General features: G+C 68.4%; 48 protein-coding genes. 28 read left to right on the top strand and 20 right to left on the bottom strand.

Annotated elements, in window-relative coordinates:
• Positions 1-81 precede the first annotated feature (81 nt).
• Positions 82-1,869, bottom strand: a complete 1,788-nt coding sequence (locus ACXC9Q_RS21770) for an AMP-dependent synthetase/ligase (protein WP_457058451.1) — start codon at positions 1,867-1,869, stop codon at positions 82-84.
• A 106-nt stretch (positions 1,870-1,975) separates the two neighbouring features.
• Between ACXC9Q_RS21770 and ACXC9Q_RS21765 the strand changes: the two genes are divergently transcribed.
• The 7 genes from ACXC9Q_RS21765 (at position 1,976) to ACXC9Q_RS21735 (ending at position 7,513) form a co-directional block, all read left to right on the top strand.
• A complete protein-coding gene (locus tag ACXC9Q_RS21765; RefSeq protein ID WP_457058450.1) occupies positions 1,976-2,446 on the top strand; it encodes a hypothetical protein in 471 nt (156 codons plus the stop codon).
• 11 nt (positions 2,447-2,457) lie between these two features.
• Positions 2,458-2,889 carry an SRPBCC family protein gene (locus tag ACXC9Q_RS21760; RefSeq protein WP_328521853.1) on the top strand — a complete coding sequence of 144 codons (432 nt, stop codon included), beginning with the start codon at positions 2,458-2,460 and terminating at the stop codon, positions 2,887-2,889.
• Between the two features lie 6 nt (positions 2,890-2,895).
• On the top strand, positions 2,896-4,209 hold the full coding sequence (locus tag ACXC9Q_RS21755; protein ID WP_457058449.1) for an ArsA family ATPase: 1,314 nt from the start codon (positions 2,896-2,898) through the stop codon (positions 4,207-4,209).
• Positions 4,206-4,604 (top strand): hypothetical protein, encoded by a 399-nt coding sequence (locus ACXC9Q_RS21750; RefSeq protein WP_457058447.1) that lies wholly within the window; start codon positions 4,206-4,208, stop codon positions 4,602-4,604. Before ACXC9Q_RS21755 ends, ACXC9Q_RS21750 begins: the two co-directional genes overlap by 4 nt.
• A complete protein-coding gene (locus tag ACXC9Q_RS21745; RefSeq protein WP_457058446.1) occupies positions 4,595-5,569 on the top strand; it encodes an ROK family glucokinase in 975 nt (324 codons plus the stop codon). The genes ACXC9Q_RS21750 and ACXC9Q_RS21745 overlap by 10 nt, the downstream gene beginning before the upstream one ends.
• 64 nt (positions 5,570-5,633) lie before the next feature.
• Positions 5,634-6,776, top strand: a complete 1,143-nt coding sequence (locus ACXC9Q_RS21740) for an ROK family glucokinase (RefSeq protein WP_457058445.1) — start codon at positions 5,634-5,636, stop codon at positions 6,774-6,776.
• A complete protein-coding gene (locus ACXC9Q_RS21735) occupies positions 6,773-7,513 on the top strand; it encodes an endonuclease/exonuclease/phosphatase family protein (protein WP_457058444.1) in 741 nt (246 codons plus the stop codon). The genes ACXC9Q_RS21740 and ACXC9Q_RS21735 overlap by 4 nt, the downstream gene beginning before the upstream one ends.
• Here the strand turns inward: ACXC9Q_RS21735 and ACXC9Q_RS21730 are convergent.
• From ACXC9Q_RS21730 to ACXC9Q_RS21720, 3 genes are all read right to left on the bottom strand, one after another.
• A complete protein-coding gene (locus ACXC9Q_RS21730; RefSeq protein WP_457058443.1) occupies positions 7,503-7,913 on the bottom strand; it encodes a hypothetical protein in 411 nt (136 codons plus the stop codon). The genes ACXC9Q_RS21735 and ACXC9Q_RS21730 overlap by 11 nt on opposite strands.
• Positions 7,914-8,039: 126 nt before the next feature.
• Positions 8,040-8,744: a FadR/GntR family transcriptional regulator gene (locus ACXC9Q_RS21725; protein ID WP_457058442.1), complete on the bottom strand. Its 705-nt coding sequence runs from the start codon at positions 8,742-8,744 to the stop codon at positions 8,040-8,042.
• A complete protein-coding gene (locus ACXC9Q_RS21720; RefSeq protein ID WP_457058441.1) occupies positions 8,741-10,060 on the bottom strand; it encodes an L-fuconate dehydratase in 1,320 nt (439 codons plus the stop codon). The genes ACXC9Q_RS21725 and ACXC9Q_RS21720 overlap by 4 nt, the downstream gene beginning before the upstream one ends.
• Positions 10,061-10,198: 138 nt before the next feature.
• Between ACXC9Q_RS21720 and ACXC9Q_RS21715 the strand changes: the two genes are divergently transcribed.
• Genes ACXC9Q_RS21715 through ACXC9Q_RS21700 form a run of 4 tightly spaced genes read left to right on the top strand, consistent with a single transcriptional unit; the run spans position 10,199 to position 16,185 of the window.
• Positions 10,199-12,541 (top strand): glycoside hydrolase family 95 protein, encoded by a 2,343-nt coding sequence (locus tag ACXC9Q_RS21715; RefSeq protein ID WP_457058440.1) that lies wholly within the window; start codon positions 10,199-10,201, stop codon positions 12,539-12,541.
• Between the two features lie 18 nt (positions 12,542-12,559).
• A complete protein-coding gene (locus tag ACXC9Q_RS21710; protein WP_457058438.1) occupies positions 12,560-13,549 on the top strand; it encodes an ABC transporter permease in 990 nt (329 codons plus the stop codon).
• Entirely contained in the window at positions 13,546-14,466 is a 921-nt protein-coding gene (locus tag ACXC9Q_RS21705; protein ID WP_457058437.1) for a carbohydrate ABC transporter permease, read from the top strand. The genes ACXC9Q_RS21710 and ACXC9Q_RS21705 overlap by 4 nt, the downstream gene beginning before the upstream one ends.
• 33 nt (positions 14,467-14,499) lie before the next feature.
• Positions 14,500-16,185, top strand: a complete 1,686-nt coding sequence (locus tag ACXC9Q_RS21700; protein WP_457058436.1) for an ABC transporter substrate-binding protein — start codon at positions 14,500-14,502, stop codon at positions 16,183-16,185.
• Between the two features lie 3 nt (positions 16,186-16,188).
• Here ACXC9Q_RS21700 and ACXC9Q_RS21695 read toward each other — a convergent pair whose 3' ends face one another.
• Genes ACXC9Q_RS21695 through ACXC9Q_RS21675 form a run of 5 tightly spaced genes read right to left on the bottom strand, consistent with a single transcriptional unit; the run spans position 16,189 to position 20,220 of the window.
• Positions 16,189-16,938, bottom strand: a complete 750-nt coding sequence (locus ACXC9Q_RS21695) for an enoyl-CoA hydratase-related protein (protein WP_457058435.1) — start codon at positions 16,936-16,938, stop codon at positions 16,189-16,191.
• Positions 16,939-16,960: 22 nt separating this feature from the next.
• Positions 16,961-17,383: a YybH family protein gene (locus ACXC9Q_RS21690; protein ID WP_457058434.1), complete on the bottom strand. Its 423-nt coding sequence runs from the start codon at positions 17,381-17,383 to the stop codon at positions 16,961-16,963.
• A gap of 11 nt (positions 17,384-17,394) precedes the next feature.
• The gene (locus ACXC9Q_RS21685) at positions 17,395-18,624 is read right to left on the bottom strand and encodes an ornithine cyclodeaminase, nickel-pincer nucleotide-dependent (RefSeq protein ID WP_457058433.1); all 1,230 of its coding nucleotides are present in this window, start codon (positions 18,622-18,624) and stop codon (positions 17,395-17,397) included.
• Between the two features lie 50 nt (positions 18,625-18,674).
• Positions 18,675-19,457, bottom strand: a complete 783-nt coding sequence (locus ACXC9Q_RS21680; RefSeq protein ID WP_457058432.1) for a hypothetical protein — start codon at positions 19,455-19,457, stop codon at positions 18,675-18,677.
• A complete protein-coding gene (locus ACXC9Q_RS21675; RefSeq protein ID WP_457058431.1) occupies positions 19,450-20,220 on the bottom strand; it encodes an alpha/beta hydrolase in 771 nt (256 codons plus the stop codon). The genes ACXC9Q_RS21680 and ACXC9Q_RS21675 overlap by 8 nt, the downstream gene beginning before the upstream one ends.
• A gap of 272 nt (positions 20,221-20,492) precedes the next feature.
• On the opposite strand from ACXC9Q_RS21675, the gene ACXC9Q_RS21670 reads away from it, so the two are divergent.
• The gene (locus ACXC9Q_RS21670; protein ID WP_457058429.1) at positions 20,493-21,275 is read left to right on the top strand and encodes a lysophospholipid acyltransferase family protein; all 783 of its coding nucleotides are present in this window, start codon (positions 20,493-20,495) and stop codon (positions 21,273-21,275) included.
• Between the two features lie 35 nt (positions 21,276-21,310).
• Positions 21,311-21,703 (top strand): DUF2237 family protein, encoded by a 393-nt coding sequence (locus ACXC9Q_RS21665; RefSeq protein WP_457058428.1) that lies wholly within the window; start codon positions 21,311-21,313, stop codon positions 21,701-21,703.
• A gap of 59 nt (positions 21,704-21,762) precedes the next feature.
• Here the strand turns inward: ACXC9Q_RS21665 and ACXC9Q_RS21660 are convergent, their stop codons facing one another.
• A complete protein-coding gene (locus ACXC9Q_RS21660) occupies positions 21,763-22,494 on the bottom strand; it encodes a hypothetical protein (RefSeq protein WP_457058427.1) in 732 nt (243 codons plus the stop codon).
• 428 nt (positions 22,495-22,922) lie between these two features.
• Here ACXC9Q_RS21660 and ACXC9Q_RS21655 point away from each other — a divergent pair, with 428 nt between their 5' ends.
• From ACXC9Q_RS21655 to ACXC9Q_RS21645, 3 genes are all read left to right on the top strand, one after another.
• The gene (locus tag ACXC9Q_RS21655) at positions 22,923-24,296 is read left to right on the top strand and encodes a class II 3-deoxy-7-phosphoheptulonate synthase (RefSeq protein WP_457058426.1); all 1,374 of its coding nucleotides are present in this window, start codon (positions 22,923-22,925) and stop codon (positions 24,294-24,296) included.
• Positions 24,293-25,315: a threonine aldolase family protein gene (locus ACXC9Q_RS21650; RefSeq protein WP_457058425.1), complete on the top strand. Its 1,023-nt coding sequence runs from the start codon at positions 24,293-24,295 to the stop codon at positions 25,313-25,315. The genes ACXC9Q_RS21655 and ACXC9Q_RS21650 overlap by 4 nt, the downstream gene beginning before the upstream one ends.
• Before the next feature lie 72 nt (positions 25,316-25,387).
• Entirely contained in the window at positions 25,388-26,365 is a 978-nt protein-coding gene (locus ACXC9Q_RS21645) for a ribose-phosphate diphosphokinase (protein ID WP_457058424.1), read from the top strand.
• 63 nt (positions 26,366-26,428) lie between these two features.
• On the opposite strand, the gene glpK is transcribed toward ACXC9Q_RS21645, so the two are convergent.
• Both glpK and ACXC9Q_RS21635 read right to left on the bottom strand, forming a co-directional pair.
• A complete protein-coding gene (glpK, locus tag ACXC9Q_RS21640; protein WP_457058423.1) occupies positions 26,429-27,940 on the bottom strand; it encodes a glycerol kinase GlpK in 1,512 nt (503 codons plus the stop codon).
• Between the two features lie 3 nt (positions 27,941-27,943).
• Positions 27,944-28,903 (bottom strand): polyphosphate kinase 2 family protein, encoded by a 960-nt coding sequence (locus ACXC9Q_RS21635; protein WP_457058422.1) that lies wholly within the window; start codon positions 28,901-28,903, stop codon positions 27,944-27,946.
• 146 nt (positions 28,904-29,049) lie between these two features.
• Here ACXC9Q_RS21635 and ACXC9Q_RS21630 point away from each other — a divergent pair, with 146 nt between their 5' ends.
• The 6 genes from ACXC9Q_RS21630 to ACXC9Q_RS21605 all read left to right on the top strand — a co-directional run bounded on the left by ACXC9Q_RS21630 (position 29,050) and on the right by ACXC9Q_RS21605 (position 33,925).
• Positions 29,050-29,454, top strand: a complete 405-nt coding sequence (locus ACXC9Q_RS21630) for a MerR family transcriptional regulator (protein WP_457058421.1) — start codon at positions 29,050-29,052, stop codon at positions 29,452-29,454.
• A gap of 36 nt (positions 29,455-29,490) precedes the next feature.
• On the top strand, positions 29,491-30,507 hold the full coding sequence (locus tag ACXC9Q_RS21625; RefSeq protein WP_457058420.1) for a zinc-binding dehydrogenase: 1,017 nt from the start codon (positions 29,491-29,493) through the stop codon (positions 30,505-30,507).
• A gap of 58 nt (positions 30,508-30,565) precedes the next feature.
• Entirely contained in the window at positions 30,566-31,048 is a 483-nt protein-coding gene (locus ACXC9Q_RS21620) for a MarR family winged helix-turn-helix transcriptional regulator (protein WP_457058419.1), read from the top strand.
• 102 nt (positions 31,049-31,150) lie between these two features.
• Complete coding sequence (locus tag ACXC9Q_RS21615; protein WP_457058418.1) at positions 31,151-32,020, top strand: SDR family oxidoreductase; 870 nt, start codon at positions 31,151-31,153, stop codon at positions 32,018-32,020.
• A 131-nt stretch (positions 32,021-32,151) separates the two neighbouring features.
• The gene (locus tag ACXC9Q_RS21610) at positions 32,152-32,730 is read left to right on the top strand and encodes a flavodoxin family protein (RefSeq protein WP_457058417.1); all 579 of its coding nucleotides are present in this window, start codon (positions 32,152-32,154) and stop codon (positions 32,728-32,730) included.
• 73 nt (positions 32,731-32,803) lie between these two features.
• Entirely contained in the window at positions 32,804-33,925 is a 1,122-nt protein-coding gene (locus ACXC9Q_RS21605) for a Gfo/Idh/MocA family protein (protein WP_457058416.1), read from the top strand.
• Positions 33,926-33,942: 17 nt separating this feature from the next.
• Here ACXC9Q_RS21605 and ACXC9Q_RS21600 read toward each other — a convergent pair whose 3' ends face one another.
• Entirely contained in the window at positions 33,943-34,137 is a 195-nt protein-coding gene (locus ACXC9Q_RS21600; protein WP_457058415.1) for a hypothetical protein, read from the bottom strand.
• Between the two features lie 173 nt (positions 34,138-34,310).
• Here ACXC9Q_RS21600 and ACXC9Q_RS21595 point away from each other — a divergent pair, with 173 nt between their 5' ends.
• Positions 34,311-34,838: a hypothetical protein gene (locus tag ACXC9Q_RS21595; protein WP_457058414.1), complete on the top strand. Its 528-nt coding sequence runs from the start codon at positions 34,311-34,313 to the stop codon at positions 34,836-34,838.
• 197 nt (positions 34,839-35,035) lie between these two features.
• On the opposite strand, the gene ACXC9Q_RS21590 is transcribed toward ACXC9Q_RS21595, so the two are convergent.
• Positions 35,036-35,362, bottom strand: a complete 327-nt coding sequence (locus tag ACXC9Q_RS21590; protein ID WP_457058413.1) for a hypothetical protein — start codon at positions 35,360-35,362, stop codon at positions 35,036-35,038.
• Positions 35,363-35,459: 97 nt separating this feature from the next.
• Here ACXC9Q_RS21590 and ACXC9Q_RS21585 point away from each other — a divergent pair, with 97 nt between their 5' ends.
• Positions 35,460-36,530 carry a glycoside hydrolase family 172 protein gene (locus ACXC9Q_RS21585; protein ID WP_457058412.1) on the top strand — a complete coding sequence of 357 codons (1,071 nt, stop codon included), beginning with the start codon at positions 35,460-35,462 and terminating at the stop codon, positions 36,528-36,530.
• Here the strand turns inward: ACXC9Q_RS21585 and ACXC9Q_RS21580 are convergent.
• From ACXC9Q_RS21580 to thiO, 5 genes are all read right to left on the bottom strand, one after another.
• Positions 36,527-37,738, bottom strand: a complete 1,212-nt coding sequence (locus ACXC9Q_RS21580) for a glucoamylase (protein WP_457058411.1) — start codon at positions 37,736-37,738, stop codon at positions 36,527-36,529. The two genes, ACXC9Q_RS21585 and ACXC9Q_RS21580, sit on opposite strands and share 4 nt — an antisense overlap.
• A 17-nt stretch (positions 37,739-37,755) precedes the next feature.
• Positions 37,756-38,646 (bottom strand): DMT family transporter, encoded by an 891-nt coding sequence (locus ACXC9Q_RS21575; protein ID WP_457058410.1) that lies wholly within the window; start codon positions 38,644-38,646, stop codon positions 37,756-37,758.
• A 34-nt stretch (positions 38,647-38,680) separates the two neighbouring features.
• Positions 38,681-40,630, bottom strand: coding sequence for a Stk1 family PASTA domain-containing Ser/Thr kinase (pknB, locus tag ACXC9Q_RS21570; RefSeq protein WP_457058409.1), 1,950 nt, complete (start codon positions 40,628-40,630; stop codon positions 38,681-38,683).
• A 73-nt stretch (positions 40,631-40,703) separates the two neighbouring features.
• On the bottom strand, positions 40,704-41,660 hold the full coding sequence (locus ACXC9Q_RS21565; RefSeq protein ID WP_457058408.1) for a LysM peptidoglycan-binding domain-containing protein: 957 nt from the start codon (positions 41,658-41,660) through the stop codon (positions 40,704-40,706).
• A 167-nt stretch (positions 41,661-41,827) separates the two neighbouring features.
• Positions 41,828-42,976 carry a glycine oxidase ThiO gene (gene thiO / locus ACXC9Q_RS21560; protein ID WP_457058407.1) on the bottom strand — a complete coding sequence of 383 codons (1,149 nt, stop codon included), beginning with the start codon at positions 42,974-42,976 and terminating at the stop codon, positions 41,828-41,830.
• Between the two features lie 42 nt (positions 42,977-43,018).
• Here thiO and thiE point away from each other — a divergent pair, with 42 nt between their 5' ends.
• The 3 genes from thiE to ACXC9Q_RS21545 all read left to right on the top strand — a co-directional run bounded on the left by thiE (position 43,019) and on the right by ACXC9Q_RS21545 (position 44,644).
• On the top strand, positions 43,019-43,666 hold the full coding sequence (gene thiE, locus ACXC9Q_RS21555) for a thiamine phosphate synthase (protein ID WP_457058406.1): 648 nt from the start codon (positions 43,019-43,021) through the stop codon (positions 43,664-43,666).
• Positions 43,663-44,091 (top strand): ribonuclease domain-containing protein, encoded by a 429-nt coding sequence (locus ACXC9Q_RS21550; protein WP_457058405.1) that lies wholly within the window; start codon positions 43,663-43,665, stop codon positions 44,089-44,091. The genes thiE and ACXC9Q_RS21550 overlap by 4 nt, the downstream gene beginning before the upstream one ends.
• A 118-nt stretch (positions 44,092-44,209) precedes the next feature.
• Positions 44,210-44,644, top strand: a complete 435-nt coding sequence (locus tag ACXC9Q_RS21545; protein WP_457058404.1) for a barstar family protein — start codon at positions 44,210-44,212, stop codon at positions 44,642-44,644.
• Here ACXC9Q_RS21545 and ACXC9Q_RS21540 read toward each other — a convergent pair.
• Positions 44,627-44,983: a DUF4180 domain-containing protein gene (locus ACXC9Q_RS21540; protein ID WP_457058403.1), complete on the bottom strand. Its 357-nt coding sequence runs from the start codon at positions 44,981-44,983 to the stop codon at positions 44,627-44,629. The two genes, ACXC9Q_RS21545 and ACXC9Q_RS21540, sit on opposite strands and share 18 nt — an antisense overlap.
• Positions 44,984-45,059: 76 nt before the next feature.
• On the opposite strand from ACXC9Q_RS21540, the gene ACXC9Q_RS21535 reads away from it, so the two are divergent.
• Complete coding sequence (locus ACXC9Q_RS21535) at positions 45,060-45,479, top strand: helix-turn-helix domain-containing protein (RefSeq protein ID WP_457058402.1); 420 nt, start codon at positions 45,060-45,062, stop codon at positions 45,477-45,479.
• Positions 45,480-45,751: the final 272 nt, after the last annotated feature.

Genomic DNA, 45,751 nt, shown 5'->3' with positions numbered 1-45,751 from the left:
CTTCTTCCAACCCGCACGCGGCATGCCCCACAAACTACACCACTGTCATCTTAACTGAACGGTATTGCGGCTAACCCCCGGCTACTTGGCGTACAGGGCCTCGACGTCGGCCTCGTGGTTCTTCATCACGATGTGGCGGCGCAGCGAGAGCTTCAGCGACAGCTCGCCCGACTCCTGGGTCCAGTCGGTCGGGAGGATGGAGAACTTCTTGATCTGCTCGGCGTGGGAGACCGACCCGTTGGCCTCGGTGACGGCCTTCTGGATCTCGGCGATCAGGTCCGCGTCGTCGGTCAGCGAGGCGACGTCGGTGGGCTTGCCGCGCTCGGTGGCCCAGGGGACGACGTTCTCCGGGTCGATCGTGATCAGCGCGGCGATGAACGGCTTGCCGTCGCCGACCACCATGCACTGGCTGACCAGCGGGTGCAGGCGGATCTGGTCCTCGAGCACGGCCGGCGCGACGTTCTTGCCGCCGGCGGTGACCAGGATCTCCTTCTTCCGGCCGGTGATCTTGATGAACCCGTCGACGTCGAACTCGCCCAGGTCGCCGGTGCGGAACCAGCCGTCCGCGTCGATCGCGGCCGCCGTGGCCTCGTCGTTCTTCCAGTAGCCCTGCATCACCTGGCCGCCCTTGAACAGCAGCTCGCCGTCGTCCGCGACGCCGACCGTCACACCAGGAAGCGGCCGGCCCACGGTGCCGACGCGGATGTCGTCGGGCAGGTTCACCGACACCGCGGCGGTGGTCTCGGTCAGGCCGTAGCCCTCCAGCACCGGTACGCCGATGCCGCGGAAGAAGTGGCCGAGCCGGTCACCGAGTGGCGCGCCGCCGGAGACGGCGTACGCGACGTTGCCGCCGAGCACAGTGCGGAGCTTGGAGTAGACGAGCCGGTCGAACAGTGCGTGCTTGGCCTTCAGCACGAACGACGCGCCTCCCTTGTCCAGCGCCTGCGAGTACGCGATCGCGGTGTCCGCGGCGGCGTCGAAGATCTTGCCCTTGCCGTCGGCGTGTGCCTTCTGGCTGGCGGAGTTGAACACCTTCTCGAAGACCCGCGGGACGCTCAGGATGAAGGTCGGCTTGAAGGCGCCGAGGTCGGCGACCAGGTTCTTCACGTCCGAGCTGTGGCCGACCTTGACCCGCATCATCACGCAGCCGACCTGGATGATCCGGGCGAACACGTGCGCCAGCGGCAGGAACAGCAGCGTGCTCGCACCGTTGACGTCGAACAGGTCGTCCAGCACCTTCACCGCCTGGCCGAGCTCGGCGAGGAAGTTCGAGTGGCTGATCTTGCAGCCCTTCGGGCGTCCCGTCGTACCGGAGGTGTAGATGAGCGTCGCGAGATCGTCCGCCGTGACCGCGGTCCGGCGCTTGTCGAACTCGGCGTCGGTGATCTCCTGCCCGAGCACGGTCAGCTGCTCGACCGCGCCGGCCTCGATCTGCCAGATCTCTTGCAGGGACGGCGCCTCGACGCGGGCGGACTCGACCACCGCGCCGTGGGCGGCGTTCTCGGCGATCGCCACGACCGCCTCGGAGTCGGTCAGGATCCACTGGATCTGCGACGCCGACGAGGTCTCGTAGATCGGCACCGTGACCGCGCCGATGCTCCAGATCGCGTAGTCGATCAGGGTCCACTCGTAGCGGGTGGCGCTGAGCAGGGCGACCCGCTCGCCGTGCTTCACGCCGGCCGCGATCAGGCCCTTGGCGACGCCGGTCACCTGCCGCGCGAACTCGGCCGCGGACACGTCCAGCCAGCCGCCTTCGGCCCGCCGGCTGAAGATCGCGGTGTCGGGATGAGAGGACGCGTTCGCCCACACGGGATCGCTGAGGCTCCCGGTGAGTGGCTCGGTCACAGCAGGAACGGTGTACTCACGCATCCGCGTCTCCTCAGTCGGTCACGAAATTCTCGACGTCCGGCGCACGGTACAGTCACCTACCCACAAGTAGCCAGGTTTATGTGACCCAGGGAACTAGGTTCTAGCCATGCCCACGCTCGACATCAGTTGCGACGACTTGGTCGTTGCTGATCCAGCCTACGTCGCCGAGCGGCTCGGTTCGGACACCCTCTGGCGCGAGTGGTGGCCGGACCTCACCCTGACCCCGTCCGAGCGGCGCGGCTCGGAGGGCGTCCGCTGGGCCGTCACCGGCGCCGCCATCGGTACGGCGGAGTGGTGGCTGGAGCCGGTTCGCGACGGGGTCGTCGTGCACTGGTACCTGCGCGTCGATCCGGCCAAACCGGTCCGCGGTCAGGCGCTCGCCAGGCTCAAGGAGCGGTACGTCGCGTCGTACCGGGAGCACCTGTGGCGGTTCAAGGACGAGGCCGAGACGGGCCGCGCCGCGGGCGAGCGCCGTCCCGGATCCGATCCCGCGATAGTCTCCGGGGAGGACACCGAGACCGGCGGTCCCAGCACGACTCGTCCCGACAGTTCACGCACCACCAGCCCTGGCAGTTAAGAGGTGTATCAATGGCGGAACAGACCACCTCGACCATCGTGGTGAACGCGACTCCCAAAGACATCATGGCGGTGATCGCGGACTTCGCGGCGTACCCGGAATGGGCCGACTCGATGCGGGAGACCGAGGTGCTGTCCACCGACGAGGCGGGCCGGCCGAAGCAGGTCAGGTTCAAGGTCGACGCGGGCGCGATCTCGGACGAGTACACGCTGGACTATGTCTGGTCCCGCAACGAGGTGACCTGGACGCTGGTGCGGGCCAAGATGGTGAAGGGGATGGACGGCGCGTATGTGTTGCGCGATCTGGGAGCGGAGGGCACCGAGGTGACGTACCGGCTGGCTGTCGACGTGGCGATCCCGATGATCGGCATGCTGAAGCGCAAGGCCGAGAAGGTCATCATCGACACGGCCCTCAAGGGCCTCAAGAAGCGCGTCGAGTCCTGATCCAGAGTGACTCGGGTTCTGCTGTACACGGGTAAGGGCGGCGTCGGCAAGACGACCTCCGCCGCGGGCACGGCCACGCTCGCCGCGTTGCGCGGGCTGCGCACGCTGGTGCTGTCGACCGACGCCGCGCATTCGCTGTCGGACGCGTTCGACTCCGAGGTCGGTCTCGAGCCGACCGAGATCGACGATCTGCTGTTCGTCCAGCAGATCGACGCGCAGCGCCGCTTCGAGCGGTCCTGGGGTGACATCCAGGCGTACCTGCGGTCGGTGCTGCACATGGTCGGGGTGGACCCGATCGAGGCCGAGGAGCTGACCCTGCTGCCGGGCGCCGAGGAGGTGCTCGCGCTGCTCGAGGTGCGTGACCACGTCCGGTCCGGCCGCTGGGACGTGATCGTCGTGGACTGCGCGCCGACCGCGGAGACGCTCCGGCTGCTCGCGTTGCCGGAGGCACTCAACTGGTACATGGACCGCATCTTCAACGCCGAGCGCAAGGTGATGCGGACCTTCCGGCCGTTCCTGAGTCGTGCGTCGGGGATCCCGATGCCGGATGACACCGTCTTCGACGCGCTGCGGCGGCTGCAGACCGACCTGTCGGACATCCGAACGCTGCTCGCCGGACCGGACGCATCGGTGCGGCTGGTGCTGACGCCTGAGGCCGTCGTGGTGGCCGAGGCGCGGCGATCGCTGACGACCCTGTCGCTGTACGGCTACCGCGTGGACGGCGTGGTCGCGAACCGGGTGTTCCCGGCCGCCGGCGCGGACAACTGGCGGCGGCAGTGGGTCGCGGCGCAGCGCGGCATCCTCGAGGACGTGGCGGACTCGTTCCGGCCGCTGCCGATCTGGGAGTCGCCGTACCGGGCCTGTGAGCCGGTCGGCGTGGAGGAGCTCGCCGCGTTCGCAGTGGAGATGTACGGCGGGGACGACCCGTTCGCCCGTGCCACGGATGAGACGTCGCTGTGGGTGGATCGGCACATCGACACAGACGGCCGGACCTACACGCTGACGATGCCGTTGCCGCTGGCCTCCGCGAACGAGCTGGAGCTGGCGCGCCACGGCGACGAGCTGATCATCACCGTCGGGTCGTACCGGCGCGTGCTGCCGTTGCCGGCGGCACTGGCCCGCGGAGTGGTCGCGGGCGCGCGGCTGGACGACGGTCGCCTGCAGGTGCGGTTCGCGCCGCGCGAGACGGCGCGACCGGTGACTACCGAGCTGCCGAGTGGGAGTGGTCCGCTCGAGTCCGCGCAGGAGCTGGCGCAGGGTTTGACGGCCGAGTTCCACGCGCGGCTCGCCCACGAGGCCGCGATCGGGGAGGGCCGGTGAGTAAGGAGCAGATCGGATCCGTCGCGGAGGAGGCGGCCAAGCTGTTCGCCGTACTCCAACAGGCCGCCGCCGGTCCTGGTGGTACGACGCACGCCGAGCACGCACCCGCGGATGACGAGCAGGAAACGCACGAGCACCACGCCGGCCCCGAGTGTCAGTGGTGTCCGGTGTGCCAGCTGATTCGCAAGGTGCGGAACACCAGCCCGGAGACGATCGAGCAGCTGTCGTCGGCGGCCGCGCACGTGCTCGGGTCCGTGCGATCGTTGCTGGAGGCGGCCGCGGAGGCCGCCCGGCAGGCGCAGGCGGACGCAGCGTCGCGTACCGCGCAGGAGGAGCCGATCCGGTCCCGGGTGGACCGGATCGACGTGAGTGAGGACCCCGAACCATGGGACTGACGATCGGCATCGATGTCGGCGGAACGAAGATCGCGGCCGGCCTGGTCGGACCGGACGGAGTGATCGGTGCCCGCGCGAATCGCGACACCCCGGCGGACTCGGTCGACGGCACCGCCGCGGCGATCTGCGACGCGGCCGCCGAACTGATCGCCGGGCACGACGTGGAGGCGGTCGGGATCGGCGCCGCCGGGTTCGTCTCGTCGGACCGGTCGACCGTGCTGTTCGCGCCGAACCTGGCCTGGCGGAACGAGCCGCTCGGCGCCCGGGTCGCGGACACACTGAAGATCCCCGTGGTGGTCGAGAACGACGCGAACGCCGCGGCCTGGGGCGAGTTCGCCTTCGGCGCCGCGAAGAACGTCCAGGACATGGTGTGCGTCACGGTCGGCACCGGCATCGGCGGCGGGGTCGTGAACGGCGGCGAGCTGCTGCGCGGCGCCCATGGTGTCGCGGCCGAGCTCGGGCACATGCGCGTCGTACCCGGTGGGCATCGGTGTGGTTGCGGGGCTCGGGGATGCCTGGAGCAGTACGCGTCCGGGCGGGCGCTGGTGCGGGAGGGCCGGGCGCAGGCGGAGTCGGGTTCGCTGAGCGCGATGCAGATGCTGACCGTCTGCGAGATCTCCGACCCGGCCGAGCTGACCGGGCCGATGATCACCAAAGCGGCAGCCGCGGGCGATCCGTGCGCGGTGGAGCTGCTGGAGGAGCTCGGGCGGTGGCTGGGCGAGGGGCTGGCGAGTCTCGCGACCCTGTTCGACCCGACGCTGATCGTCGTCGGCGGCGGCGTGAGCGCGGCGAGGGAGCTGCTGCTGAAGTCTGCCGAGATGGCCTTCGAGAAGGTCCTCCCGGCCAAGGCGAACCGTCCGCACCCGACGTTCAGCGTGGCCGAGCTGGGCAACGACGCGGGCCTGATCGGCGCCGCCGACCTGGCCCGCCACCCGGCCCCCGTTCCGGAGAAATCCCGGTCATGAACAGGACACGGGATACTGGAGGTAGTCCGGCGGGGGCTGGGGGTACGGCGAGGAGGGTCGTGCAGTGGCTCTGACGCAGGCTTTGACGATCGGGATCGACATCGGCGGGACCAAGGTCGCCGCCGGGGTGGTCGACCCCGAGGCCAACATCCTGGACCGGGTACGGCGGGATACGCCGACGACGGACCCGAAGGAGACCGAGGACGCGATCGCGGAGATCGTCCACGATCTGGAGTCCCGGCACGACGTGATCGCCGTCGGCATCGGCGCGGCCGGATTCGTCGACGGGACGCGATCGTCGGTGCTGTTCGCACCGCACCTCGCCTGGCGGCACGAACCGCTGCGGGACGCCGTCGAACGCCGGCTCGGCCTGCCGGTCGTGGTCGAGAACGACGCCAACGCGGCCGCGTGGTCGGAGTGGCGGTTCGGCGGCGGTCAGGGCGAGAGCCACCTGGTCTGCGTGACGCTCGGGACCGGTATCGGTGGCGCGATCCTGAACGACGGCTCGTTGCAGCGCGGGAAGTTCGGCATCGCCGGTGAGTTCGGGCACATGCAGGTCGTGCCGGGTGGTCATCGCTGCGAGTGCGGCAACCGCGGCTGCTGGGAGCAGTACGCGTCCGGCAACGCGCTGACCCGGGAGGCGCGCGAGCTGGCGCGGTCCGGATCACCGGTGGCGCACAACCTGCTCCGCGCGGCCGGTGGCGATCCGCGCAAGATCAACGGACCGATGGTGACCGAGCTGGCCAAGGACGGCGACCCGGTCGCGGTGGAGTTGCTCGAGGACGTCGGCCGCTGGCTCGGCATCGGGCTCGCCAACCTGGCTGCTGCCCTCGACCCCGGCACCTTCGTGATCGGTGGCGGCGTGTCGGACGCGGGTGAGTTGCTGCTCGCGCCGGCGCGGGACGCGTTCAAGCGGACGCTGACCGGTCGTGGGTTCCGCCCGGAGGCGCGGATCGTGCGCGCCGTCCTCGGCCCGGAGGCCGGCCTCGTCGGCGCGGCCGACCTGGCCCGGGAAGAGGCGACCTGGCTGCGCCGGGTCCGCGTCAAGACGACCGCCGTCACCGCGAAGACAGCCGCCGCCCGCAGCCGCTCCACCCGCCTCGAGCGAGCCGCTCGCAAGTCCGCCGGCCGTCGTACCGGAATGCGCGCCGCGGCCGCCGACGCCGACCTGCACCACGCCGACCTGAACGGCGACCCCGACGCATGAGGCACGAGCCCACCGACGACGGCTCGAAGCTAGGCCCGGTCGGTGGTACGACGATGCTGCGGGTGCTGTCGTACAACGTGCATCGGTGGGGTGACGACCGTACGGCGCTCGCGCGGGTGGTGAGGGCGTGCGCGCCGGACGTCATGCTGGTGCAGGAGGCGCCGACCTGGTGGGGGACCCGGCGGAAGCGGCGCGCGATGGCGGCGAGCTTCGGGATGCGGTACGTCGTCGGCTCGGCCCGCAACGCGATCCTGGTTGCCGACGGCACCGATCTGACCGAGCCGCTGCACTGGCGGATCTGGCGGCCGTTCGTCCGCCGGCGGCTGAACTTCATCGCCACCCAACTGCCCGGCGGCGCCGTCGGTGGTCACGTCGCGCTCGGCTCGACCCGGCTCGCCCTGGTCGTCTGCCACCTCGGTCTGCACATCCGCGGCCGCCAGCACGAACTCGAACAGGTCCTGAAGGGCTGCCGCTCCTTCAACCTGCCCTACCTGCTGGCCGGCGACCTCAACGAGGAACCCGACGGCCCGGTCTGGAAGCGCCTCGCCGAGGAGGGCCTCACCGATCTCGGAGCCGACGCCGGCCCCACCTTCAACTCCACCAACCCCCACAAACGCATCGACGGCGCCCACCTCTCACCGCAACTGACCGGCCGCATCGTCAAAACCCCCGCACCTCAAGAAGACCTGGCCGCCGCCTCCGACCACCTCCCCATGCTGATCGAGCTCAGTTCCTGAACTCCACCAGCGGCTGAGTGACCACCTCGCGCCAGCGCTCCCGATGACCGGTGGAGTGCAGGCGGTAGTAGAGGGTTTCGCGGCGTACGTCGTCTGCCGCGCCGGAGTGGCCGCCGATGTTGTGTGCCAGCAGGTAGTGGGCGAAGAGGACGCTGCCGGCCGGGCCGGTGGCCTGGATGGGGTCGCCGAGGGGGATCTTCGGATACGGCCCGGGGTTCATCTCGTCGAGGCGAGTGAGGGCGTCGGCGCCGTGCTCGGCGAGGTAGGCGCCGAGCCGGAGATGCGTGCCGGGCCAGACGTAGAGGTTGCCGCGGTCGGGCTCGTCATGACCGGTCAGCCACAGTCCGGCGAGGCGGCTCGCACTCCAGCATCCGCGCGACGACCTGCCGTCCCACCGCAACCTCGTCGTCGGTCAGCACCGCCGGGACAACGACGTACCCCTGCTCCCGAAACTGCGCCCGCTGCCCCTCGGTGATCTCCGGCATGCCAGCCAGTCCACCAGTGGCGTCATGCACCGGCAAACGAATTAGTGCGCCGGCTCCGGTGGCCGCTCGTGCAAGTAGTCCTCGACCGCGAACAGATGCGCGGCCATCCGGGCGCGGGCACGGTCGGGGTCATGGGCGGTGAGGGCCGCCAGGATGGAGCGGTGCTCGGCGTGGGTGGTCTCGTCGGCGCCCAGCTGGCTGATCGAGCGCCACAGGCGGTCGCGGGTGGTGCGTCCGCCGAGCGCCTCGATCAACGCCGCGAGGACCGGGTTGCCGGATGCGCGCCCGATGATCTGGTGGAAGGCCATGTCGTTGTCGATCACGGTCTCGTGGTTCGGTTCGTCCTTCGCGAGCTCGGCCTCGATCCGGAGCAGCATCTGGTCCGCCGCGGCCAGGTCCTCCGGGCTGATCAGCCGCGCCGCCAGCGCGGCCGCCTCGGTCTCGAGCAGCCGCCGTACGGCGTGCAGATGGTGCGCGCCGCTGTGGTCCTGCAGATCCACGACGAACCCCATCGGTGCCAGCAGCAACGACGAGTCGAGCGAGGTGACATAGGTCCCGTCGCCCTGCCGAGTCTCCAGCACGCCCATCACCGACAGCGCCCGAACCCCTTCCCGCAAAGGGTTCCTGGACACCCCGAGCGCCTCGGCGAGGTCCTTCTCGACCGGCAGCCGGTCGCCGGGCCGGAGCCTGCCCTCGATGATCAGCTGCCGGATCCCCTGGACCACCACGTCAGTCTGGGACCTCATGCCACCGGTTCCGGGACTTCCCGCGACAGCCAGTACGTCCCGGTCCGGAACGTGTACGCCGCCAGCGACTCACTGTGCATCTCGGCACTGTAGCCCGGTGCGGTCGGCAACACATACGCTCCGCTCCGCACGACACACGGCTCGACGAAGTGCTCGTGCAGATGATCGACGTACTCCGTGACCCGGCGATCGAGCGACGCGGACACAGCCACGTAGTCGAAGATCGACAAGTGCTGGACCAGCTCGCACAACCCGGCCCCGCCGGCATGAGGACACACCGGTACGTCGAACCACGCGGCCAGCAGATACACGGACAGGACCTCGTTCACGCTACCCAGGCGGGCTGCGTCGAGCTGGCAATAATCGATGGCGCCGGCCTGGAACAGCTGCTTGAACAGCACCCGGTTCATCCCGTGCTCGCCGGTCGCGACGCCGATCGGTGCGACCGCCTTCCGGATCGCCGCATGGCCGAGGATGTCGTCCGGGCTGGTCGGTTCCTCGATCCACAGCGGGTCGAACTCAGCGAGTGCCCGCACCCACTCGATCGCCTGCGGCACGTCCCACACCTGGTTGGCGTCGATCATCAGGTTCCCGTCCGGTCCGAGCACCTCGCGGACGATGCCGCACCGCCGGATGTCGTCGGCCAGGTTGGCGCCGACCTTGAGCTTCACATGTTTGTAGCCTGAGGCAACGGCTTCCTCGGAGAGCCGGCGGAGCTTGGCATCCGGGTAGCCGAGCCAGCCCGCCGAGGTGGTGTAGCAGGGATAGCCCGTGGTTGCGAGCTCCTCGATTCGATGCTTGCGGCCACCTTCGCGCTCGGCCAGGAAGGCGACGGCCTGCTCCGGGGTGAGCACATCGGACAGGTAGCGCAGGTCCGCGGCGGCCACCAACTGCTCCGGCGACATGTCGGTCAGCAGGCGCCACAGCGGTACGCCGGCCCGGCGCGCGGCCAGATCCCAGACGGCGTTCATCACCGCGGCCAGCGCCAGGTGTACGACGCCCTTGTCCGGACCGAGCCAGCGCAGTTGGCTGTCCGACTGCAGCTCGCGGTAGACGGCACCGAGGTCGGCGCAGAGTTCGTCGACGTCGCGACCGATCAGCGGCTCGGCGCGCTGGGCCGCCGCGGCGACGCAGAGGTCGTTGCCGCGGCCGATCGTGAACGTGAAGCCGAACCCGCGCAACTCCGGGTCGTCGGTGTGCAGGACGACGTACGCCGCCGAGTAGTCGCCGTCGGCGTTCATCGCGTCCGAGCCGTCCTGGGTCAGCGAGGTGGGGAAGCGGACGTCGACGGTCTGCGCGGACGTGATCCGAGGCATGGGACCCCCTGAAACATTCGACAATAGATGGGATCTTTGGATCAGTTTCTTGAGCCACAGTATGGACCATGCGCTGCGAGAGCGCTACGATCCCGGCAATTCATAGGATCAATCTCCCCATGCTGGAGGCATCCCGGTATGAGCGACCTGGTCTACGACCGCCCTGCCGACACCTGGCTGGAGGCATTGCCGCTCGGCAACGGCCGGATCGGGGCGATGTGCTTCGGCGGCGTCGGCACCGACCGGATCGGACTGAACGACGAGACCTGCTGGTCAGGCAGTCCGGAGACGGCGCGCCTGCTGTCCGAGCCGCTTGGTGCGATCGGCGCCGACGCCGTGCAGGCGGTGCGCGCGGCGCTGGCGAGTGGTGACATCCGTCGCGCGCATGAGCTCTGCCGCGGCTTCCAAGCCGGTTACTCGCAGGCGTATCTGCCACTCGGCGACCTACTGCTCGACCTCGTCGTCGACGGCTCCACGCCGGCTGCCGCGGACACAGCGCAGTACCGCAGGGAGCTGGACCTGGACGCGGCGACTGCGCTGGCGACGTACGAGATCGGGGGAGTGGCCGTCCGGCAGGAAGTGTTCGTGAGCGCACCGGCCGGCGTGCTCGTCGTACGCATCAGCGCGTCGAAGCCAGGTGCGCTTGGCCTCACAGCGCGGCTCACCTCGCAGTTGCGCTCGCGATCGCACGTGGCCGACGAGAGCGTCGGGCTGCTGTTGCAAGCCCCGGCCGATGTCGCACCACCGCATCGCGATGTGCCGGAACCGGTCCGGTACTCCGACGGCCCGGATCGCGGGATGGCGGCGGCGATCGCACTGCGCGCCCGGACCGACGGTGCGGCGACCGCCGACGAGACCGGTCTCACGATCAGTGGAGCCAGCGAGCTGACCTTGATCCTCGCCACCGCGACCGGGTACGACGGCCCGTCGGTCCAGCCGACCCGGTCGGCAGAGGAGTGCTTCGATCGGGCCGACGCGACGACGCGGGCCGCCGTGGACCGCGCGTACGACGAACTCGCCGCCGAGCACCGGCGAGACCACCAGGAGTTGTTCCGCAGGTCGTCGCTCGAACTGGACGGCGTCGGCGCCTCCGACCTGCCGACCGACGTGCAGCTTGCCCGGGCCGTGGAGGAGGACGATCCGGCGCTGGCGGCGCTGGTGTTCAACTACGGCCGCTACCTGATGATCGCGAGCTCGCGTGCCGGTGGGCTGCCGACCAATCTGCAGGGGATCTGGAACGACATCCTCCAGCCGCCGTGGAGCAGCAACTACACGGTGAACATCAACACCGAGATGAACTACTGGCCGGCCGAGACCACCGGTCTCTCCGAGTGCCACGAGCCACTGCTGGCCTATATCGAGCACCTCGCCGTGGCAGGTCGTCGTACGGCGCGCGAGCGGTACGGGTGCGGTGGCTGGGCGGCGCACCACAACGCGGACGCGTGGTGCTGGACGCTGCCGGTCGACGGTGACCCGCGGTGGTCCAACTGGCCGATGGCGGGTGTGTGGCTGGTCCGTCATCTGTGGGATCACTACGCGTTCACCGATGACGTCGAGTTCCTGCTCCGCGCGTGGCCGATCTTGCGGGGCGCCGCCGAATTCTGCCTGGACTGGCTGGCCGAGCAACCCGACGGCAGCCTGGGTACGGCGCCGTCGACCTCACCGGAGAACACCTACCTGGACGCCGAGGGACAGCCCGCGTCCGTGACCGTGTCGTCGACGATGGATCTCGCGCTCATCGCGGACCTCTTCGACCGCTGTGTGCGGACCGCCGAGGTGCTCGAGCTGATCGATCCACTGGTCGAGCGGTTCGCACTGGCCCGCAAGCGGATCCCGGATCCGTCGATCGGTAGCCGTGGGCAACTGCAGGAGTGGGCCGCGGACCTGCCGGAGGAGGACCAGCATCACCGGCACATGTCGCATTTGATCGGTCTGCACCCCGGTGACGCGATCACGCCGGACGCGACGCCGGCCCTCGCGGCGGCCGCGGCGCGCACGCTGGACCTGCGCGGCGACCGGGCCACCGGCTGGTCACTGGCGTGGAAGATCAACCTTCGCGCCCGGCTTCGCGACGGAGCCGCGGCTCATCGGCTCGTGCGTGCGTTCCTGAATCCCGCTGACGACACCTCGACCGACTACGTGGGCAGCGGCGCCGGCGTCTATCCGAATCTGTTCTGCGCGCATCCGCCGTTCCAGATCGACGGGAACTTCGGGGCGACCGCGGGAATCGCGGAGATGCTGCTGCAGAGCCACGCCGGCGAGATCGAGCTGCTGCCCGCCCAGCCGGCCGAGTGGCCGGCCGGACGCGTCACCGGACTGCGGGCACGCGGCGGGGTCACCGTCGACATCGCCTGGTCACCGGATGGTGTCGAGGCGGTGCTTACCGCGGACCGGGACCAGGAACGCGTCGTCCGGCTGGGCGATCGGCGGATCCCCGTCACGTTGCCGGCCGGCGTCGCCCACCGACTGAGCCTCAGCTGATCCGGAGAAGGAGACCCGATGGCCACGTTGACAACCATCCCGCCGCCGGCCGGTCAGCTTCCGCCGTCCCGGCGCCGGCGACAGCGGGAGCGCCCGGGCGTGACCGGTCTGCGCCGCAGCCTGCGACGGCACTGGACCCTGTACCTGCTCATGGTCGTGCCGCTGATCTGGTTCGCGGTGTTCAAGTACATCCCGATGTCGAACGCCGTCCTGGCTTTCAAGAACTACAGCCCGGTCAGAGGTATCTGGGCGAGCCCCTGGGTCGGCTGGCAGAACTTCGAGCTGTTCTTCCGGAACCCGGTGTTCTGGACCCTGGTGAAGAACACCTTCCTGCTCTCGGTCTACACGGTCGCGGCCAGCTTCCCGATCGCGATCATCCTCGCGCTGGCCCTGAACGAGGTCCGCACCGGACTGTTCAAGCGCAGTGTCCAGCTGGTGACGTACGCGCCGTACTTCATCTCCACCGTGGTGGTCGTGTCGATGACGATCCTCGTGCTGTCACCGCGGCTCGGCATCGTCAATGAGGGGCTGGGCTTCTTCGGGGTCCCGGCGATCGACTTCCTCGGCAACCCGGACTACTTCCGGCACATCTATGTCTGGTCCGACGTCTGGCAGACGACCGGGTACTCCGCGGTCATCTACCTGGCGGCGCTGTCCGGCATCGACCCGGCGCTGCACGAGGCGGCGAAGGTGGACGGCGCGGGGCGGCTGCGGCGGATCATTCACGTGGACCTGCCGGGCATCATGCCGACCGCCGTGATCATCCTGGTCCTTGCGGTCGGCAACATCATGGCGATCGGCTTCGAGAAGGCGTTCCTGTTCCAGAACCCGCTGAACCTGAGCCAGTCCGAGATCATCGCCACCTACGTCTACAAGACCGGCCTGCTGAACGCCGACTTCAGCCTGGCCACTGCCGTCGGGTTGTTCAACTCCGTGATCAACCTCGCCCTGCTCCTGATGGTCAACGTGATCGCCAAGCGGATCACGGGGAACGGACTGTGGTCATGACGACGATCGTCGAGCGCCGGCTGGCGCGCGCACGCCGGATCCGCGAGTCGCGGACCGACCGGATCTTCCTGATCTGTGTGTACCTGCTGCTGGCGGTGTTCCTCACGGTCGTTCTGCTGCCGCTGCTGTACATCGTGGCCAGCTCGTTCAGCAGTCCGGCGGCGGTCTCGTCGGGGCGGGTGCTGTTCTGGCCGGTGGAGTTCTCGTTGCGCGGGTACCAGGCCGTGCTGAGCAACCCGCAGATCCTGCAGGGGTACGCGAACTCGTTGTTCTACACGGTGGTCGGCACGATCGTCAGCGTCACGCTGACAATCGCGATCGCCTATCCGATGTCGCGACGATCGCTGGTCGGCCGGAACGTCGTGATGACGCTGATCCTGTTCACCATGCTGTTCACCGGCGGCCTGATCCCGACGTACCTGGTGGTCCAGTCGGCCGGCCTGCTCGACACCCGGTGGGCGCTGATCATCCCGCAGGCGATTGGGGTCTGGCAGGTCATCATCGCCCGGACCTACTTCCGGACCGCGATCCCGGACGAGCTGGTCGAGGCCGCGGAGCTGGACGGCTGCGGCGACCTGCGGTTCCTGTGGGCGGTGGCGATCCCGCTGGCCAAACCGATGATCGCGGTGGTCGCGCTGATGTACGCGATCATGCAGTGGAACTCGTACTTCGACGCGCTGATCTACCTCAAGAACCCGGACCTGTTCCCGCTCCAGCTGGTCCTGCGAAACATCCTCATCCTCAACACCTACAGCGGTGGCGCGGTCGACGCGTCGGTCATCCTGCAGCGCCAGCAGCTCGCCGATCTGCTCAAGTACTCGCTCATCGTCGTGGCGAGCGTCCCGGTGCTGCTCATCTATCCGTTCGTCGCGCGCTACTTCACCAAGGGAATCATGATCGGCGCCGTCAAGGGCTGATCCTTCGCACCATCTCGACCCCTGTGAGGGACCATGTCTGTTCAGTTCCGACGTTCCACCACGGCCGCGATCGCCGGCCTGACCCTGCTGTCACTCGGCCTGGCCGCCTGCTCGGGCAACGGCGGGACGGCCTCCGGTGACTCCAAACCGCTGCCCACCGTCACGGGCAATCCGGCGGTGACGCTCGATGTCTTCGCCCCCCAGGGGCCGGACTTCAACCTCGCCACGAACGAGTTCACCAAGCTGGCGAACCAGAAGTTCAACATCACCTTCAAATGGCAGACCACCACGTACGACGCCGGCCCGGCCAAGGAGAAGCGGCAGATCTCGCTGGCCAGTGGTGACTATCCGGACCTCTACATGCTGATCCCGTGGGTCGACCAGTTCACCCAGGCCGACCTGCTGAAGCTGGCGAACCAGGGCGCCGTCGTACCGCTCAACCAGCTGATCGACCAGTACGCGCCGAACATCAAGAAGGCGCTCGACGCAACGCCGGACTGGAAGGCGATGGCGACCGCCCCGGACGGCAAGATCTACGGCATGCCGCAGTGGGTGGACTGCTTCCACTGCACCTACCAGGACAAGCTCTGGCTGAACTCCACCTGGTTGAAGAAGCTCGGCCTCCAGCAGCCGAAGACAACTGAGGACATGCGCAAGGTCCTGCAGGCGTTCAAGACCCAGGACCCGAACGGCAACGGCAAGGCGGACGAGATCCCGATCAGCGCGGACGTCCGCGACAGCCTGATCCCGTACTTCATGAACGCCTTCATCTACGACCCGCAAGGCACCAGCGGCAACAACAACTCGACCCTGGTGCTGAAGGATGGCAAGGTCGACATCCAGGCGAACAAGGACGGCTGGAAGGAGGGGCTGGCCTACCTGAACTCGCTGTACAAGGAAGGTCTGATCGACAAGGGCGCGTTCACCCAGAACGCGGACGCGCTGCAGCAGCAGGGTGACAACGCCGGCGCCGTGGTCCTCGGCTCCGCCACTGTGCTGCACCCGGGCATCTTCGTCACCATCGGCTCGCCCGACGGACGCGACAAGCAGTACGACGCGGTGCCGCCCCTGACCGGCCCGAAGGGCGCGAACTTCACCGGCTACAACTTCCCGAGTGTGCCCGGCGCCACCTTCGTGCTGACCAGCAAGGCGACCCAGGAAGAGCAGATCCAGGCGATCAAGCTGCTCGACTACATCTTCACCGAGCAGGGCGAGATCAACGGATTGTTCGGCACCGAGGGCAAGACCTGGGCCAAGCCGCAGACCGGCGAGGTGGCGCTCGACAAGACACTCACCCCGCTGTACCGGCAGATCCCGCAGAAGGCCGGCGCGAAGCCCGCGAACACGGCCTGGCAGGCACTCGCGCAGTACAACAACACCGCGACGTTCCGCGCGTCCGAGTCGGTCAGCACCGACCTCTACTCCCAGGCAGGCTATGAGCGCCGGCTCTTCGAGGCGACCAAGCTGTACTCCGGCAAGGAGGACAAGGCGCAGACGTACCCGTACTGGAAGGTGTGGATCGACCCGTCGCTCGGCAGCGAGGTCGCGACGCTGCAGACCAACATCGAGAACTACGTGCAGCAGAACTCGCTGCAGTTCATCACCGGCTCGAAGGACCTGAACAAGGACTGGGACGCCTACGTGAAGGGTCTCGACGGTCTCGGCCTGAAGCGCTACCTGGAGATTCAGCAGACCGCCTACGACAAGGTGCCGAAGTAGCCGCTAGCCCCGCTTGCGGTTCAGGAAGGCGAGCATCGCTTCCTGGGCCGCGGGCGAGCCGAACAGGTCGGCGGAGAGCCCAGCGAGGTCCTTGCCGCGGGCATCGATGTCTGCGAGGAGCTCGCGGTTGAGCAGCTTCTTGCTCTCCCGGAGGCCTTGCGGGGCACCCTTCAGGAGCGCCTGCACGACCGCGTCGACCCTGACGTCCAGGTCCTGGTCGGGCACCGCGCGGGTGACGAGACCGAGGCGCGCCGCCTCGGTCCCGTCGAAGCCGTTGCCGGTGAGGAAGGTGTACGACGCCGCGCGATCGGTCAGCCGGGGGAGCACGGTCAGCGAGATCGTCGCCGCGGCCAGGCCGAGCCGGACCTCGGTCAGCGCGAACGTAGCGCTCTCGCCGGCGATGCTGATGTCGGCCGCCGCGACGATGCCGATCCCGCCCGCGCGCACCGGCCCGGCGACCCGCGCCACCACCGGCTTGGGGTTGGCGACGATCGCGCGCTGTACGTCGACCATCCGCTGCGCGCCGACACCCATGCCGACCGTGGTCGCCTCGGACAGGTCGGCGCCGGAGCAGAACACGTCCAGCGCCGAGCGGATCACGATCACCCGGACCAGTTCGTCGTTCCCGGCGCTGTCCAGCCGCTCCAGGAGCTCGCCGGTCAGCTGCTGAGAGAGCGCGTTCTTGTTGTGCGGGGAGTCCAGCGTGATCGTGGCCACGCCGTCGGTCACATCCAGCTGCACGAGCTCGGTCATGCCCACATCCAACACCACCCGGTCAGGGGCCCGACGGCGACGCGGTAGGGCTGAGTGGATCGGCGTGCCGGTGAGCGATCTTCCACTCACCGTCCTCGGCGCGGAAGACCATCGTGGCCCGCAGCACGTGCGGGACCGCCTCGATCTGGCTCAGGTGCCGGACGGTGCAGCGTTCGATCGCGACGGTGTAGGCCGTATCGGAGCCGACGTGCTTCTCGAGGTACTCGAACTCGACCTTCGCGCCACTCGGCCGGAACTGCGAGGCGGCCCAGGCGTACCGCGGCCCGATCTGCGACCAGCCGACCTCCTGGCCACCGAACCCACCGAAGATCGAGCTCTGCTCGCTGCGCGACACCAACGGCAGCCACAACGAGACATCGCCATTGACGAAGGCCGTGTTGGCCTCCTCGAACCGGATCAGGAAGGCCTCGAAGCTCTGTGACATCGCCAGGAAGTCTACTTGACCTCGGCGTACGACGGGGACAGTTCGCGGGCCAGGTGTTCGACGAAGAGGCCGACGTCGGTGACGATGCCGCGGGCGTGGGACGAACCACGGTCGGCCAGCTTGGTCACCGTCGCCGGGTTGATGTCCACACAGGTCAGCGGGATGGACGCCGGCAGGATGTTGCCAGTGGCAACGGAATGCAGCATCGTCGCGGCCATCAGGCAGTAGCCGACGCCGGGCAGTTCGGCGCGCATCGCCCGCTGGCCCTCGAGCACGTCGGTGTACACGTCGGGCAGTGGGCCGTCGTCGCGCACGGATCCGACCAGGACGAACTTCTTGCCCATCTTCACCAGTGCGTGCATCACGCCCGAGGTGAGCACCCCTTGGTCGACCGCGGCCGCGATCGAACCCGCCTTGCGGATCGTGTTGATCGCGCGGATGTGGTGCTCGTGACCGTGCTCGACCCCGCGGCCCCGGTCCAGGTCGACGCCCAGCGACGTGCCGTAGAGCGACGACTCGATGTCGTGCGTGGCGAGCGCGTTCCCGGCGAAGAGGACGTCGACGAAACCGGCCTCGACCAGCGCGACCATGGCCGGTGCCGCGCCGGTGTGGACGATGCCCGGGCCGCCGACCCAGAGCACCTTCTCGCCGTTCGCCTTCGCCTCCCGCATCCCGTCGGCGACCTGGCGGACCAGGACCCGCTGAGGCTTCTCGCTGGAGACGTCCGACTCCATGAAGCCGAAGCCGCCCTCGGGGGTCTCGGCGATCGGGGGAGTGACCCGGACGCCCTGGGCGCTGGTGATGATCCGCATGCCGGCCCGCACCTCCGACATCGGGATGGTGCGGACGTCATCCCCCTCGACCAGCAGGCCGCAGTCCATCTCCGGGTTCCGCACCTGGACCCAGTGGCCGTGCAGCCGGACGCTGGTCGGCAGGTTGGTGGTCGAGTAGAAGCCGTCCGGGAAGACGCCGTCCTGGGCCACCGCACTGATCTCCGGCTCGCCGGGGTTGACCAGGTTCGCGCCCTTGGTCTGGATCCGCATCAGCAGCCGCTGGAGGGCTTCCTCGTCCTCGGCGCCGACCGTCATCCGGACCGTGGACGGGTCGTCCTTGTCGTAGCCGAGGTCGAACTTGTCCAGCGTGTAGTCACCGCCGTACCCGCGGATGTCGTCGAGGACCCGGGACAGCAGCCCGGTGTCCATCAGGTGGCCGGTGATCTCGACGGTCTCGGTGACCTGCACGGGTACCTCCCTCGGAAGTCGTCGGATTGTCCGACGATCCGCACTCTAACTCAGACGACCGCCCCGTCGTCGGGCGTGTCATCTGGTGGCAACCGATCCTTCATCCGGATGACCAGGGTGAGGAAGCCGCCGACGAAACCGACCACCGCGAGCGTCGTGATCCGGCCGGTGCCGAAGTCGAGCACCGCGGCCGCGATCAGCAGCAACGGGCCGCCGATCAGGCCGAGCCAGGCGAGTCGGCTGATCCAGTCCAGCCGGGGACCGCGCGGCGGCTCCGGCGGGACGAAGTGGTCGTGCGGGTCGTCGGCCTTCTTCGCCGGCTCCTCGTCCTCGTCCGCGGCCTTGTCCTCGAAGGTCAGACTCGCCGGTACGTCGATCAGCGGCTCGTACTTCTCGTCGACGTCCTCACTGGCCGGCCACCGCGGCACCGCCGTGTCCCCGCTGTCGTGCCCGGGTGCGGACGGTGCGCTGAACTGCTCGACCAGCGACGCCCACTCGGCGTCCTCGGTGCTCCGCTCGATCACCGGCCGGGCCCGGTCCACCGCGTCGGCGTCGACGAAGATCTCCTCGAACCCGGCCGGCACCGCCGCCGGTTCCTCAGCCTTGGCCGGGGCTTCGGGCTTGTCGGACTCCGCCTCGGCCCGCGGTTCGTCGGCGGAGTCCGGCGTACGGGCGTCGACGTCGGACGTCTCCGTGGTCCGGGGCTCGCCGGGAGATCCGCAGTACGCGGCGATGCCGGCGTCGGCCAGGGCGGCCAGCACCGGCTCGGCGACCAGTGGGTCGATACCGCCGAGTGAGCTGTACTGCGCCGCCGTCAGTCCGTTGTCACGCATCGCCACGACCGCTCAACCGGCGGATGAAGGCCGCGGAGTCGGCGAAGATCCGCGGAGCGTCGTTGTCCAGAGTTGCCACGTGATAGCTGTCCTCGAGCAGGGTCTCGGTCACGTCGCGGGACGAGATCGAGGACAGCACCGTCCTCCCCGAGCTCGGTTCCACCACATGATCGACAGTACTGCGGAACAGCAGCACCGGCTGCGTCACCTTCCCGAGATCGTCCCGGGTGAGCTGCCAGAGCTGGGACAGCGAGAGCAGTGCGCGCAACGGCATCCGGTCGTACGCGCCCTCGTCGGCGCCCGGCTGCTTGATGTCGTTCGAGATGCCCGGGAACGACGGCACCAGCCGGGACAGCACCGGCAGCAGCACCAACCGCTTGTCGTCGGTCCGCACCGAGGGGTTGATCAGGACCAGACCGGAAATGTCCGCGCCGTGCTCCTCGGCCAGCCGCAGGACCAGGCAGCCGCCCATCGACAGTCCGATCAGGAACACCTGGTCGTGCTCCTTGCGCAACCGCTCCAGCTCGTTGTCCAGGACGGCGTACCAGTCCGGCCAGCCGGTCTTGTTCATCTCCTGCCAGCTGGTCCCGTGACCGGGCAGGCGCGGCACGGCGACGCCGTACCCCTCGGCGGCCAGGTGTTCGGCGAACGGACGCATCGACTTCGGTGACCCGGTGAATCCGTGACTGAGGAGGACTCCGACGGCGGCGTTCTCCCCGGTCCCGGGACTGCGGTATTCCTCCGCGTGGCCTTGCACTGGCACGTCGACTCCTCGCCGGTCAGGGTCCTCACAGGCGGCCAGATCACGGCCGGGGTCACGACTGGATCTGTGCGCCAGCCCATGGTCGCATCTGGGCTGCGTCCAGTCTGCATCCAGGTGACAACACGGTGAGCAACACCCGCATTCCTGGCGGTGACATTGCCTGAGGGGGAAGCTGGAACGTAATGTCCTGCACCGACGGTGGGCGCCGGCGCTGTCGCAACTGTCGCCGCGGGCGGACACTGGGTACTGGGCCGAGTGTACGTGACGGACGAGTGACGGAGGTGAAGGCGATGCTGTACCTGTTCCTCAGACGGTTCCTGGTCGCACCGTTGGTGAAGCTGCTCTTCCGCCCCAAGGTGACCGGGCTGGAGAACATCCCGGCCGAAGGCCCGGCGTTGCTGGTCAGCAACCACCTGGCGTTCTGCGACTCGATCTTCCTGCCGGTCGCCGTACCACGCCAGATCGTCTTCCCGGCCAAGTCGGAGTACTTCACCGCTCCCGGGCTGAAGGGGAAGCTGGTCGCGACCTTCTTCCGGTCGGTGGGCCAGATCCCGATCGACCGCTCCGGCGGGCGGGCCTCGCTGGCCGCGCTGAACACCGGTCTGGACATCCTGAAGAAGGGCGAGCTGTTCGGGATCTACCCCGAGGGCACCCGCTCGCCCGACGGCCGGCTCTACAAGGGCAAGACCGGTGTCGCCCGGATGGCGATCGTGGCCGGCGTCCCGGTGATCCCGGTCGCGATGATCGACACCGAGAAGCTGCAGCCGCCGGGCACCATGATGCCGCAGTGGCTGATCCGTGAGCCCGGCCGCCGGCTGCCCCGGCTGGTCCGCCCGGGCGTGGCAATCGGCAAGCCGCTCGACTTCTCCCGCTACGAGGGGATGGAGCGGGACCGGTTCGTGCTCCGCTCGGTCACCGACGAGATCATGTACGCGCTGATGGAGCTGTCCGGCCAGGAGTACGTCGACATGTACGCCGACAAGGCCAAGGAGCTGATCAAGGCCGGCGAGTCCGTCGACGAGCACCTCCGCCTCGGCGACACCAAGGCCAGCTGACGGTCTTTGCCACCCGTTCGGGTCAGGATGTCGCCATGGACAGCGACCTGAACGTCCTCGGCGAACCGCTGGCGGAGTGCGGGACCGATCCGGTCACCGGCTTCTACCGGGACGGCTGCTGCACGAGCGGCCCAGAGGATCTCGGGAGTCACACGGTCTGCGCCGTGATGACGGCGGAGTTCCTCGCCCATCAGACCTCGGTCGGAAACGACCTGGTCACCCCGCGCCCGGAGTTCGGCTTCCCGGGTCTCGCGCCGGGTGATCGCTGGTGCGTGGTCGCGGTCCGCTGGCTGCAGGCGTACCACGCCGGCGCCGCGGCTCCCGTCGTACTGGCGTCCTCCCACGCCCGCTCCCTGGACACCATCCCCCTGTCAGTCCTCCGCGAACACGCCGTCGACGTACCCCCCGACCCCGGCGCCCTCACCTGATCCCGCTGGATCTGGGAGGTTTTTGCCGGGATAGCGCCAGAAACCCTCCAGGGAGGCGGTCAAATGCCTCCACGGAGGGAGCAGGTGGGAGAGCAGTGGATGACCGGCCCAGGCCAGCCGCGGCGGGCGAGTGCCGCGCCGACCTGACCGGCGGCGGAGCAAGGGTCGGAAACCAGCTGATACCCGAAGCGCAGGGTGGTTTTGCCTTGCAGCGTCGCGGCGTTGTCCCGGCACATGTCCCGCCAGGTGGAGGTGGCATCCGCATGACCGAGCCGACCGTCGAGCTCGACGATCAGGTCGTAAGGAACGTACTCGACGTCGCGGTAGTTGACCGTAGTGCCGTAGGTCGCGCGGACCTGCCGCACGGCAGCGGGCAGCCCATGTGCCCGCTCGACTCGGGACAGATAGGTCTGCTCGAGGTAGGACTGAACGCCGGATGCGGCGTCCGACAGGACCTGCAGCAGCATGGCACGACCACGGAGCCGCGGGAGCTGGTTCAGTTCGGCCAGTAACCGTTCCGGGGTGGTCCGGCGTTGCCGGCAGATATCGAGAACCAGTGCTGCCCGTCGATCGGGGGCACGACGGGCAGCCGCGGTCAGAACGGCGACCTCCAGCCGTACCAACCCGGGCTCGCGTCCACCCAGCAGCCACGAGGAGAAGTTCTGGTGGCGGCTGATCCGGACACCGGATCGCCGCTCCATCCTTCGGCTCTGCGGCACTGCGAGGTGGATCGACTGATCGTCCCAGTCGCCGCTCAAGCCGTGCCAGCGCAACGCCGTGTCGCCAGTCAAAGCGGCTTCGGGACCACAGGCGAGCCATGCGACCCACACGCGCGTCGGCCACGGCAGGGGTCCGGTGAAGTCGGCATACACGCCTTGGTGAATCCGCTGGATCTGCCGGTTGCGACACCGCCGGGCCAGGACGCAGTCGTCGATTCCGTGTGCCACTGCCTGGGCGCGTGTGAAGGCACCCTCTTGCCGGCCCCGCAGCTCCACAAACCGCCGAACCTCGCTATCGCCCCTCTCCACCTCCGGTTGCAGTAATCGCTCCATACCCCTCAACATGCCCGCCCTCCCACCCCTCTCCGCCGTCCACTTCTCCCCTGTGGACAGTCGCGCTGATCGTGGCGGGTTTTGATGCGCTCACGGGGTATTTCCCTCCCCGAAGCCGGCGTGAGACCGGTGAGAGGGGGTGAGGGGGCTGGAATAGAGTTGGGGTCATGCAATTTGCGACGTTGACGGCGGGGGAAGTGCCCGGGGTTCCGAGTCTGGACGAGTTGCGGGCGTTGAAGCCGCTGCAGCAGCCGGAGTGGCCGGACGCGGCGGTGCTGGATCAGGTGATCGGCGAGCTGCGGAAGCTGCCGCCGCTGGTGTTCGCCGGTGAGTGCGACGACCTGACCACGAAGATCGGGGCGGTCACGCGCGGCGAGGCGTTCATCCTCCAGGGCGGCGACTGCGCGGAGACCTTCGAAGGTGTGACGGCGGAGAACATCCGGGCCAAGCTGCGGGTGCTGCTGCAGATGTCCGTCGTACTCCAGTACGCCGCGAGCGTGCCGGTCGTGAAGGTCGGCCGGATCGCCGGTCAGTACGCCAAGCCGCGGAGCTCGGGCCTGGAGACGCGGGACGGTGTCACGCTGCCGACGTACCGCGGTGACGCCGTCAACGGACTCGAGTTCACCCCCGAGGCCCGGATCCCGGATCCGCAGCGGCTACGGGGCGTCTACAACGCGGCCGCCGCGACGCTGAACCTGACCCGCGCGTTCACCACCGGTGGGTACGCCGACCTGCACCAGGTGCACGCGTGGAACACGGACTTCGTGAAGTCGTCGCCGGTCGGGCGCCGCTACGAGCAGCTGGCGTCCGAGATCGAGCGGGCGCTCGCCTTCATGCGGGCCTGCGGCGCGACCTCGGACGAGTTCCGGACGGTCGACTTCTACGCGTCACACGAGGCGCTGATCCTCGAGTACGAGCATGCCCTGACCCGGATCGACTCGCGCACCGAGCAGCCGTACGACGTCTCCGGTCACCTCCTGTGGGTGGGGGAGCGGACGCGGCAGCTGGACGGCGCGCACGTCGAGTTCCTGGCTTCGCTGACGAATCCGCTGGGCGTGAAGATCGGGCCGACCACGACGCCGGAGTACATCCGGACCCTGATCGACAAGCTGAACCCGAAGGGGATCGAGGGCCGGCTCACGTTCATCACCCGGATGGGCGCGGGCAAGATCCGCGCGGCGCTGCCGCCGCTGCTGGAGGCCGTCCGGGACCACGGTTCGCCGATCGCGTGGGTGTGCGACCCGATGCACGGGAACACGTACGAGACGCCGAACGGGTACAAGACCCGCAACTTCGACGACGTCATGGACGAGGTGCAGGGGTTCTTCGACGCCCACGAGCAGGTCGGCACCTGGCCGGGCGGCGTGCACATGGAGCTCACCGGCGACGACGTGACCGAGTGCCTCGGCGGTGGTGAGGAGCTGGTCGCGGAGGATCTCGTGAATCGGTACGAGACCGCCTGCGACCCGCGACTGAACCGGCACCAGTCGCTGGAGCTGGCCTTCCTGGTCGCCGAGCGGCTGCGTGGCGTGCGGGCATGATCGATCTGCGGTCCGACACGGTCACCCGCCCGTCGGCGGGGATGCTGGCCGCGATGACGTCCGCCCCGGTCGGGGACGACGTGTACGGCGAGGACCCGACGATCAACCGGCTCGAGGAGACGGTCGCCGGGCTGCTCGGGCATGAGGCCGGGCTGTTCACCGTGACCGGGACGCTCGCGAACATGCTCGGCGTACGGGCGCTGGTGCCTCGCGGTGGCGAGGTGTTGTGTGAGGCGAGTGCGCACATCGCCCGCGCCGAGCTCGGCGCACACGCGGCCGTCAACGGGGTCGCCACGCGGACGTGGTCGGCGCCGGCGGGACAGATCGACCTCGAGCAGATCCGCGCGCTGATCGCCCCGGACCTCGGCCCGTACTTCGTCACTACCTCGGCGGTCTCGGTCGAGAACACCCACAACTTCGGCAGTGGGGCCATCCAGCATCAGTACGACGCTCTCGCCGACGAACTGGACGTCCGCGGTCTGCCGCTCCACCTGGACGGCGCCCGGCTGTGGAACGCGTCCGTGGCCGCCGGTGTCCCGGCCTCGGCGTACGCATCCCGCGCTGCCGCCGTGAGCGTCTGCCTCTCCAAGGGCCTCGGTGCGCCCGTCGGCTCCGTCCTGGTCGGCTCGACCGAGCTGATCCGTGAGGCGCGTGTCTGGCGCAAGCGCCTGGGCGCCGGCTGGCGACAGGCCGGTGTGCTGGCCGCCGCCGGCCTGTACGCCCTCGAGCACAACGTCGAGCGCCTGGCCGAAGACCACGCGAACGCCCGCCTGATCGCCGAGCTGCTGGCCGACGCCGCCCCCGGCTCGGTCAAGCCCGACCAGGTGGAAACCAACATCGTCGTGGCCGACCTCTCCGCCACCGGCACATCTGTGCCCCAAGTGGTCGAGTCCGCCCGCTCCGCAGGTCTGCTGGTCAGCGGCGTCGGCCCCACTCACCTCCGCGTGGTAACCCACCTCGACGCATCGACCGAAGACTGCCGCGCCGCCGCAGAAACCCTCGCCCGCCTGGTCAGTTGAGCACCGAGGTCCTGATCAGCCGAGCCCCGAGATAGGGTGCAGGTGTTGGGGTCGCAGCGTTCGGGGAGAGCCGTGCGAGAGATCGTCGTGTTCAGCGGAAGTGCCCACACTGGTTTGGCGGAGCGGATCTGTGCCGATCTCGGCGTACCGCTCGCACCGGTGGAAATCCATCGTTTCAGCAACGACTGTCTTCAGGTGCAACTGCAGGAGAACTGCCGGCAGCGGGACGTGTACATCGTGCAACCGCTGGTGCCGCCGACGCAGGAGCACCTGATGGAGCTGCTGCTGATGATCGACGCCGCGCGTGGTGCGTCGGCCCAGCAGATTACCGCGGTCATGCCGCACTACGCGTACGCGCGCTCGGACAAGAAGGACTCCTCGCGGATCTCGATCGGCGGTCGCCTGGTCGCGGACCTGCTGGTCACGGCCGGCGTCGACCGCGTCCTGACGATGGCCCTGCACGCGCCCCAGGTGCACGGCTTCTTCTCGGTCCCGGTCGATCACCTGACGGCGATCGGCGTACTCGCGGACCACTTCCGTAACCACGATCTGACCGACACCGTCGTCGTCAGCCCGGACCTGGGCAACGCGAAGACGGCGACTCAGTTCGCCCGGCTGCTCGGCTTGCCGGTCGCGGCCGGCAGCAAGCAGCGCCTGGCCGACGACCGGGTCGTGATCGACGCGATCGTCGGCGACACCGCGGGCAAGCGGGCGATCATCCTCGACGACGAGATCGCCACCGGCGGCTCGATCATCGAGCTCCTGGACCGCCTGAAGGACCGCGGCTGCACCCAGGCGGCCGTCGCCTGCACCCACGGCCTGTTCGCCGGCGCCGCGGTCGAGCGGCTCCGGTCGCACCCGTCGATCACCGAGGTGATCAGCACCGACACCGTGCCGCGCCCGGCCGGCTTCCCCGAACTCCAGGTCAGCTCGGTCGCCGGCCTGTTCGCCGAAGCCATCAAGCGCATCCACGAGGGCGAATCCGTCAGCAGTCTCTTCGACGGCGTAGACCCCACCCACGCCCCACCCCAACCCAAACTCCCGTTCTGACAACTGGGTCCGACGCACGCGCGACCGACTTGTCGGCGTCCGCGGTCGAGCGGACCCAATTCGTCAGCCTGTTCTTCCGGCCAGGCCCAGGGTCCGTTCCACCCCGATGCGCCAGCCGGCGACGCCGCGCGCTCGTTCGTCCGCACTCATGTGCGGTTCCCAGCCGTGCGTGATGGTGTAGTTCGCACGCAGATCGTCCAGCCCCGACCAGAACCCGGTCGCAAGCCCCGCGGCGTACGCGGCGCCGGTGGCGGTGATCTCGGCCGCGGCCGGAGCGACCACGTGGGAGCCGAGGACGTCGGCCTGAAACTGCATCAGCAGCTCATTCTTGGTCATGCCTCCATCCACCCGGAGTTCGCCGAGCTCCTCCAGACCGGTGTCGGCGAGCATCGCTTCAACCAGGTCGTAGGTCTGGTACGCCGTGGCTTCCAGCGCCGCCCGTGCGATGTGTCCTTTGGTGGCGAACCGTGTCAGGCCCACGATCACCCCGCGCGCATCGTCGTGCCAGTACGGCGCGAACAGGCCGGAGAACGCGGGGACGAAGACCACGCCGCCCGAGTCCTCGACGGATCGCGCGAGGGTCTCGACCTCGGAGGCGTCGGTGATGATTCCGAGGTTCTCGCTGAGCCACTGGACGAGGGCGCCGGCCATCGAGACCGAACCCTCGAGCGCGTAGACCGCGTCGGCGTCGCCCAGCTTCCAGGCGACCGTGGTGATCAAGCCATGCTTCGACATGACCGGCTCCGTCCCGACGTTGGCGAGCAGGAAGGCTCCGGTGCCGTAGGTGCTCTTCATGTCACCGTGGTCGAAGCACGTGTGACCCAGCAACGAGGCCTGCTGGTCGCCGAGTACGCCGGCCACGGGGACGCCGGCCAGATCGCCCTTCGCGGTGCCGTAGACCTCGCTCGAGGAGCGGATCTCGGGGAGTAGCGCACGCGGGATGTCCATCAGGTCGAGCAGTTCCTGATCCCACTCGAGCGTGTGCAGGTTCATCAGAAGCGTCCGGCTGGCGTTGCTCGGCTCGGTCACGTGCACGCCGCCATCGGGACCGCCGGTGAGGTTCCACAGCAGCCAGGTGTCGGGCGTGCCGAACAACAGCTCGCCCCGGCCGGCCGCCGACCGCCTGGCCGGGTCCTGGTCGAGCAACCAGCGGAGCTTGAGAGCCGAGGAATAGGTCGAGATCGGCAGGCCGGTGCGCTGCTGGAACCGATTGATGCCTTGGTCGGCCGCCAGCGCGTCGGCGGCGGCCGCCGTCCGGGTGTCCTGCCAGGTGATCGAGTTCGCTACCGGGCGTCCCGTACGGCGATCCCACAGTACGACGGACTCGCGCTCGTTCGTGATCCCGATCCCGGCGATGTCCGCCGGCTGGGCATCCGCCGCGGCGAGCGCAGCATGGATGCACTCCTGGGTTCGCTGCCAGACCTCGGCCATGTCGAGCTCGACCAGGCCCGGTCCGGGGTAATGCATGGTCTGTCCGCGCTGCGCGGTTGCGACGGCGGTGCCATCCTCGCCGAACAGCAGGCACCGGGTACTGGTGGTGCCGTGGTCGATGGCCGCGACGAATCTGCCTGCCATTGCTCACGCCTCCCACGCCATGAGAGTCGGTTCGAACGGATCCGCGGCCGCCCCCTCGGGTGCCTCCGCTTCGAGCTCGAACTTCGTCGCCTGAAGGTCTCGCAGCGCATCGTCGTCGAGCGTCGGGTACTGCGGGTCGAGCTCGATCAGTGCGTTGGCGATCACCCCCGCGGCTGCGATGCGGGCGAACCACTTGCGGTCCGCCGGGATCACATGCCAGGGAGCCCACTCGGTGCTCGTGTTGCTGAGCATCTGCGAGAACGCCTCCTGGTAGTCGTCCCAGGATCGGCGCTCCTGCACATCGTGCGCCGAGAATTTCCAATTGTGCTCCGGCAGGTCGATGCGCCTGAGGAAGCGGACGCGCTGCTCCTCCTTCGAGAGGTTGAGGAACAGCTTCACGATGCGGAAGCCGTTCTCGACGAGGTACCGCTCCCAGTTGTTGATCGCATCGTAGCGGTGCTTCCAGACGTGGTCCTTGCGTGTCTCGAGCGGCAGCTTCTGGCGGACGAGGTTCTCCTGGTGCACCCGGACGACGAGCACCTCCTCGTAGTGGGAGCGGTTGAAGATGCCGATCTCGCCCCTGGACGGCAGGCGCTCCTGGTACCGGCGCAGGAAGTCGTGGTTCAGGTCGGTCGCCGAAGGAACCTTGAAGCTCTCGACTCGCACGCCCTGGGGATTCACGCCGCTCATCACGTGGCGGATCGTCCCGTCCTTGCCGGCCGCGTCCAGCGCCTGAAGGATCACGACGACGCCGACGGTGTCCTGAGCCGCAAGCCGGGCCTGGTAGTCCGCCAGCAGCTCGATCCCCTCGGTCAACAGCTCGGCGCCGTCCTTCTTCTTCTCGATCCCCGCCTTGAACGCGGGATCGAAGTCCTTGGCGAGTGTCACGTGCGAGCCCGGGGTCACTCGGAACGGCTCGATGAACCGTGCGATTCGCTTCGCAGATGGGACGTCGGTAGGCATGGCTGAACCTCCTGTTACGAACACTTCGTCGCCCGCAGATCGCGCAGGCTCCCCTCGATCGTGGCGCTGCCGACCTCGCGCCGGATCCGCGTTATCGCTGATCCGCTGCGGCAATCACGAAATCTCGCGGGCGGGCAGTGGGTGGAATGTCGCCTGAACTTTGCACGTTGGATGCGACTGTGAAGATCGGTGAAGCCGCCAGGAGCAGTGGCGTGAGCCCGAGGTCGTTGCGGTTCTATGAAGAGGAAGGCCTGATCGTCCCCGGTCGGTGCAGTAACGGGTATCGCGACTACTGCCGGTCCACGATCACGCGGGTCCAGGTCATCCGCTCACTGCTGGAGTCCGGGTTGCCCGTGCGACTGATCAAGGACGTTCTACCCCGGCTTGTGGACGCACCCGACGCGAGCGCGGAGTTGCTGCGGACGGAGTTCCTCGACGAGGTGCAGAGCTATCGCGATCGGCTCGCCGCACGCATCGCGGTCCTGGGTTCCCAGCAGTCAGCGCTCGATGCGTTCCTGCTCGAAGCCCGCCGTACAGCCCGATCGACTTGACCCTGACATCAGTGTGAGGCTCGTAGCTTCGGGCTCATGACGATGAATGACCAGCAAGACGCCGTACGCACGACGATGCCGGCACTGGTTCAGCGGTCGCAGCGTGGGCCGGAGGATCTGCTCCTCAGGACCGACCTGGGCGTCCCCACCCCAGGTACGGGCGAGTACCTGATTCGTGTTGGCGCTGCCGGAGTCAACTTCGCGGACGTCATGCAGGCGTATGGAACCTACGCGGGCGGACCGCAGGCGCCGTACGTCGCGGGCTTCGAAGCAGCCGGCGAAATCGTCGGCGTCGGACCTGATGTCGGCGGTGTGCTCCCACTTGGTGCGCACGTCATCGGCGAAGGCCCCGGGGCCTTCGCCGCGTACATGGTGATGCCGGCAGCAGGAGTGCTTCCCGTCCCTTCCGGCTGGAGCGACGCGGAGTCTCTCGGCATGGTCCTGAACTGGACGACCGCTCTGGCTGCTTTGCGGCCGCTGGGCGAGATCAGGACAGGTGACACGGTGCTCATCCATGCGGCGGCCGGCGGAGTGGGGCAGGCCGCCGTACGCCTCGCCCGTCACTACGGTGCGCGCGTCATTGCCACGGCGTCGCCGGCGAAGCATCACGCTGTCCGCCTGCTCGGGGCCGACGAGGTCCTGGACAGCGCACGGCCCGACCTTGCTGAGCGGATCACCCAACTGACAGGCGGCGTCGACCTGGTCCTCGAGTCTGTCGGGCGGGCTACGTTCGAGGTCAGCCTGTCGGTCACCAAGCCCTTCACCGGGCGAGTCGTCGTACTCGGGGCTGCCTCCGGGGACGCCGGCCTGACCACGCACGACTTGGTGTTCACCCATCAGGTGCAGGTGAAGGGCCTGCATATCGGCGTACTGGCCACCGCTGCGCCCGCCCTCTACCGGGCTCTGCTCGACGAGATCAACGCTCTCATCGCCCAAGGTGTGTATCGCCCGGGCACTCCCGAGATTCATCCTCTGGCCGACGGCCCGGCCATCCTCCGGAGCCTCGGCGCCGGCCAGACCTTCGGCAAGCTCGCCCTCGACCCGTGGAGCTGACCGGAGCCGGATAGTTCGTGTCACGAATTAGCTGGGAAACGAGTGCTAGCGTGGCAGGGTGGCTAAGCATGATGACGGTCGGATCGGGGTAGTCGCCGGGCTGGTTCGCTCGGCGTTCCTGGTGAATGCGGTCTACGCACAGGCGAGCCGGGAGCGTGGATTGACGCCGCAGCAGGGGCAGTTGCTCTGTGTGTTGATGGCCGAGCCGTACGGCATGAGCGCGCTGGGCACGATGCTGGGGCTGGCCAAGTCGAGCATGACCGGATTGGTGGATCGCACCGAGCGCAACGGTTTGGTACGGCGCGAGCCCGATCCGCGGGACACCCGGGCGGTGCGAGTCGCCCTGACGCCGCGCGGCCATGCGGTCGCGGAGGAGTTCTACGCGGAGACCTGCCGGCGCATCGACAAACTGCCTGCGGGCCTGAGTGCCGGCGAGCGGGACGCACTCGCAGGCCTGTTGGGCCGGGTCGTGCTCGACAACGAGGTTCCCGCCGTCTTCATGGAGCTGGACGAGTCAGGCGGTGCCGCGACGCAGACCTGATGCCGGAGGCCCTTCCTGCCGAACACTTGCAGTTCGTACTACGAACCATTATGGTTCGTAGTACGAACTATCGTCGATCGCAAGCTGTGAAGGGGAAGCATCATGTCGGATCTCATTGCGGTCACGGGTGCCACCGGACTGCTCGGAAGGCTGGTCGTCGACCAGTTGCTCGCCCGGACCTCGGCCGAACGCGTCGTGGCGATCGCGCGGAACCCGGACAAGGTGCCGGGAGTGCTGGGGAGGTCTGTCCAGACCCGCATCGCCGACCATGACGATCGCGCGGCGGTCGATGCCGCCGTCGCCGGCGTCGACGTCCTGTTGCTCATCTCCGGAAACGAGTTCGGCAAGAGGATGGCGCAGCACGAGAACGTGATCCGGGCCGCCCAGGAGGCCGGCGTGTCCCGCATCGTCTACACCAGCGCACCGCACGCGGACACGAGTGAGACCGCGATCGTGGCCGAGCACAAGGCCACCGAGCGGACGATCCGAGAGTCCGGCCTGCCATACACGATCCTGCGCAACAACTCGTACCACGAGAACTACGTGCCGTTCCTCGAGCCCGCCCGCACCACCGGAGCGATCATCGGCAGTGTGCGCGACGGCAGGGTGGCCAGCGCCGATCACGTCGACTACGCCGAGGCGGCCGCGGTCGTCCTCTCGAGTGCCGGACACGAGAACGTGGCCTATGAGCTGACCGGGGACACGTCCTGGACCTATCCCGAGCTCGCCGCGACAGTCGCGGACGTGCTCGGTGCGCCGGTGACATACCAGGACCTCTCGCCGGCCGAACACGCCGAGGTGCTCAGGACGAGCGGCCTCGACGACCCGACCATCGACTTCCTTGTCCAACTGGATGCGGATGTCGCGGCCGGCGTCTCGGCGGAGGCGACCGACCAGTTGCGCCATCTGATCGGCCGGCCCACCACGCCCCTGTTGGACGGCTTACGCGCGGCCGCCGCGCGAGTCCGTTAGATCGCCGGTTTCAGGGGCGGGTGTACGCAACCTTTCGTACGCTTCGTCCGTGAGGCCGAGAGGTCACAGGTGGCCTGCGCACTCTGTAGGCTTGTGCAATAGTTGCATGTGCATAAGTTAGGAGTGAGCTGGTGAGCCGTAGTTTCCTGTTTCTGGAGGGGACGACGCGTCCCGGTGGCAACACCGAGGCGTTGGCGCGGTCCGCGGCGGAACACCTGCCGGCCGAGGTCGGCCAGACCTGGCTGCGGCTGAGCGAGCTGGACCTCGGGCCGTTCCATGACATCCGGCACGACGGTGATGGTGTGTATCCGATTCCTTGCGGTGATCATCGGCGGTTGCTGGAGGCAACGCTGGATGCGACGGACCTGGTGATCGCGTCGCCGCTGTACTGGTTCACCGTCTCGGCGGCTGTGAAGGAGTACTTCGACCACTGGTCGGGCTGGATGCGGGTACCGGGAGTGGACTTCCGGGCCCGGATGCGGGGCAAGACGCTGTGGGCGATCTGCGCCCACACGGCGAAGGATCCGGCCGAGGTCGAACCGATGCTCGGTACGCTGCGGCTGATCTCGGATTACCTGGGCATGCACTGGGGTGGCGAGCTACTTGCCTATGGCAACCGCCCTGGGGAGGCGCTGACCGACCAGGGGGCTGCTGACCGCGCCCGCGACCTCTTCGCCGGCGTGGCAGCGGCGCAGCCGGTAGCCAGCTAGGCGGCTGCTCCCTGCGGAGGGCGGCGCGGCGACGGAGGGGCCGGGCGTGGTGCCGCGTGGGAGGATCAGGTGCATGGCGGATACGGTGCGGATGGGTGTGGTCGGGGCGGGGAGTATTTCGGTGCGGGGGATCCTTCCGCATCTGGGGCAGGCGGATCTTGCGGGGCGGGTGAAGCTTGCTGCGGTGTGCGATCCGGTTCCAGGGCGGGCGGATGCGGCAGCTGAGAAGTTTGGGGTTGAGCAGGGGTTTACGGAGTATGAGGACCTGCTGGCAAATGGGGATGTTGACGCTGTCACGATCGCCTCGCCGATTGGTTTGCACTACGAGCAGGGCAAGCTTGCGTTGCAGGCCGGTAAGCACGTGCACTTCAACAAGACCATGACGATCACGGTCGCCGAGGCGACCGAACTCATCGATCTCGCGGCCGTCAAGGACCTGCGGATCGTCGCCTCGCCGGGGGAGATGCTGCGCCCGCATCACGTCCGGACCCGCGAGCTGATCGCCGAGGGCGCCATCGGCACGCTGTCCTGGGTGAGTTGTGGCGCGGCGTTCGGCACCTACCACGAGGACGAGTCCGTGCGCGGCGGCAACGACGTACTGACGAACATCGATCCGTCGTGGTACTTCCGCAAGCCCGGGGGCGGACCGATGTACGACATGACGGTGTACGCGCTGCACGCCGTGACCGGGATCCTCGGCCCGGCCAAGCGAGTGACGGCGATGTCCGGCGTACGGGTTCCCGTGCGCACCAGCGGAGGAGTGGACGTCCAGACGGATGCCGACGACAACACCATCGTGCTGATCGACTTCGGCGACAACCTCTTCTGCGTCGCGACCGGTACCGCCGCGGGATTGATGCGGGGCGGCTTCGGCGGTGCGTACTACGGAACGATCGGGACGATCGACGGACTGCTACTCAACGGCGAGCCGTTCGACTTCCCCAACCGCAACCCGTCCGAGCTCTCGCCCCGCGGGACGGGCAACCAGGCTCTGCTTCCGCACGTGACCGGCGTGCATCGCGAGATCGAGGAGCAGCACGTGTACGAGGACGTCATGCAGCTGGTCGACTGGGTCCGCGAAGGCAAGCCCTCGATCGTCACCGCCGAACACGCGCGCCATGTGATCGACATCATCGAGTCCGCGTACCGAGCCTCCGCGACCGGTCGGACGCAGAACCTCACGACCTCCTTCTGACAGATCTCAACGGATCATCAGGCCTCGCAGCTCGCTCTGTGGAGCCACTCGGGCTCGTGCCACCAGAACTTGTCGTCGTGGGCGTGGGCTTGTTCTCGGGTGAGTGGTTGCGGGGCGTTGGCGGCGTGGACCGCAGGTTGGGCCTGAGTGCCGGCGGCGTACGGCGCGAGCAGCTCGTCGACCGTGTCCTGACCGGCGCGCCGATCACTCAACGGCCGCTCCAATGCGACGAACGGCGCATCGACCGCTCCAATGCGAGGTACGGGGTGCCGACCGCTGCGGGGTGACCAACGGTCTGCCGGAGGCTCCGGTGCGACGGACGGTGTTCCGGCCGCTGGATGGCGTAGGTCCGCCCGATGGTGCGGTGGGCGTTATCGTCTGCGCCATGCAATCCGTGTCGCCGCGCGTCCGTGCCCTTGTCGCCGCGGTTCTCTGTGTGGTGATCGCCCTCGGTGCGGCGCTGGCGGTGGACAGCAGACTCGATCGGCACTGGATTCTGCGCGGGCTCACCTTGTTCCTCGCGCTGTGCTGCAGCGCGCTGCTGCTCTCCGATCAGAGCAGGCAGTTCCGCCTGGTCATCACCGGGATCGGCTTGCTGATGTTCGGCCTCGTCTTCCCGGTCACTACGACAACCTGGGCGAAGCCGCCGGAGATCGTCTTCGCGCTCGCCGTCGCGACCGACGCGAAGAACGCGGCCACGAGAGACGCGCGCAGCGCCGTCACGGTCGCCGACGTGAAGGCGGCGGCCGAAGCCCGCGGTGGTGCCGTCGGTTCGCTCAAGACGGAGAAGAGCCCGCAGGTCCGTGGCGCGGACGCGTTCCCACTCATCGTCCGCGCCAAGCCCGACCAGGGCCACCCACGCGCGTGCGTCTCCTTCGTCCACGGCCTCGACGCCAAGGTCCGCGCCTGCTGAGCTGTACCGAAGGACAGGAGGTAGTCGGTCGAGCGGGCATCGCCGACCAGCTCCCAGGCGGAGGAGGGCAGCACAGCACAGATATACGTCCTGTCCTTAGGCACGCGGCTACCTCCCGGCTGCTTTCAGGCACGCGGCTCCCGCCCGTGGTCTTAGGCACGCGGCTGGACCCGGCCGTTCCTTTCCTTGGTGCGCGGTCAGGTCCGGCGGGCTAGTTCCTCGGCGCGGTCCAGTGGATTCCAGGTGATCGGCGTGCCGTCCAGTTGGGCCTCGACGACCTCGAGTCCGGCTTCCCATCCGGCGGCAGCCGGGCCGGCGGCGTCCGGCTCGGACAGCACGTTCGTGAACACGAGCCGGCTGCCCTCCGTCGTACCGGTGATCTCCCAGGTCAGGATCTCGCCGGCCCACTCGTACTCGAGCACCGACGGCGGTTCGTTCCGCAGGATCCGCCCGTTCGGCGCCCGATCCGGATCGCCACCCGCGCGTCCGCGGTCCCGAACAACCGTCCCACGCCGACTGTCCATCTCCCAAATATAACCCATTAGGCATATAAGGACAGCAGGTTCCAGTAGGCGGGCAATCGATTTCTTGCCGACCCACGGCCGTCTTAGGGTCGCGGGTATGACTCTTGGGAATCTGTCCGGCATCAGCGCTCTCGCCGACGTCCAGTCGCGCTCCATCAGTGCGGAGAACCCGACCGGCGAGCCGGGTCAGGGTGGGCGGCGGACCGAGGGGACCGGGGCCCACGCGGCCCGGGATCTCGGTCCGGGCTGGAAGGTCTCGCCGTCGATCGAGATCGGTCCGGGCGAGACCGCCACGCTGGCCGATATTGTCGGGTCCGGCTGCATCACCCACATCTGGCTGACCACGCACGTCGACAACTGGCGGCGGCTGGTGCTCCGGGCGCACTGGGACGGCGACGAGGCGCCGGCGATCGAGACTCCGGTCGGCGACTTCTTCTGCTCCGGCTGGGGCAAGTTCGCCCAGGTGAACTCGCTGCCGGTCGCGGTGAACCCGAACGGCGGCTTCAACAGCTACTGGGAGATGCCGTTCACCGAGCGGGCCACGCTGACCCTCGAGAACACCCACGACGAGAAGGTCGTCGTCTACTTCCAGGTCGACTACTGGCTGGGCGCCGTACCGGACAAGTCGGCGTACCTGCACGCGCAGTGGCGCCGGAGCAACCCGCTGCCGGACAAGACCGTCCACACCCTGCTGGACGGCGTCGAGGGCCCGGGGCACTACGTCGGCACCTACCTGGCGTGGGGCGTCAACAGTAGCGGCTGGTGGGGTGAGGGCGAGGTGAAGTTCTACCTCGACGGCGACGACGAGTTCCCGACCATCTGCGGCACCGGGACCGAGGACTACTTCGGTGGCGCGTGGAACTTCGACGTCCCTCACCTGGGCGGCTACACCGAGTTCAGTACGCCGTACCTCGGCATGCCGCAGGTGATACGGCCGGACGGGCAGTACGCGAGCCAGCAGCGGTTCGGCATGTATCGCTTCCACCTGCCTGACCCGATCCGCTTCAAGGAGAAGCTCCGTGCCGACGTCCAGGCCCTGGGCTGGCGCTCGGGCGGCCGCTACCTGCCGCTGCGGGACGACATCGCGTCGACCGCGTTCTTCTACTCGACCAGGACCAGTACGGCGCGACCGGACGCGCCGACGCACGACGTGATGGAGATCTGCTAACCGGGAGTCGGTAGCGCGTTCTGCAGCGCCGTGCCGGCGAGGACCACCAGCGCCGCGGTCCAGCTGAGCGGAGCCTCGCCGGCCGGTTGCAGATCACGGTTGACCTTCTCCGGCAGGGCGCCGGTGCTGGTGCGGTGCCGGTCGAGCCAGGTCAGCAACGCATCGGCTGTCGTGTCGTCTCCGCGAGCCGCCGCGCTCAGCGCGAACAGCGCCGTCTGCGGTGTCCAGGAAACCCCGTCCGCCCGCCAGTCCTCACCAGGTGTCACGCCACCATTGGGCTGCGTCAGTACGGCGCGCGCCCGGTCGATCGCCGTGGATACGGCCTCCCGAGCCGGCGCGAACGGCGGCCCCAGGACGGTGATGATCGCGTCGGCGCCACCGCCGAGCTGGATGGGGGCGACGCCCGGCTCCACGAAGCTCGTCGCGCGGCCGGGGGTGCGTGGATAGTCCGGCCCGAAGGCCCGATCAGTTGCCTTGGACAACTTGTCGAGCGCGGTGCGCCACCGGGTGGCCTCGTCCGGGCGGTGCTGCTCGGTGGCGATCAGGACCGCGCAGCGAAGGCCGGCCAGCAGCGGCGCGACCGTGCCGAGGGTCAGCTGCGACTCGGGTCGTTCCCAATAGTCGGACGACGGACCGGGCAGACCGTCCGGGTTGAGCTCGGCGACGATCTGCTCGGCTGACTCGCGGACCAGCTCCCAGTACCTGCTCCCGCCCCGGCAGAACCATGTTGCCCAGAGCACCCATCCGGAGCCGTCCAGCTGGGGTTCGCGGCCGTCGCCGATCAGTCCGCCGGTCTCGGTGTAGCGGGCTTCCCAGCGCCCGGTCGGCGGCCGGACGCCGTTGAGAAAGGACAGCACCTTGAAGGCCTCGTCGTACTGGCCGATCGAGCAGCGGGCCGCGGCGACGAACGACGCGTCCCGCGGCCAGACGTACCGCCACGGCCCGTCCCAGCCCGCGAGAGTCGCGCCGCTCGGCAGGGTGAGGGCGTCGAGATCGGACAGAGCGTGACGGATCAGATCGCCGTACTGTTCGCCCCCACCGCCTAGCGACGAGGTCGTGTGGGGCGCCGTACGGCCCGGGACACCGTCGGCGACCAGCCGCGGTTGCGGGTTGCGGACCAGGTTGCTCGCCGTCCCTGCGGCCAGGAACGCGAGCAGCACGATGATGACGACGGCCGCAAAGCCCCGCCCTTCGTTCCCGTGCCGCATCGCCCCTCCTGACCCGCCTATTGTGCGAGGTGCTGCACCTCGGCCTCGATCTTGCGCCGCGGTGCGAGTTCCACCAGATACATCGCCGACAGCACCAGGGCGCCACCGACCAGCATCCTCCAGGTGACGCTCTCGGACCCGAACAGGACTGCGAAGGCCGCCGCGAACACCGGTTCCATTGTCATCGCGATCGCCGCCCGTGTCGGGTTGAGATGTGCCTGCGCCCAGGTTTGCACGATCAGTGCGATCGCGCCCGCGACCAGTGCCATGTAGATCACACTGACCCAGTCGCCGCCGGTGCTCGGGACGGTGAAGCCGCCGGGCAGCGCGCCGATGGCGCAGACACAGGTGATCACGATCATCTGGAGGGACGACAGGCCGAAGGCGTTCTGTGGTGTGGACCAGGCGCCGAGCCCGATGATGTGCAGGGCGTACAGGCCGGCTGAAGCGAGCGTGAGCAACTCGCCGGTGCCCATGCTGAAGCCGTTCAGCGACAGGACGCCGAGGCCGACCGTGGCGAGAATCACGGCGACCCAGGCCCAGCGGCCGATCTTGTGGCGCAGGATGACCGCGGCCAGCAGCGGGGTGAAGACGACGTACATGCCGGTGACGAAGCCGGACACGCTGGCCGAGGTGTGCCGCAGGCCCTCGGTCTGGACCAGCTGGGCGATGCCGTAGGTGATCCCGAGGGCAATGGCCCGGCCGCGGTCGAGGCGGCTCAGCCGGGAGATCGCCGGCGGGTGGACCAGGACGAGCGCGACCGAGGCGATCAGGAATCGCAACGCCAGGTAGTCGGCGACGTCCATCCTGGTGAGCAGATCCTTGGTCAGGAAGAACGTGGATCCCCACGCCGCCGCCACCGCGAGCAGGGCGAGTACGGCGATCCGCGGGTGATTCACGCCGGACATCTCATCAGACGCCCGGGGTAAGCACCAAAACGAGCTACAGCACTGTAATGGTGACGGTGGTGCCGGGCTGGGCCTTCTTGCCGGCGCCGGGGTTCTGCGCCGCGACGATGTTCAGGCCGAGGTTGAACGGTGCCTTCTCCACCTTCACGACGAAGCCCGCGCCGGTGAGGATCTGCTGCGCCTCGGCGGTGCTCTTCCGCTTGACGTTCGGCACGTCCACCAGCGGCGGGCCCTTCGACACCACCATCTGGACCTTGTCCTTGGCGAACAGCGTGCCGCTGTTGGGTGTCTGGGTGATCACGTTGCCCTCGGGCACCTTCTCGTCGTACTGCTCGGTGCGGCCGACGAGGAAACCGAGTTTGCGCAGGGCCTTGTTCGCGTCCCGGTAGCTCTTCCCGGTCCAGTCCGGGACGTTGATCGGCTTCTTGCCCTTGCTGACCGCGAAGTTGATCGCGTCGCCCGGCTTCACGACGGTGTTGAACTTCGGGCTGATCGCGATCACGCGGCCGTTCGGGACAGTCTCGCTGTACACCTCGTTGATCTGCCCGGTGTTCAGCTTGATCGGGGCGAGCGCCTGCTGAGCGGCGTCCAGCTGCAGCCCGACCAGCTGCGGCACGCGGTAGCGCTCGGGGCCCTTGGAGACGGTAAGACTGATCTCACCGTTCTTGCGGATCCGGTCACCCGCGGCGGGGTCGGTCCGCATCACCTCACCCTTGCGCACGTCCTCGGAGAAGTCCTGGTTGTCCAGAGTGGTCCGCAGGCCGGACTGCTCGGCCTTGGTGGCCGCAGCCGCGGGGAGCATGTTCACCAGGTCCGGCGTGGAGGTGTACCGGTGGATGCCGTAGTACCAGGCCGCGGTGCCGATGGCGATAGCGGCGACCAGGATGAGGATCAGCGCAATCGGTCCGCGCCCTCTGCGCTGCCGCGGGGGCGCCTTCATCGGGGTGCCGGTCGGCCGGCCCTTCTCCACGGGTACGACGATCGTGTCGTGGCGCAGGACGCTCGCGTCGGTCGGCTCAGGCACGCCGCGCGTGTAACCGTCGTCGTACCCGCTGTCCTGGCGGATCTGCTGGATCGGCACGGTCAGGTCGCCGGTGAGCTCCGGGTCGTCCGGAACCCCTTCCTCGAGCGCACTGCGGACCCGGTGCACCTGACGACTGAACACCCGTGCGTCGGCCGGCCGCAGATCCCGGTCCCGCGCCGTCGCGCGCTGCACGAGTGCATCGACGTACGGCGGGATGCCTGGCTGCTCCAGCGACGGGGCCGGCACGTCGGCGTGGACGTGCGCATAAGCGACCTGGATCGGGGTGTCACCGGAGTGCGGCTTGTTGCCCGTGAGCATCTCGTACAGCAGGATGCCGGCCGAGTACACGTCCGAGCGGGCGTCCGCACTACCGTCGGTGACGAGCTCCGGCGCCAGATACGACACCGTGCCCATCAGGAGACCTTGGGTCGCGGTGTTGCCGGTCGCGCTGACCGCACGGGCCAGACCGAAGTCGGCGACCTTCACCGTGCCCTTGTCGGACATCAGCACGTTCTCGGGCTTGATGTCGCGGTGCACGATGCCGGCATCGTGGGCGGCCGAGAGCGCAGACAGGATCGGGGCGAGCAGATCCAGCGCGCGGGCGGGGGAGAGTGGTGCCTGGTCGCGGATCACGTCCCGCAGTGTGCGACCGGGAACGTACTCCATCGCCAGGAACAGGGTCCCGTCGTCGTCGCCCTGGTCGAAGACGGCGACCACGTTCGGGTGCGAGAGGCGGGCGGCGGCCCGGGCCTCGGCCACGAAGCGGCGGGCGAACTGGGCGTCGTCGCCGAGCCCGTCGTGCATCACCTTGAGCGCGACGGTCCGGTCCAGCCGCATGTCGAGCGCCTGGTAGACAGTGGCCATGCCGCCCTTGGCGACGCGCGCGCCGACGCGGTACCGTCCGTCGAGCACCCGCCCGACAAGGCGGTCGCTGACCTGCGTCCCCACGTCGTCCGTCACTTGCGGTGAGCCGCCTCTCCAAACCGTTCTGCTCAGAGAGTGTAGATAACGGCGCAGCGTGACAGCGCCAGGCTCACCGCAGGGGGTCCCACCCGCGTTCGAGCTGGGCCTTGATCCGGAGCACGTTCTTCACATACAGCTTCGTGTCCGAATACATCCCGTTCTTCTTCACCCCGCCGAGCCCCTGGTAGTAGCCCGCGACCGCGATATCGAGCCGCGCGGCGCCGGTCAGCCGTTCCAGCAGCACCACTCCGGCGGTGACGTTGTCCTGGGGCCTGAGCAGGTCCAGCTCGCGGCCGACGACGCTCGAGGCGAACTTGCCGGTCGACGGGATCACCTGCATCGCGCCGATCGCGTTGGCGGGGGAGACCACCCGCTGCTTCCAGCCGGACTCCTGCCAGCTCACCGCCAGCGCGAGCTCCGGGTCGACGCCGTACCGCTTGGAGGTGCTGACGATCAGGCTGCGGAGCTGGGAGCGGGTCGGCAGCTTGCGGTTCTTCAGAATCGCGCGGTTGCGGTTGGCGCGCGCGACGATGTGGTCGGCGTACGTGCGGCCGGCGAAGGTGTTGTTCTTGTTCTTCGTCGGCGCTTTGGCCTTCGGCCGGATCTTGACCGGGACCTGCAGCGGCTTGCCGGCGTAGATGCGGTCGCTCGACCGTAGTTTGTTGGCGGCCAGCAGGTTTGCCTGGGAGCACTTGTAGCGCTTGGCGATCTTGGAGATGGTGTCGCCTGGTTTGACGATATACGTGACCCGGCCGAGCTGGGAGCGCTTGGCCGGGCGTGCCGCGGTCGTGTTGCCCTTGCCGGGGATCTTCAGCACCTCACCGGCGTAGATCGCGTTGCCGTTGCCGGGCAGGTTGTTCAGCGCGACCAGTGTCTTGACGCTGGTGCCGTAGCGGCTGGCGATGTGGCTGAGGGTGTCGCCGTCCTTCACCTTGTAGGCGCCGAAGCCCGGTGAGCCGGCGGTGATCACGGCGGCGGTCAGCACTGGTACGGCGATTCCGGTCAGTATTCGTACGACACTTCGCATGTCCATCTCCCCGTGTGAACGTCACTTGACCGTAAGTGCTGATACTGATGTGACAACAGGGGTGCATGGGGTGCTTGTTACGCCTGTAACTCAATGTTTACAATTCAAGGCTGAACTACATGGTTGTGGTTCACAAGCTTCCCGTTGCTCAGGGCAACCGGCAGGCCTCAGTGGCCGGACTGCCCGAACCGGCTGCCCAAAAAGGGTTTCCCGAGCTCTGGCAGGACTCCGGTGCGGACGGTGTCGGCGATGATCTGCGCGGTGATCGGAGTGAGCAGGACGCCGTTGCGGTAGTGCCCAGTTGCCCACAGCAACCGATCAAGACCGGACGGCCCCAGGATCGGTGCGTTGTCCGGTGTGGCGGGCCGGAGTCCGGCGATCGTCTCCACCAGCTCCAGTTCGTCGGTGATCGGCAACACGGTCCGGGCGTCCCGCAGCAACGCGAACACGCCACCGGCGAGCACACGGGTGTCGTAGCCGAGTTCAGAGGTGGTCGCACCAACGACCAGCTCGCCACCCGGCCGCGGCACCAGGTAAACCGAGAAGCCTCGCGCCGTCGCGCGTACGGTGTGCCGCAGTGCGGGCCGATACTCCTCAGGCACCCGCAGCCGCAGCACCTCACCCTTCACTGGCCGCACGGGCGGCCGCAGCTCATCCGGAATGCCCTCCAACTGCGACGACCAAGGTCCGGTCGCGGCGATCACGTGCCCGGCATGCACGGTGTCCCCATTGTCGAGTTGTACGCCGACAGCCGTCGTACCGGAGGTGATCACGCGGGCTACCCGCTGGCGGATGAGCAGGACGCTAGAGAGGTCGACAGCGCGGCGGAGTGCCTCGACTGCTTGCCTGTTGTCGACGGAGTGGTCGCCTGGGACCCAGACGCCACCGGAGACGCCCGCTGCGAGCAGCGGCTCGCGCCGACGCGCATCGCGACCGGACAGCTCCTCGACCTCGAGCCCGAGCCGCCGCTGGTAGTCGGCGAGCCGGCGCAATGCGGCTGCGTCGTCGACGTCGTACGCGACGGACAGAGTGCCGGTCTGGTGCAGACCTGCCGACAGTCCGGTCAGCGCTTCCAGCTCGGCCGCGAACGCCGGCCACGCGTTGACACTGGCCAGATTGAGGGCCAGCAGGTCGTCCTCGCCGTACTCCACCTCAGTGACCGGGGCGAGCATGCCGGCGGCGACCGCGGAGGTCTGGGTGCCCGGCGTCGGGTCGCATAACGTCACCTGGACACCGTCTGCGGCCAGCCGCCAGGCGGTCGCCAGACCGATCAGCCCGGCGCCGATCACCACCACATCGGACGTGTGCTCAGGCATGCCGTAAGCCTACTTCCGGGCCGTCATGGCAGGCTTTGGGGTGTGACTGAACAGAGCGACCGACTGGCCGACGCGCGTCTTTACCTGTGCACGGATGCGCGTGAGAAGCAGGGCGACCTCGAGCAGTTCCTGGATGCCGCACTGGCTGGTGGCGTGGACATCGTGCAGTTGCGTCAGAAGGAGATGGAGGCTGCGGACGAGCTGGCCGCCCTGGAGGTGTTCGCGGACGCCTGCAAGCGGCACGGCAAGCTGCTGGCGGTCAACGACCGGGCGGACGTCGCTTTCGCGGCGGGAGCCGACGTACTGCATCTGGGCCAGCGGGATCTGCCGGTGCACGCGGCTCGGGCGATCATCGGTGCGGAGCCGATCGTCGGACGCTCTACGCATACGTTCAGCCAGGTGAATGCCGCCGTGACCGAGCGGGGCTCGGACTACTTCTGTGTCGGCCCCACTTGGGAGACCCCGACCAAGCCCGGGCGGCAGGCCGCCGGCCTCGAGCTGGTCGCGTACGCCGCGAGCCGTCCGCAGGCGAAGCCGTGGTTCGCGATCGGTGGCATCGATCTCGACCGGCTGGACCAGGTCCTCGAGTCCGGTGCCACCCGGGTGGTCGTCGTCCGCGCGATCACCGGCGCGGACGACCCGGGCGCGGCGGCCGCGGAGTTCAGCCGGCGGTTGCGGGACGCCGGGTGATCAACAACCCGAAGACCGCGCGGATCGTCGCGATCGTGGTGATCGCGATGCTGGTGATCACCCTGGCGGCGTCCTTGTTCGGCTGCGCCGCCGCCAAGCCGTCGGCGTCGGCCGGCACCGACCCGGAGAGCGGCCTGAAGATCGTCGCGGTCGCGGACCTGCCGAAGGAGGCGCAGGCCACGCTCGAGCTGATCGACCGGGGCGGACCGTATCCGTACAGCCGCGACGGCGTGGTCTTCGGCAACCTCGAGAAGCTCCTGCCGAAGCACGACCGCGGCTACTACCACGAGTACACCGTGACGACGCCGGGTGAGAAGGACCGCGGCGCCCGCCGGATCGTGACCGGCAACGGTGGTCAGCGTTACTACTCCGACGACCACTACAAATCCTTCCGCCGAATTGGAGAAGACGGGGGAACCTCGTGACGGTGTTTTTGGCCGGGCCTTCGGCGCCGGCGTGGTCATTGGGCTTTGTCTCCCGGCCTTCCCTCGTCGCTCCAGTCGCTTCGCTCCCTCCGCTCCTCAGTCCAGGCCGGGAGGCCCCATGACCGACCTGCGCACGTTGCTGGCCGACGGGCTGCGGCCCGGGGTCTATCGCTGGCGGTCGGATCGGACGCCGGAGCAGGTACGTCGTGACGTCGTGGCGGCGGGGTGGGATTTCGTTCTGCTGGACACCACCGAGATCCACGACAAGGCGGGGTTCCTCGACCTCTGTGCGACCGCGTTCGACTTGCCGCGCTGGTTCGGCCGGAACTGGGACGCCCTCGCCGACTCACTCAGCGACCGCTCCACCGGCGAGCCCGAGATCGTCTTCTGGGTCGGTCTGCAGCACCTGCTCGACCATGACCACGACACCGTCGACGTGGCCCTGCAGATCTTCACCGAGGACATCACGAACTCCGGTCAGCTCCGCGTCCTCATCCACGAGCCGGCCGATGCGAGGACGCCGGCCCTGCTGAGCTCACTGCCCACCTTGTAGCCGCGCGGCCAGCGCGTCCAGGTCCGGCATGAACCACAGGCTCCGCCCGCGGTTGCTCTCCCGCACCCAGTCCGCCAGCGACGTGCTGGCCGCAGTCCGGCCCGCGATGTCGCCGACCACGGCCAGGCCCATCCGGTAGTCCACGAACTTCTGCGCGATAGCGCCCGGCCGGCCGGTCCGCAGTTCGAAGAACTCGTCACCCAGCTGCTCCGGGGTGAAAGCGATCCACTCAGCCTGGTGCTCGTAGTGCGCCCGCGCGATGAGCTGGACCGCGTCGCGATCGTCGCCCACCCGCACGTCACTCACGAACACCCGCACCCCACTCAACTCGTCGATCATTCATCTAAAGTACCTAAAAAATCCCTATCTTGCTATTTATAGGGAATTCTAAGGAACCTGCCGTAGTCTGATGGACATGCCTCAGGAGCTGTACTCGGTTGAGCAGGTGGCCAACCGGCTCGGGCTGCACGTCCGCACGATCCGGAACTACGTGCGCGACGGCCGGTTGAAGGCCGTCCGGATCGGGAAGCAGTACCGGATCGCCCGCGAGGACCTGGAGGCCTTCACCGGCACGACCGCGGCCGCCCTCGAGGTGGACGAGACGAAGCGGCACGTGGAGGCGTCGAGCATCGTCCACATCGACGCGATCGATCGGGCCGGCGCCGACCGGATCAGCACGCACGTGGTCGGATCCCTCAACCAGAGCGGGATCGGCCGGCTCCGGGTCGAGACCGTGTACGACGAGGATCGCGCCGTACTGAAGGTGATCATCCTCGGCGACCTCGCGCCGACCGCCGAGCTCCTCCGGCTGATCAACCTGATGACCGCCCCCTAGCCGACTCCACCCAACCCCGACCGCCTCTCCGGCATCTCCCGACCCCGACCGCCCCTCCGGCATCTCCCGACCCCGACCGCCCCTCCGGCATTTGAGGGGTTGTCCGGCTCTTCTGACATATCCGTGGGTGGTTCGTTCGCCTCCTTCGCGTCCCGGCAGTCGGCCGTGTTCTGTCGGTTGCCGCCGGGGTGGGGAGGATCTGGTCCCGGATTGGGTGGGCAGATTCAGGGGATTGTTGCAACGCCTGATTGTTGGAGGGTGTTGTGATGGGG

The organism is Kribbella sp. CWNU-51 (assembly GCF_054073265.1).
Note: the sequence above shows the minus strand (reverse complement) of the source record. Positions and strands in the feature narration are given on the sequence as shown.

What these genes read in the sequence shown, in the direction of transcription:
- ACXC9Q_RS21760 (WP_328521853.1), top strand. Translation starts at nt 2,458, where the DNA reads ATGGCGGAACAGACCACCTCGACCATCGTGGTGAACGCGACTCCCAAA.
- ACXC9Q_RS21715 (WP_457058440.1), top strand. Translation starts at nt 10,199, where the DNA reads ATGAGCGACCTGGTCTACGACCGCCCTGCCGACACCTGGCTGGAGGCA.
- ACXC9Q_RS21565 (WP_457058408.1), bottom strand. Translation starts at nt 41,660, where the DNA reads ATGCGAAGTGTCGTACGAATACTGACCGGAATCGCCGTACCAGTGCTG.
- ACXC9Q_RS21595 (WP_457058414.1), top strand. Translation starts at nt 34,311, where the DNA reads ATGCAATCCGTGTCGCCGCGCGTCCGTGCCCTTGTCGCCGCGGTTCTC.
- ACXC9Q_RS21735 (WP_457058444.1), top strand. Translation starts at nt 6,773, where the DNA reads ATGAGGCACGAGCCCACCGACGACGGCTCGAAGCTAGGCCCGGTCGGT.
- ACXC9Q_RS21585 (WP_457058412.1), top strand. Translation starts at nt 35,460, where the DNA reads ATGACTCTTGGGAATCTGTCCGGCATCAGCGCTCTCGCCGACGTCCAG.
- ACXC9Q_RS21690 (WP_457058434.1), bottom strand. Translation starts at nt 17,383, where the DNA reads ATGTCACAGAGCTTCGAGGCCTTCCTGATCCGGTTCGAGGAGGCCAAC.
- ACXC9Q_RS21535 (WP_457058402.1), top strand. Translation starts at nt 45,060, where the DNA reads ATGCCTCAGGAGCTGTACTCGGTTGAGCAGGTGGCCAACCGGCTCGGG.
- ACXC9Q_RS21655 (WP_457058426.1), top strand. Translation starts at nt 22,923, where the DNA reads ATGCAATTTGCGACGTTGACGGCGGGGGAAGTGCCCGGGGTTCCGAGT.
- ACXC9Q_RS21680 (WP_457058432.1), bottom strand. Translation starts at nt 19,457, where the DNA reads ATGCGTGACAACGGACTGACGGCGGCGCAGTACAGCTCACTCGGCGGT.
- glpK (WP_457058423.1), bottom strand. Translation starts at nt 27,940, where the DNA reads ATGGCAGGCAGATTCGTCGCGGCCATCGACCACGGCACCACCAGTACC.
- ACXC9Q_RS21650 (WP_457058425.1), top strand. Translation starts at nt 24,293, where the DNA reads ATGATCGATCTGCGGTCCGACACGGTCACCCGCCCGTCGGCGGGGATG.
- ACXC9Q_RS21745 (WP_457058446.1), top strand. Translation starts at nt 4,595, where the DNA reads ATGGGACTGACGATCGGCATCGATGTCGGCGGAACGAAGATCGCGGCC.
- ACXC9Q_RS21720 (WP_457058441.1), bottom strand. Translation starts at nt 10,060, where the DNA reads ATGCCTCGGATCACGTCCGCGCAGACCGTCGACGTCCGCTTCCCCACC.
- ACXC9Q_RS21635 (WP_457058422.1), bottom strand. Translation starts at nt 28,903, where the DNA reads ATGCCTACCGACGTCCCATCTGCGAAGCGAATCGCACGGTTCATCGAG.
- ACXC9Q_RS21540 (WP_457058403.1), bottom strand. Translation starts at nt 44,983, where the DNA reads ATGATCGACGAGTTGAGTGGGGTGCGGGTGTTCGTGAGTGACGTGCGG.
- ACXC9Q_RS21545 (WP_457058404.1), top strand. Translation starts at nt 44,210, where the DNA reads ATGACCGACCTGCGCACGTTGCTGGCCGACGGGCTGCGGCCCGGGGTC.
- ACXC9Q_RS21630 (WP_457058421.1), top strand. Translation starts at nt 29,050, where the DNA reads ATGTCGCCTGAACTTTGCACGTTGGATGCGACTGTGAAGATCGGTGAA.
- thiO (WP_457058407.1), bottom strand. Translation starts at nt 42,976, where the DNA reads ATGCCTGAGCACACGTCCGATGTGGTGGTGATCGGCGCCGGGCTGATC.
- ACXC9Q_RS21695 (WP_457058435.1), bottom strand. Translation starts at nt 16,938, where the DNA reads ATGACCGAGCTCGTGCAGCTGGATGTGACCGACGGCGTGGCCACGATC.
- ACXC9Q_RS21700 (WP_457058436.1), top strand. Translation starts at nt 14,500, where the DNA reads ATGTCTGTTCAGTTCCGACGTTCCACCACGGCCGCGATCGCCGGCCTG.
- ACXC9Q_RS21665 (WP_457058428.1), top strand. Translation starts at nt 21,311, where the DNA reads ATGGACAGCGACCTGAACGTCCTCGGCGAACCGCTGGCGGAGTGCGGG.
- ACXC9Q_RS21765 (WP_457058450.1), top strand. Translation starts at nt 1,976, where the DNA reads ATGCCCACGCTCGACATCAGTTGCGACGACTTGGTCGTTGCTGATCCA.
- ACXC9Q_RS21770 (WP_457058451.1), bottom strand. Translation starts at nt 1,869, where the DNA reads ATGCGTGAGTACACCGTTCCTGCTGTGACCGAGCCACTCACCGGGAGC.
- ACXC9Q_RS21605 (WP_457058416.1), top strand. Translation starts at nt 32,804, where the DNA reads ATGGCGGATACGGTGCGGATGGGTGTGGTCGGGGCGGGGAGTATTTCG.
- ACXC9Q_RS21615 (WP_457058418.1), top strand. Translation starts at nt 31,151, where the DNA reads ATGTCGGATCTCATTGCGGTCACGGGTGCCACCGGACTGCTCGGAAGG.
- ACXC9Q_RS21625 (WP_457058420.1), top strand. Translation starts at nt 29,491, where the DNA reads ATGACGATGAATGACCAGCAAGACGCCGTACGCACGACGATGCCGGCA.
- ACXC9Q_RS21725 (WP_457058442.1), bottom strand. Translation starts at nt 8,744, where the DNA reads ATGAGGTCCCAGACTGACGTGGTGGTCCAGGGGATCCGGCAGCTGATC.
- ACXC9Q_RS21590 (WP_457058413.1), bottom strand. Translation starts at nt 35,362, where the DNA reads ATGGACAGTCGGCGTGGGACGGTTGTTCGGGACCGCGGACGCGCGGGT.
- ACXC9Q_RS21580 (WP_457058411.1), bottom strand. Translation starts at nt 37,738, where the DNA reads ATGCGGCACGGGAACGAAGGGCGGGGCTTTGCGGCCGTCGTCATCATC.
- ACXC9Q_RS21710 (WP_457058438.1), top strand. Translation starts at nt 12,560, where the DNA reads ATGGCCACGTTGACAACCATCCCGCCGCCGGCCGGTCAGCTTCCGCCG.
- ACXC9Q_RS21705 (WP_457058437.1), top strand. Translation starts at nt 13,546, where the DNA reads ATGACGACGATCGTCGAGCGCCGGCTGGCGCGCGCACGCCGGATCCGC.
- ACXC9Q_RS21575 (WP_457058410.1), bottom strand. Translation starts at nt 38,646, where the DNA reads ATGTCCGGCGTGAATCACCCGCGGATCGCCGTACTCGCCCTGCTCGCG.